This is a genomic window from Leifsonia sp. NPDC014704 (genome assembly GCF_043083605.1).
Lineage (GTDB): Bacteria > Actinomycetota > Actinomycetes > Actinomycetales > Microbacteriaceae > Leifsonia.
Map to the genome: position 1 here is coordinate 1,525,969 of NZ_JBIBYW010000001.1, position 53,868 is coordinate 1,579,836.

Annotated in this window: 60 protein-coding genes and 1 pseudogene (1 of these 61 only partly in view); 43 read left to right on the forward strand and 18 right to left on the reverse strand. The window is 71.2% G+C overall.

The window, feature by feature from the left end; genetic code table 11:
• The 5 genes in view from ACF1AJ_RS07445 to ACF1AJ_RS07465 are tightly spaced (at most 37 nt apart) and all read left to right on the forward strand, a layout consistent with a single transcriptional unit that may run on beyond the window.
• On the forward strand, positions 1-41 hold the 3' end of the coding sequence (locus tag ACF1AJ_RS07445) for a carbohydrate ABC transporter permease (RefSeq protein ID WP_391506757.1). 943 nt of this gene lie to the left of the window's left edge; the window shows 41 of its 984 coding nt (coding positions 944-984); its start codon lies off the left edge, out of view; its stop codon occupies positions 39-41.
• Positions 38-949, forward strand: coding sequence for a carbohydrate ABC transporter permease (locus ACF1AJ_RS07450; protein WP_018190310.1), 912 nt, complete (start codon positions 38-40; stop codon positions 947-949). The genes ACF1AJ_RS07445 and ACF1AJ_RS07450 overlap by 4 nt, the downstream gene beginning before the upstream one ends.
• A gap of 4 nt (positions 950-953) precedes the next feature.
• Entirely contained in the window at positions 954-2,225 is a 1,272-nt protein-coding gene (locus tag ACF1AJ_RS07455; RefSeq protein WP_391506758.1) for a 6-phospho-beta-glucosidase, read from the forward strand.
• A complete protein-coding gene (locus ACF1AJ_RS07460; protein ID WP_391506759.1) occupies positions 2,222-3,226 on the forward strand; it encodes an N-acetylglucosamine kinase in 1,005 nt (334 codons plus the stop codon). Before ACF1AJ_RS07455 ends, ACF1AJ_RS07460 begins: the two co-directional genes overlap by 4 nt.
• Before the next feature lie 37 nt (positions 3,227-3,263).
• The gene (locus ACF1AJ_RS07465; protein WP_391506760.1) at positions 3,264-3,896 is read left to right on the forward strand and encodes a protein-L-isoaspartate(D-aspartate) O-methyltransferase; all 633 of its coding nucleotides are present in this window, start codon (positions 3,264-3,266) and stop codon (positions 3,894-3,896) included.
• Between the two features lie 7 nt (positions 3,897-3,903).
• Here ACF1AJ_RS07465 and ACF1AJ_RS07470 read toward each other — a convergent pair whose 3' ends face one another.
• Positions 3,904-4,650, reverse strand: a complete 747-nt coding sequence (locus ACF1AJ_RS07470) for a gamma-glutamyl-gamma-aminobutyrate hydrolase family protein (RefSeq protein ID WP_391506761.1) — start codon at positions 4,648-4,650, stop codon at positions 3,904-3,906.
• A 124-nt stretch (positions 4,651-4,774) separates the two neighbouring features.
• Between ACF1AJ_RS07470 and ACF1AJ_RS07475 the strand changes: the two genes are divergently transcribed.
• From ACF1AJ_RS07475 to ACF1AJ_RS07505, 7 genes are all read left to right on the forward strand, one after another.
• Positions 4,775-6,865, forward strand: a complete 2,091-nt coding sequence (locus ACF1AJ_RS07475) for a TPM domain-containing protein (protein WP_391506762.1) — start codon at positions 4,775-4,777, stop codon at positions 6,863-6,865.
• Between the two features lie 56 nt (positions 6,866-6,921).
• Positions 6,922-7,671 carry a PspA/IM30 family protein gene (locus tag ACF1AJ_RS07480; RefSeq protein WP_391506763.1) on the forward strand — a complete coding sequence of 250 codons (750 nt, stop codon included), beginning with the start codon at positions 6,922-6,924 and terminating at the stop codon, positions 7,669-7,671.
• The gene (locus tag ACF1AJ_RS07485; protein ID WP_391506764.1) at positions 7,668-8,549 is read left to right on the forward strand and encodes an arginase family protein; all 882 of its coding nucleotides are present in this window, start codon (positions 7,668-7,670) and stop codon (positions 8,547-8,549) included. The genes ACF1AJ_RS07480 and ACF1AJ_RS07485 overlap by 4 nt, the downstream gene beginning before the upstream one ends.
• A 10-nt stretch (positions 8,550-8,559) precedes the next feature.
• Positions 8,560-9,345 (forward strand): crotonase/enoyl-CoA hydratase family protein, encoded by a 786-nt coding sequence (locus ACF1AJ_RS07490; protein ID WP_391506765.1) that lies wholly within the window; start codon positions 8,560-8,562, stop codon positions 9,343-9,345.
• A gap of 99 nt (positions 9,346-9,444) precedes the next feature.
• A complete protein-coding gene (locus ACF1AJ_RS07495) occupies positions 9,445-10,896 on the forward strand; it encodes a dihydrolipoyl dehydrogenase family protein (RefSeq protein WP_391506766.1) in 1,452 nt (483 codons plus the stop codon).
• Positions 10,893-11,273: a hypothetical protein gene (locus tag ACF1AJ_RS07500; RefSeq protein WP_018190300.1), complete on the forward strand. Its 381-nt coding sequence runs from the start codon at positions 10,893-10,895 to the stop codon at positions 11,271-11,273. The genes ACF1AJ_RS07495 and ACF1AJ_RS07500 overlap by 4 nt, the downstream gene beginning before the upstream one ends.
• Positions 11,270-12,118, forward strand: coding sequence for an SDR family NAD(P)-dependent oxidoreductase (locus ACF1AJ_RS07505; RefSeq protein WP_391506767.1), 849 nt, complete (start codon positions 11,270-11,272; stop codon positions 12,116-12,118). Before ACF1AJ_RS07500 ends, ACF1AJ_RS07505 begins: the two co-directional genes overlap by 4 nt.
• Before the next feature lie 105 nt (positions 12,119-12,223).
• Here ACF1AJ_RS07505 and ACF1AJ_RS07510 read toward each other — a convergent pair whose 3' ends face one another.
• Complete coding sequence (locus ACF1AJ_RS07510) at positions 12,224-12,670, reverse strand: SIP domain-containing protein (RefSeq protein WP_391506768.1); 447 nt, start codon at positions 12,668-12,670, stop codon at positions 12,224-12,226.
• A 120-nt stretch (positions 12,671-12,790) separates the two neighbouring features.
• On the opposite strand from ACF1AJ_RS07510, the gene ACF1AJ_RS07515 reads away from it, so the two are divergent.
• Positions 12,791-13,855 carry an ATP-dependent DNA ligase gene (locus tag ACF1AJ_RS07515; protein ID WP_391506769.1) on the forward strand — a complete coding sequence of 355 codons (1,065 nt, stop codon included), beginning with the start codon at positions 12,791-12,793 and terminating at the stop codon, positions 13,853-13,855.
• Positions 13,856-13,981: 126 nt separating this feature from the next.
• Here ACF1AJ_RS07515 and ligD read toward each other — a convergent pair whose 3' ends face one another.
• Positions 13,982-15,001, reverse strand: coding sequence for a non-homologous end-joining DNA ligase (ligD, locus tag ACF1AJ_RS07520; protein ID WP_391506770.1), 1,020 nt, complete (start codon positions 14,999-15,001; stop codon positions 13,982-13,984).
• A 154-nt stretch (positions 15,002-15,155) separates the two neighbouring features.
• Here ligD and ACF1AJ_RS07525 point away from each other — a divergent pair, with 154 nt between their 5' ends.
• The 3 genes from ACF1AJ_RS07525 to ACF1AJ_RS07535 all read left to right on the forward strand — a co-directional run bounded on the left by ACF1AJ_RS07525 (position 15,156) and on the right by ACF1AJ_RS07535 (position 17,958).
• The gene (locus ACF1AJ_RS07525) at positions 15,156-15,833 is read left to right on the forward strand and encodes an endonuclease/exonuclease/phosphatase family protein (protein WP_309857760.1); all 678 of its coding nucleotides are present in this window, start codon (positions 15,156-15,158) and stop codon (positions 15,831-15,833) included.
• 53 nt (positions 15,834-15,886) lie between these two features.
• Positions 15,887-16,429: a cysteine hydrolase family protein gene (locus ACF1AJ_RS07530; protein WP_391506771.1), complete on the forward strand. Its 543-nt coding sequence runs from the start codon at positions 15,887-15,889 to the stop codon at positions 16,427-16,429.
• Between the two features lie 71 nt (positions 16,430-16,500).
• Positions 16,501-17,958, forward strand: coding sequence for a lipase maturation factor family protein (locus tag ACF1AJ_RS07535; RefSeq protein ID WP_391506772.1), 1,458 nt, complete (start codon positions 16,501-16,503; stop codon positions 17,956-17,958).
• Here ACF1AJ_RS07535 and ACF1AJ_RS07540 read toward each other — a convergent pair.
• Both ACF1AJ_RS07540 and ACF1AJ_RS07545 read right to left on the reverse strand, forming a co-directional pair.
• On the reverse strand, positions 17,952-18,578 hold the full coding sequence (locus tag ACF1AJ_RS07540) for a hypothetical protein (protein WP_309857751.1): 627 nt from the start codon (positions 18,576-18,578) through the stop codon (positions 17,952-17,954). The genes ACF1AJ_RS07535 and ACF1AJ_RS07540 overlap by 7 nt on opposite strands.
• Positions 18,579-18,644: 66 nt before the next feature.
• Complete coding sequence (locus ACF1AJ_RS07545) at positions 18,645-19,034, reverse strand: hypothetical protein (RefSeq protein ID WP_391506773.1); 390 nt, start codon at positions 19,032-19,034, stop codon at positions 18,645-18,647.
• A 65-nt stretch (positions 19,035-19,099) separates the two neighbouring features.
• Between ACF1AJ_RS07545 and ACF1AJ_RS07550 the strand changes: the two genes are divergently transcribed.
• On the forward strand, positions 19,100-19,399 hold the full coding sequence (locus ACF1AJ_RS07550; RefSeq protein ID WP_018190290.1) for a DUF1905 domain-containing protein: 300 nt from the start codon (positions 19,100-19,102) through the stop codon (positions 19,397-19,399).
• 2 nt (positions 19,400-19,401) lie between these two features.
• On the opposite strand, the gene ACF1AJ_RS07555 is transcribed toward ACF1AJ_RS07550, so the two are convergent.
• Positions 19,402-20,094: a DUF1345 domain-containing protein gene (locus tag ACF1AJ_RS07555; RefSeq protein WP_391506774.1), complete on the reverse strand. Its 693-nt coding sequence runs from the start codon at positions 20,092-20,094 to the stop codon at positions 19,402-19,404.
• Between the two features lie 53 nt (positions 20,095-20,147).
• Between ACF1AJ_RS07555 and ACF1AJ_RS07560 the strand changes: the two genes are divergently transcribed.
• Positions 20,148-20,546: a (deoxy)nucleoside triphosphate pyrophosphohydrolase gene (locus ACF1AJ_RS07560; protein ID WP_391506775.1), complete on the forward strand. Its 399-nt coding sequence runs from the start codon at positions 20,148-20,150 to the stop codon at positions 20,544-20,546.
• Positions 20,543-21,574 carry a zinc-dependent alcohol dehydrogenase family protein gene (locus ACF1AJ_RS07565; protein ID WP_391506776.1) on the forward strand — a complete coding sequence of 344 codons (1,032 nt, stop codon included), beginning with the start codon at positions 20,543-20,545 and terminating at the stop codon, positions 21,572-21,574. The genes ACF1AJ_RS07560 and ACF1AJ_RS07565 overlap by 4 nt, the downstream gene beginning before the upstream one ends.
• A gap of 263 nt (positions 21,575-21,837) precedes the next feature.
• Here the strand turns inward: ACF1AJ_RS07565 and ACF1AJ_RS07570 are convergent, their stop codons facing one another.
• Complete coding sequence (locus ACF1AJ_RS07570; protein WP_391506777.1) at positions 21,838-22,629, reverse strand: hypothetical protein; 792 nt, start codon at positions 22,627-22,629, stop codon at positions 21,838-21,840.
• A 158-nt stretch (positions 22,630-22,787) separates the two neighbouring features.
• Between ACF1AJ_RS07570 and ACF1AJ_RS07575 the strand changes: the two genes are divergently transcribed.
• Entirely contained in the window at positions 22,788-23,396 is a 609-nt protein-coding gene (locus tag ACF1AJ_RS07575) for a cyanamide hydratase (protein ID WP_391506778.1), read from the forward strand.
• A complete protein-coding gene (locus ACF1AJ_RS07580; RefSeq protein WP_391506779.1) occupies positions 23,393-24,298 on the forward strand; it encodes a 3-methyladenine DNA glycosylase in 906 nt (301 codons plus the stop codon). Before ACF1AJ_RS07575 ends, ACF1AJ_RS07580 begins: the two co-directional genes overlap by 4 nt.
• Before the next feature lie 22 nt (positions 24,299-24,320).
• Here the strand turns inward: ACF1AJ_RS07580 and ACF1AJ_RS07585 are convergent, their stop codons facing one another.
• The 4 genes from ACF1AJ_RS07585 to ACF1AJ_RS07600 form a co-directional block, all read right to left on the reverse strand.
• Positions 24,321-26,792, reverse strand: a complete 2,472-nt coding sequence (locus ACF1AJ_RS07585; protein ID WP_391506780.1) for a transglycosylase domain-containing protein — start codon at positions 26,790-26,792, stop codon at positions 24,321-24,323.
• A gap of 236 nt (positions 26,793-27,028) precedes the next feature.
• Positions 27,029-29,575, reverse strand: a complete 2,547-nt coding sequence (locus ACF1AJ_RS07590; protein WP_391506781.1) for an ATP-dependent Clp protease ATP-binding subunit — start codon at positions 29,573-29,575, stop codon at positions 27,029-27,031.
• Between the two features lie 110 nt (positions 29,576-29,685).
• Positions 29,686-30,504, reverse strand: coding sequence for an aldo/keto reductase (locus ACF1AJ_RS07595; RefSeq protein WP_391506782.1), 819 nt, complete (start codon positions 30,502-30,504; stop codon positions 29,686-29,688).
• Between the two features lie 56 nt (positions 30,505-30,560).
• Positions 30,561-31,016 (reverse strand): Lrp/AsnC family transcriptional regulator, encoded by a 456-nt coding sequence (locus ACF1AJ_RS07600; protein WP_089875120.1) that lies wholly within the window; start codon positions 31,014-31,016, stop codon positions 30,561-30,563.
• A gap of 103 nt (positions 31,017-31,119) precedes the next feature.
• On the opposite strand from ACF1AJ_RS07600, the gene ACF1AJ_RS07605 reads away from it, so the two are divergent.
• The 3 genes from ACF1AJ_RS07605 (at position 31,120) to ACF1AJ_RS07615 (ending at position 33,471) form a co-directional block, all read left to right on the forward strand.
• Complete coding sequence (locus tag ACF1AJ_RS07605) at positions 31,120-31,584, forward strand: DUF2000 domain-containing protein (RefSeq protein WP_391506783.1); 465 nt, start codon at positions 31,120-31,122, stop codon at positions 31,582-31,584.
• Between the two features lie 70 nt (positions 31,585-31,654).
• A complete protein-coding gene (locus ACF1AJ_RS07610; RefSeq protein ID WP_391506784.1) occupies positions 31,655-32,365 on the forward strand; it encodes an alpha/beta fold hydrolase in 711 nt (236 codons plus the stop codon).
• A gap of 20 nt (positions 32,366-32,385) precedes the next feature.
• Complete coding sequence (locus tag ACF1AJ_RS07615; RefSeq protein ID WP_391506785.1) at positions 32,386-33,471, forward strand: DNA glycosylase AlkZ-like family protein; 1,086 nt, start codon at positions 32,386-32,388, stop codon at positions 33,469-33,471.
• Between the two features lie 31 nt (positions 33,472-33,502).
• On the opposite strand, the gene ACF1AJ_RS07620 is transcribed toward ACF1AJ_RS07615, so the two are convergent.
• A complete protein-coding gene (locus tag ACF1AJ_RS07620; protein WP_391506786.1) occupies positions 33,503-34,279 on the reverse strand; it encodes an SDR family oxidoreductase in 777 nt (258 codons plus the stop codon).
• 101 nt (positions 34,280-34,380) lie between these two features.
• On the opposite strand from ACF1AJ_RS07620, the gene ACF1AJ_RS07625 reads away from it, so the two are divergent.
• The 6 genes from ACF1AJ_RS07625 to ACF1AJ_RS07650 all read left to right on the forward strand — a co-directional run bounded on the left by ACF1AJ_RS07625 (position 34,381) and on the right by ACF1AJ_RS07650 (position 39,784).
• Positions 34,381-35,238 (forward strand): helix-turn-helix transcriptional regulator, encoded by an 858-nt coding sequence (locus ACF1AJ_RS07625; RefSeq protein WP_391506787.1) that lies wholly within the window; start codon positions 34,381-34,383, stop codon positions 35,236-35,238.
• A 9-nt stretch (positions 35,239-35,247) separates the two neighbouring features.
• Positions 35,248-36,198: a hypothetical protein gene (locus ACF1AJ_RS07630; protein WP_391506788.1), complete on the forward strand. Its 951-nt coding sequence runs from the start codon at positions 35,248-35,250 to the stop codon at positions 36,196-36,198.
• On the forward strand, positions 36,195-36,902 hold the full coding sequence (locus tag ACF1AJ_RS07635; RefSeq protein ID WP_391506789.1) for a histidine phosphatase family protein: 708 nt from the start codon (positions 36,195-36,197) through the stop codon (positions 36,900-36,902). Before ACF1AJ_RS07630 ends, ACF1AJ_RS07635 begins: the two co-directional genes overlap by 4 nt.
• Entirely contained in the window at positions 36,895-37,767 is an 873-nt protein-coding gene (locus ACF1AJ_RS07640) for an NAD(P)H-hydrate dehydratase (RefSeq protein ID WP_391506790.1), read from the forward strand. Before ACF1AJ_RS07635 ends, ACF1AJ_RS07640 begins: the two co-directional genes overlap by 8 nt.
• Positions 37,768-37,884: 117 nt before the next feature.
• The gene (locus ACF1AJ_RS07645) at positions 37,885-38,376 is read left to right on the forward strand and encodes an SHOCT domain-containing protein (protein ID WP_391506791.1); all 492 of its coding nucleotides are present in this window, start codon (positions 37,885-37,887) and stop codon (positions 38,374-38,376) included.
• Positions 38,377-38,530: 154 nt separating this feature from the next.
• Positions 38,531-39,784, forward strand: coding sequence for an AI-2E family transporter (locus tag ACF1AJ_RS07650; protein ID WP_391506792.1), 1,254 nt, complete (start codon positions 38,531-38,533; stop codon positions 39,782-39,784).
• A 134-nt stretch (positions 39,785-39,918) separates the two neighbouring features.
• Here the strand turns inward: ACF1AJ_RS07650 and ACF1AJ_RS07655 are convergent, their stop codons facing one another.
• Complete coding sequence (locus ACF1AJ_RS07655; protein WP_391506793.1) at positions 39,919-41,007, reverse strand: ATP-binding protein; 1,089 nt, start codon at positions 41,005-41,007, stop codon at positions 39,919-39,921.
• 174 nt (positions 41,008-41,181) lie between these two features.
• Between ACF1AJ_RS07655 and ACF1AJ_RS07660 the strand changes: the two genes are divergently transcribed.
• From ACF1AJ_RS07660 to ACF1AJ_RS07675, 4 genes are all read left to right on the forward strand, one after another.
• Positions 41,182-41,409, forward strand: coding sequence for a hypothetical protein (locus ACF1AJ_RS07660; RefSeq protein ID WP_391506794.1), 228 nt, complete (start codon positions 41,182-41,184; stop codon positions 41,407-41,409).
• Complete coding sequence (locus ACF1AJ_RS07665; RefSeq protein WP_391506795.1) at positions 41,406-41,576, forward strand: hypothetical protein; 171 nt, start codon at positions 41,406-41,408, stop codon at positions 41,574-41,576. Before ACF1AJ_RS07660 ends, ACF1AJ_RS07665 begins: the two co-directional genes overlap by 4 nt.
• Before the next feature lie 184 nt (positions 41,577-41,760).
• Positions 41,761-42,006 (forward strand): hypothetical protein, encoded by a 246-nt coding sequence (locus ACF1AJ_RS07670; protein WP_391506796.1) that lies wholly within the window; start codon positions 41,761-41,763, stop codon positions 42,004-42,006.
• Complete coding sequence (locus tag ACF1AJ_RS07675; protein WP_391506797.1) at positions 41,996-42,244, forward strand: hypothetical protein; 249 nt, start codon at positions 41,996-41,998, stop codon at positions 42,242-42,244. Before ACF1AJ_RS07670 ends, ACF1AJ_RS07675 begins: the two co-directional genes overlap by 11 nt.
• 158 nt (positions 42,245-42,402) lie before the next feature.
• Here ACF1AJ_RS07675 and ACF1AJ_RS07680 read toward each other — a convergent pair whose 3' ends face one another.
• Positions 42,403-42,744 (reverse strand): hypothetical protein, encoded by a 342-nt coding sequence (locus ACF1AJ_RS07680; RefSeq protein ID WP_391506798.1) that lies wholly within the window; start codon positions 42,742-42,744, stop codon positions 42,403-42,405.
• A 188-nt stretch (positions 42,745-42,932) separates the two neighbouring features.
• Positions 42,933-43,286, reverse strand: a complete 354-nt coding sequence (locus ACF1AJ_RS07685; protein WP_391506799.1) for a hypothetical protein — start codon at positions 43,284-43,286, stop codon at positions 42,933-42,935.
• A gap of 100 nt (positions 43,287-43,386) precedes the next feature.
• Here ACF1AJ_RS07685 and ACF1AJ_RS07690 point away from each other — a divergent pair, with 100 nt between their 5' ends.
• Positions 43,387-44,781 (forward strand): DUF2252 domain-containing protein, encoded by a 1,395-nt coding sequence (locus ACF1AJ_RS07690; protein ID WP_391506800.1) that lies wholly within the window; start codon positions 43,387-43,389, stop codon positions 44,779-44,781.
• On the opposite strand, the gene ACF1AJ_RS07695 is transcribed toward ACF1AJ_RS07690, so the two are convergent.
• Positions 44,774-45,568, reverse strand: coding sequence for an alpha/beta fold hydrolase (locus ACF1AJ_RS07695; protein ID WP_391506801.1), 795 nt, complete (start codon positions 45,566-45,568; stop codon positions 44,774-44,776). The genes ACF1AJ_RS07690 and ACF1AJ_RS07695 overlap by 8 nt on opposite strands.
• A complete protein-coding gene (locus ACF1AJ_RS07700; protein WP_391506802.1) occupies positions 45,565-46,380 on the reverse strand; it encodes an ABC transporter ATP-binding protein in 816 nt (271 codons plus the stop codon). Before ACF1AJ_RS07700 ends, ACF1AJ_RS07695 begins: the two co-directional genes overlap by 4 nt.
• 110 nt (positions 46,381-46,490) lie before the next feature.
• Between ACF1AJ_RS07700 and ACF1AJ_RS07705 the strand changes: the two genes are divergently transcribed.
• The 8 genes and pseudogenes from ACF1AJ_RS07705 to ACF1AJ_RS07740 all read left to right on the forward strand — a co-directional run.
• Positions 46,491-47,501 carry a hypothetical protein gene (locus ACF1AJ_RS07705; RefSeq protein ID WP_391506803.1) on the forward strand — a complete coding sequence of 337 codons (1,011 nt, stop codon included), beginning with the start codon at positions 46,491-46,493 and terminating at the stop codon, positions 47,499-47,501.
• Positions 47,498-48,769 (forward strand): PIG-L family deacetylase, encoded by a 1,272-nt coding sequence (locus tag ACF1AJ_RS07710; RefSeq protein WP_391506804.1) that lies wholly within the window; start codon positions 47,498-47,500, stop codon positions 48,767-48,769. The genes ACF1AJ_RS07705 and ACF1AJ_RS07710 overlap by 4 nt, the downstream gene beginning before the upstream one ends.
• Entirely contained in the window at positions 48,766-49,452 is a 687-nt protein-coding gene (locus tag ACF1AJ_RS07715) for a glycosyltransferase (RefSeq protein ID WP_391506805.1), read from the forward strand. Before ACF1AJ_RS07710 ends, ACF1AJ_RS07715 begins: the two co-directional genes overlap by 4 nt.
• Positions 49,453-49,536: 84 nt before the next feature.
• On the forward strand, positions 49,537-50,208 hold the full coding sequence (locus tag ACF1AJ_RS07720) for a hypothetical protein (protein ID WP_391506806.1): 672 nt from the start codon (positions 49,537-49,539) through the stop codon (positions 50,206-50,208).
• Entirely contained in the window at positions 50,195-50,548 is a 354-nt protein-coding gene (locus ACF1AJ_RS07725) for a hypothetical protein (protein WP_309857642.1), read from the forward strand. Before ACF1AJ_RS07720 ends, ACF1AJ_RS07725 begins: the two co-directional genes overlap by 14 nt.
• A 10-nt stretch (positions 50,549-50,558) precedes the next feature.
• Positions 50,559-51,482: a hypothetical protein gene (locus ACF1AJ_RS07730; protein WP_391506807.1), complete on the forward strand. Its 924-nt coding sequence runs from the start codon at positions 50,559-50,561 to the stop codon at positions 51,480-51,482.
• Between the two features lie 137 nt (positions 51,483-51,619).
• A complete protein-coding gene (locus ACF1AJ_RS07735) occupies positions 51,620-52,762 on the forward strand; it encodes an OmpA family protein (protein ID WP_391506808.1) in 1,143 nt (380 codons plus the stop codon).
• Between the two features lie 49 nt (positions 52,763-52,811).
• Positions 52,812-53,477, forward strand: a pseudogene (locus ACF1AJ_RS07740) (NADPH-dependent F420 reductase); the annotation flags it as partial.
• Between the two features lie 39 nt (positions 53,478-53,516).
• Here ACF1AJ_RS07740 and ACF1AJ_RS07745 read toward each other — a convergent pair.
• Positions 53,517-53,792, reverse strand: coding sequence for a hypothetical protein (locus ACF1AJ_RS07745; RefSeq protein WP_391506809.1), 276 nt, complete (start codon positions 53,790-53,792; stop codon positions 53,517-53,519).
• Between the last annotated feature and the right edge of the window lie 76 nt (positions 53,793-53,868).

Sequence of the window (53,868 nt, forward strand, 5' to 3'; positions counted from 1 at the left end):
TCCGCCGCTTCACGGCGTTCACCCCGGAAGGCGCGCAATGACCTCGGCAACCCTCACCCCCGGCACGGCGACGACGGACCGTCCCGCCCTGCCGCCCCGCCGCATCCCGACCCCGCGGTCCGCCCGCGCCCGGCGCATCCTGAGCTGGATCGCCGAGCACGCGGTGCTCGTCGTGCTCGCGGTGCTGTTCATCGCGCCGGTGATCTTCGTGTTCCTCACCTCGCTGATGTCGAGCGAGCAGACACTGACCGCATCGCTCTGGCCGCAGCCGTTCCACTGGGACAACTACGTCAAGGTGTTCACGACGGTGCCGCTCGCGCAGTGGTTCGCCAACTCCGCGATGTACGCGGTGCTCGCGACGGCCTTCATGCTGCTCTCGAGCGTTCCGGCCGCGTACGCGCTCGCCAAGATCCGGTTCCGCGGCTCCGGCGTGCTGTTCACCGTGATCATCATCGCCATGCTGCTGCCGCCGCAGGTGACGGCCATCCCGATCTACGTGATGTGGTCGCAACTGGGACTCACCGGGACGCTGTGGCCGCTCATCCTGCCGAACCTGCTCGGCGATGCGTTCTCGATCTTCCTGCTCCGGCAGTTCTTCCTCACCATCCCGAGCGAATACGCCGACGCTGCGCGGATCGACGGCAACGGCGAGTTCGGGGTGCTCTGGCGGGTGGTGCTCCCGATGGCGAAGCCGGGAATCGCGGCCACCGCGATCTTCCTGTTCTTCGCTTCCTGGAACGACTACTACGGGCCGCTCCTGTACACCTCCGAGAACCCGGCCGCGTGGCCGGTCGCCTACGGCCTGGCGTCGTTCCGCGGCGTCCACGGCACCGATTGGGGGCTCACCATGGCCATGACGATGCTCGTCACCGTCCCGGTCGTCCTCATCTTCTTCTTCGCCCAACGCGTCTTCGTGGAGGGCATCACACTCACCGGCGTGAAGGGATAAACACGTGAAACTGACGGTCGTCGGAGGCGGCTCCACCTACACCCCCGAGCTCATCGACGGGTTCGCGCGGCTGCGCGACCTGCTCCCGATCGAGGAGCTCTGGCTGGTCGACCCCGATCCGGAGCGCCTGCGCCTGGTCGGCGGGATGAGCCGGCGGATGTTCCGCGCGGCCGGCCACCCGGGTCGCGTCGTGCCCACCTCGGACCTGGTCGCGGGCGTCTCGGACGCGGACGTCGTCCTCATCCAGCTGCGGGTCGGCGGTCAGGCGGCGCGTCACGGCGACGAGACCTGGCCGCACGAGTGCGGCTGCATCGGTCAGGAGACGACCGGCCCCGGCGGCTTCGCCAAGGCCCTGCGGACGGTGCCGGTCGTGCTGCGCGTGGCCGACGCGGTCCGCACGCACGCAAAGCCGGGCGCCTGGATCGTCGACTTCACCAACCCCGTCGGCATCGTGACGCGCGCGCTTCTCCAGGAGGGCCACCGCGCGGTCGGGCTCTGCAACGTCGCCATCGGCTTCCAGCGGCGGTTCGCCGGGATGCTCGGCGTCGCCCCGGCACAGGTGCAGCTCGGTCACGTGGGGCTGAACCACCTGACGTGGGAGCGCTCCGCCCTCGTCACCGACGACTCCGGAACCCGCGACGCCCTCCCCGAGCTGCTCGGCACCCGGCTGGAGCAGCTCGCGGAGGAGGTCGAGCTCCCCGCGTCCCTGATCCGGCTGCTCGGCGACGTGCCCAGCTACTACCTGCGCTACTACTACGCCCACGACGAGGTGCTCCGCGAGCAGCTCGACTCCCCCACCCGAGCCGAGGCCGTGCAACGCGTCGAGCGCGAGCTGCTGGAGCTGTACGGCGACCCGGCGGTCGACACCAAGCCCGAGCAGCTCTCGCAGCGCGGCGGCGCCTTCTACTCCGAGGCGGCAGTCGACCTGATCGCCTCGCTGACCGGCGACCGCGGCGACGTGCAGGTCGTGAACCTGCGGAACGACGGAGCGCTGCCGTTCCTCCCCGACGACCACGTGATCGAGGTGTCCGCGAAAGTGGATGCGCGGGGCGTCACCGCGCTCCCCATCGCCCCGCTGCCCGCCGACCACGCCGGGCTGATCTCCCACGTCGCAGGCTACGAGCGGCTCGCGCTCGACGCCGCAGTGCACGGCGGACGCGACCGCGTGCTGAGGGCCATGCTCGCGCATCCCCTCGTCGGTCAGTACGATCGGGCCGAGCGGCTGACCGACCTGCTGATCGCTCACAACCGCGACCACCTGGAGTGGGCCAAGTGACCGACGACAACGCGCCCATCGCGCCGCTCGTGATCGCCGTCGACGGCGGCGGATCGAAGACCGACGCGGTTGCGCTGGAACTCGACGGCACGGTCGTCGCCGAGGCCAGGGGCACCACCTCCAGCCCGCATCTGATCGGGATGCGCGGCTCGGCCGACCTCGTCTCCGCCCTGATCGGTCGCCTGCTTGAGCAGACCGGACCGCGTCCGATCGCCGCCGCCAACCTGTACCTCTCGGGCCTCGACCTGCCCACCGAGATCGACGACTTCCGGGCGAGCATCGCCGGGACGCCGTGGGCGGCGGCGACCGTCGACAACGACCTGTTCGCGCTGCTCCGGGCGGGAACCGACGAGCCCGATGCGGTCGCCGTGGTCTGCGGCACCGGGATCAACTGCGTCGGCGTGCGCGCCGACGGAGCCGTCGTCCGCTACCCGTCGCTCGGGACCATCTCGGGCGACTGGGGCGGCGGCTGGCATCTCGGCGAGCGTGCGCTCTGGCATGCGGCGCGCGCGGTCGACGGGCGAGGTCCGGCGACGGAGCTCGCGCGGGCGGTCCCCGCGGCGTTCGGGCTGGACAGCGTCCAGGCGGTCATCGAAGCGCTGCATTTCGGCCGCCTCCCGAACCGCGACCTCGCGCTGCTCGCACCGACCGTGTTCGCGAGCGCGCGCGCCGGGGACGCCGTCGCGGCAGCACTGATCGACGAGCAGGCGGAGGAGATCGTCACGTTCGCCGTGACGACGCTGCGCCGGCTCGACCTGCTCGACCGGCCGGTCCCCGTCGTCCTCGGCGGCGGCGTGATCGGCGGGCGCGACGAGCGGCTGCTCGGCACCATCGAGCGGCTGCTCGCCGAGCGAGCGCCCGCAGCACGTATGGAACTCGTGACCGCGGCGCCCATCCTCGGCGCCGCCCTCCTGGCGCTGGAGTCGGCCGGTGCAGACCCGACCGCCTTGGATGCTGCGCGACGCACTCTGGAGGAGCGACCGGCCGCGGTGGTTCAATAGCCGCACGGACCACGATCACGACGTCGAGCGGGCGCGGATGGTCGAGCGGCAGCTCGTCCCGCGCGGGATCGAGGACCAGCGCGTCCTCGATGCGATGCGACGTGTGCCCCGGCACCTGTTCGTGGAGCCGTCGGCCGCGCCGTACGCGTACGAGGACCATCCGATGCCCATCGGCGACGGCCAGACCATCTCGCAGCCGTACATCGTCGCGCTGATGCTGCAGGCGGCGCGGATCGGCCCGGAGGACGTCGTGCTCGACGTGGGCACCGGCTCGGGGTACGCGGCAGCCGTCGCCTCGCTCCTCGCGCATCGCGTGGTCAGCATCGAGCGGCATCCGGGGCTGGCGGTGGGGGCCGCAGCGACCCTGGACGCACTCGGCTACCGGGTGGAGGTGGTGACCGGCGACGGCACGCTGGGCTGGCCGTCCGGCGCCCCGTACGACGTGATCCTCGCCGCGGCGACCGGTCCGGCCGTGCCGGACGCCTGGCTGGCGCAGCTCGCGCCGGGCGGACGCGTGGTCATGCCCGTGGGACGGCCGGGAGGCGCACAGCACCTTGCCGCCTTCACGCGCGGCGACGACGGGTCGCTGCACGAGACGAATCTCGGTGGTGTGGCGTTCGTGCCCCTGCTGGGCGAGCAGGGCTGGCCCGTGCGCCCGTCGCGCGGCTGACCGCGGGTCAGGCCGCGACGACCTCGCGGGCCTGGATGGCGACCCGCAACGCTCCGAGCAATGCCGCCAGCTGTCCGGCCGGGGCGGCGATGTCCTCGGGGTGCCACTGCACCGCGAGGAGCGGGGCGTCGGCGTGCTCGATGGCCTCGACGTGGCCGTCGTGCGACCGGGCGGTGACGACGAGGTCGGCGCCGAGCGCATCCACCGCCTGATGGTGGGCGCTGCGCACCTCGAGCGACCCGGCCCCGAGGAGGGCCGCCGCGCGGCTGCCCGGCTCGACCTGCACGGTGTGCGTGGTGAGCACCTGCGGGATGGGGACGCCCCGGTTCACGTGGGCGCACTCCTCGCCGAGGTCCTGCACGAGCGTGCCGCCCAGGGCGACGTTCACGATCTGGAGCCCGCGGCAGATTCCGAGGAGCGGCGTTCCGCGCACCAGGGCGGCGTGCACCAACGCGATCTGCGCGGCATCGGCCGCCGGCAGGTGCCGGGACTCGTTGGGGTAGCCCGTCCGGCCGCCGTAGAAATCGGGATGGATGTCCTCGCCGCCGACGATGACGATCGCGTCGGCGGGCTCGGTCTCGGCGAGCAGTGCGTCGGCGCCGCGGTCCGCCGCGAGCCGGTCGACCCGCCAGCCCTGCGCCTTCGCCTCGGCGATGACGTTGCCGACGAGCAGCTGGACGTAGTCGTGGTAGGCCGGATCATGGCCGCGGAAGCGCGTGGCTTCGACGACGGCGATGGTCGGCTGCTCGGACATGATCCCATCCCAGCAGCACCACCGGCCGAGCGCACGGGTGGCCGTAACAGGCTGAAACAGTGACACTGTCGGAGAGCACCAATAGACTCGGCTGCGTATCAGCCGGACCCGAGAGAGTGGGTGGATGCGCTTGCGACGTCTGCTGACCGGAGCCCTGCTGGCGCTCGGACTCGTAGCGGGGCCGACGCTGCTCACGGCCTCGCCGGCCTCCGCACAGGAGCCGGTCGATCTCGGTCCCAGCCACGTCGTCGATCAGGCGCAGGTGCTCAGCGGATCGGACGAGTCGACGATCACGTCGGCCGCGAAGAAGCTCTACGACGACCACCGCATCGACCTCTACGTCGTCTACGTCGACCGGTTCACCGACCCGACCGAGGCCGCCGACTGGGCCAACGAGACCGCCGCGCGCAACGGACTCGGGCAGCGCGACTACCTGCTCGCGGTCTCCACCGAGGGCCGCACCTACTACCTGTCGGGCGACGACAACGGACCGGTGAGCGCCGACCAGCTCGACTCCATCGAGCGCAACGACGTCGAGCCGAAACTCCACGACGGCGACTGGGCCGGGGCGGCCGTCGCCGCCGCGAACGGACTCGGTGACGCCGTCGGCGGCGGAGGTGGGGGCGCCGTGTTCTTCTGGGTCTTCCTCATCGGCGTGCTGATCGTCGGACTGGTCGTGTTCCTGCTCGTCCGTTCGCGCGGCTCCCGCAAGAAGAAGGCCGCCGCGGGGCCGACGACGCCGCAGAGCGAGTTGCAGACCATCTCCCTGGCCGACCTCGAACGGCGGGCCGGGTCCGCGCTGGTGCAGACCGACGACGCCATCCGTACGAGCGAGGAGGAGCTCGGCTTCGCCACCGCCCAGTACGGAGCGGATGCGGTGGTGCCGTTCCAGTCTGCACTCGACTCGGCGAAGGGGCAGCTGCGCGAGGCGTTCACGCTCAAGCAGCGACTCGACGACGCGGAGCCCGACACCGACGAGCAGCGCCGCGAGTGGAACATCCGGATCGTCCAGCTCTGCGCCACAGCCAATCAGGCATTGGATGCGCAGGCCGACGCCTTCGACGAACTGCGGGCGATCGAGAAGCGCATCCCCGAGGCGAGTGCCGAGATCGCCACCCAGGCGGCGGCCCTTCGGCAGCGTCTCGCGGCGACGCGCAGCACGCTCGACGGACTGGCGCAGCGGTACACCGACGCCTCGCTCGGCACCGTCAATGACAACATCGATCAGGCGACGCAGCGTCTCGACTTCACCGACACCGCATTGGCGGGCGCCGCGCAGAAGGCGGCCGCCGGCGACGCGGGCGCCGCAGCCGTGGGCGTTCGCGCCGCCGAGGAGTCGGCTGACCAGGCCGGTCTGCTGCTCGACGCGGTCGACCGGCTCGGCACCGACCTGGCCGCGGCGCAGCAGTCGCTCGACGGCACTCTCGCCGAGCTGCGGAGCGACCTGGCGGAGGCGCGGGCGCTCGCCACCTCCAGCGACCCCGGCGGTGCCATCGCCGCGGCGGTCGCCGGCACGGAGCAGACGGTGAACGACGTGCAGGCGGCCCTCTCCGCCGGGCGCGTCAACCCGCTCGAACTCGCCCAGCGGCTCGACGCCGCCAACCGATCCATCGACGGGGTGCTGCAGGGCGTCCGCGACGCCCGTGCGCAGGCGCAGCGCGCCCAGTCCGCGCTCCAGCAGACCCTGATGACCGCGAAGGCACGCGTGTCGGCGTGCGAGGACTTCATCACCGCACGACGCGGAGCCGTCGGCGCCGAGGCGCGCACCCGGCTGGCGGAGGCTGCCCGGCTCGTGGTCCAGGCCGAGCAGACCGCGGCGACCGACGCCGTGTCCGCCCTGGCCCAGGCCCAGCGGGCTGCGGACCTCGCAGACCAGGCGACGCAGCTCGCCCAGCAGGACGTCGGCGGATTCCAGCCGGACCTCGGCGGGATGGGCGGATCAGGCGGCGGCCTCGGCGACATCTTCGGCGGCGGCACGTCGGGACGCGGCGGCGGGAGCGGCACGATGGGCGCGATCCTCGGCGGCATCCTCATCGACTCCGTGCTGCGCGGCGGGATGGGCGGCGGAGGCGGCAACTGGGGCGGCGGCGGAAGCTGGGGCGGCGGCGGTTTCGGCGGAGGCGGCAGCCGTACCCGCAGCGGCGGCGGCGGTTTCAGCGCAGGAAGCTTCGGCGGCGGGGGCACCCGCAGCCGACGTGGCGGCGGACGGTTCTGAACCGCCGGACACATCTCACAAGCGCCCAACGGGGGCGGGAGCGAAAGGAAGAGCACATGGCGAAGCAATCCATCTTCGGACGGATCTCGCAACTGTTGCGAGCGAACATCAACGCCCTCCTCGATCAGGCGGAGGACCCGGAGAAGATGCTGGACCAGATGGTCCGCGACTTCACCAACAGCATCGCCGACGCCGAGAGCGCGATCGCGGAGACCATCGGCAACCTGCGGCTGCTGGAAGACGACCACCGCGAAGACGTGGAGGCTGCGGCCGAGTGGGGCGACAAGGCGCTCGCCGCCAGCCGCCAGGCCGACCAGTACCGCTCCTCGGGCGACACCGCGAACGCCGACAAGTTCGACAACCTCGCCAAGGTCGCGCTGCAGCGGCAGATCTCGTCGGAGAACGAGGCGAAGGCCGCCGAGCCGCAGATCGCCGCGCAGACCGAGGTGGTCGAGAAGCTCAAGTCCGGCCTCAACGCCATGAAGGAGAAGCTGGAGCAGCTGAAGAGCAAGCGCTCCGAGCTGATCGCGCGCGCCAAGAGCGCCCAGGCGCAGGCCCAGGTGATGGATGCGGTGAAGAGCGTCGACATCATGGATCCGACCAGCGAGGTCTCCCGGTTCGAGGAGAAGATCCGCCGGGAGGAGGCCAAGGTGCGGGGCGCGCAGGAGCTCGCCGCATCCAGCCTCGACTCGCAGTTCGAGCAGCTCGACGACCTCGGCGAGATGACCGAGGTCGAGGCCAGGCTCGCCGCGCTGAAGTCCGGCGGAGGGTCGCAGGGGGCCGTGACCTCGGGCGCCCAGGGGTGAGCGGCGCGTCCTTCCTCGTCGTCCCGCAGTGGCAGGGGTCGGGGTCGTCGCGGGCCATGCGCCTGATCGACGGCGCCGACGCCATCCGCGGCGACCTTCCCGGTGCCCGGACGCACCAGGTGCCGGTGCCCGCCGCCGCAGGCGAGTCGCTCGGCAGCGGGGTCAACCGGTTCTCGTCTCTCGCGGCCGTCCGCGAGGCGACGGAGGCCGAGCTCGCACTGCTCGAGGCGCCCGTCGTCACGGTCGGCGGCGACTGCGGGGCGGAGCTCGCCCCCATCCAGCACGCGCTCGCCGCGCATCCCGCCGGGTCTGTCGCTGTCGTCTGGTTCGACGCGCACGGCGACCTCAACGACGTCGACTCCTCGCCGTCCGGCGCCTTCCACGGCATGGTCCTGCGCGCGCTCCTCGGCGACGGACCGGACGGTCTCGCATCGACGGGTCCGTCGGTGCTCGCCCCTGCGCAGCTGATCCTCGCCGGGGTCCGGGCCCTCGACGACGGCGAGTCCGCTTTCGTCGAGCAGGAGGGCATCCGCGTCGTCGCTCCGGGCGAGCTGGACGACCCGGAAGCGATCGTGAACGCGGTGGCGGCCACCGGGGCGGCGGCGGTGTACATCCACATCGACCTCGACGTGCTCGACCCCTCCACCATCGACGGGATCGGCTATCCGGAGCCGTTCGGGGTGCTCCCGGAGCGGCTCACCGAGGCGATCCGGGCGCTCCGCCGGCGGTTCGAGCTCGCGGGCGCAGGCCTCATGGAGTTCGCTCCGGAGAACCCGGACGCCGCCGCCCACGATCTGCCCGTCATCCTCCGCATCCTCGGATCGCTGACCGGCCCGACCGCGTCGCAGGCCGCGGTCGGCGCCGAGGGGGCGCGGTAGCTTGGGAGTCATGAGCGAGCCCAAGATCCTGACCGAGCGGCGCGGGCACGTGCTGCTGATCGGCCTGAACCGTCCGGAGAAGAGGAACGCGGCGGACTTCGAGCTGCTGAGCCAGCTGGCACTGGCCTACGGGGAGCTGGAGCGCGATCCCGAACTGCGGGTGGGTCTCGTCCATGCCGTCGGCGAGCACTTCACGGCCGGCCTCGATCTGGCCGACCTGGGGCCGCGCATCGGGAAGGACGGGCTCTCCTTCGTCGACGACGACGGCATCGACCCGTGGCAGGTCTCCGGGCAGCAGCTGACCAAGCCTGTCGTCATCGCCGTGCAGGGCACCTGCCTGACCCTCGGTATCGAGCTGATCCTCGCCTCGGACGTCGCGGTGGCCGCCCGCGGGACGCGGTTCGGGCAGATCGAGGTCACGCGCGGCATCCTGCCGTTCGGCGGCGCCACCCTCCGCTTCCCGCGGGCGGTGGGATGGGGAAACGCGATGCGCTACATCCTCACGGGCGACCTGTTCGATGCCGCCGAGGCGCACCGCATCGGCCTGGTGCAGGAGGTCGTCGAGGACGGCGAGCAGTTCGACCGTGCCCTGCAGCTGGCCGAGCGGATCGCCGCACAGGCACCCCTGGCGGTCCAGGCCGCGCTGGCCAACGCGAAGCGGGCGGTGCGGGACGGCGATGCCGCGGCGGAGGCCGAGCTGCAGCCCTCCCTCGTGCGGCTCGTCGGCAGCGAGGACGCCCGGATCGGCATGGAGGCGTTCCTCACCCGCACGGAGGCGCGCTTCGTCGGCCGCTAGGCATCCGATCCGCGGGCGCGTGACGAACCCCGCAGACGACACGACTCACCGAATCCGACACACCATCGACAGCGGCCGGCACGGCGGCAGGGAGAAGACATGAGCGAGATCAAGGACTACGACGTCATCGTGATGGGTGCGGGAGCCGTGGGCGAGAACGTCGCCGACCGGGCCGCTCAGGGCGGACTGCGGACGGTGATCGTGGAGTCCGAACTCGTCGGAGGAGAGTGCTCCTACTGGGCCTGCATGCCCTCGAAGACGCTGCTGCGGAGCGGGGCGCTGCTGCGCGCGGCCCAGAAGGTCGGAGGGACGCGCGAGGCGGTCACCGGCCCGCTCGACGTGGGCGCCGTGCTGAAGCGACGCGACGACATGACGAGCAACTGGAACGACGACGGCCAGGTCGAGTGGCTGAACGGCGCCGGAATCGACCTGGTGCGCGGCTGGGGTGTCATCACCGCACCGCGGGAGGTCACCGTCACGGCGGAGGACGGCACGGTCACGGTGCTCCGCGCGAAGCACGCGGTCGCCGTCTCCACCGGATCCGCGGCGCTCCTGCCCGACATCCCCGGGCTGCGCGAGAGCGAGCCGTGGTCGAGCCGCGAGGCGACCAGCGCCCAGCGCGTGCCGGTCTCCCTCGCGATCCTGGGCGGCGGCGTCGTCGCCACCGAGATGGCCACGGCCTACGCCGGCTTCGGCACCGAGGTGCACCTGATCGCACGCAGCGGCCTGCTGGGCGGCGACGAGCCCTTCGCCGGCGAGATGGTCGCCGAGTCACTGAAGAAGCTCGGCGCCACCCTGCACCTCGACTCCGGCGTCGAGCACGTCGAGCGGACCGACGACGAGGGCTTCCGCCTGCGCCTCGACGACGGCACGGTGCTCGAGACCGACGAGTTCCTCGTGGCCACCGGCCGCCTCCCCCGCACCTTCGGCATCGGGCTCGACGCGTTCGGCCTGGAGGACGGCGCCTGGCTCGACGTCGACGACAGCATGCGCGTGCTGGGAGCCGACGGCCGGCCCGTCGACGGCGGCTGGCTCTACGGCGTCGGCGACGTCAATCACCGCGCGCTGCTCACCCACCAGGGCAAGTACCAGGCCCGTGCCGCCGGCGACGCCATCGCCGCTCGCGCCAAGGGACACGACGTGTCGCTGGAGCCGTGGGGCGCCTTCGTCGCGACGGCCGACCACGAGGCGGTCCCCCAGGTGACCTTCACCGATCCCGAGGTCGCCTCGGTCGGACTGACGGCGGCGCGCGCAGAGAAGGCGGGCTACCGCATCCGGGTCGTCGACTACGACATCGGCAGTGTGGCCGGCGCTCACGTCGTCGCCGACGGATACGAGGGCAAGGCCCGCATGGTCGTCGACGAGGACCGCACGGTCATCCTGGGCGTGACCTTCGTCGGTCAGGATGTCGGCGAGCTCCTGCACTCGGCCACCGTCGCCATCGTCGGCGAGGTGCCGCTGGACCGTCTGTGGCACGCCGTCCCGTCGTACCCGACGGTCAGCGAGGTGTGGCTGCGGCTGCTCGAGACTTACGGACGACCCGAGAAGTGAGCGGATTCGACCGCACGCCGCTCGGGCGCATCCTGCTCGATTCGCCGGTGAGCCGCGCCGGATACCTCTATGCGACCGCGGTCGGCCTGACGTGGGGGTTCCTCTGGAGCACCGGGCGCATCGAGCGTCGGGCCGGGCTCACGGTGTTCCGCGGCATGCCGAAGGCGACCTTCGGCCGCGGAGGGTCGTGCGTCGGCGGCGTCTACCTCACCGACCACAACGTGAGCGACGACGTGCTGGAGCACGAGGCGATCCACAAACGGCAGTGGCAGCGGTACGGGATGCTGTTCCCGCTGCTCTATTTCGTGGCCGGCCGCGATCCCCTCCGCAACCGATTCGAGATCGAGGCGGGCCTCGAGAAAGGCGGGTACCGATGACGCGCACCATCGTGATCACGGGGGCGAGCTCCGGCATCGGGGCCGTGGCCGCCGAGCAGCTGAAGGCGGGCGGCGACGAGGTCGCGGTCGTCGGCCGCAACCCGGAGCGCACGCGCGCGGTCGCGGAGCGCATCGGAGCGACGCCGTTCCTCGCCGACTTCGAGCGCCTCGACGACGTCCGCGCCCTCGCGGCCGCTCTGCTCGACCGGTACGAGACGATCGATGTGCTCGCCAACAACGCTGGCGGTCTGTATCACGAGCGCGAGCTGACGGTGGACGGGCACGAGCGCACCATCCAGGCCAACCATCTCGCTCCCTTCCTGCTCACCGCGCTGCTGCGCCCGCGGCTCATCGAGACCGCGGCGTCCGGGCGAGATGTTCGTGTCGTCTCCACCGCGAGTCTCGCCAACCGGTTCGGCAACCTGCGCGTGGACGATCTGGACTGGGAGCGGCGCCCCTGGCAGGGCGGCTGGCGCGCGTACGGGACGGCGAAGCTCGCGACCATCCTGTTCGCCGCCGAGATGGCCGAGCGCCTGACCGGGACGGGCGTGAGCGCCTACTCGTTCCATCCCGGAACCATCGCGACCAACTTCGGCAACTCGTCGCCGCTGATCCGCTTCGGCCACCTGGTGACGCGAAGCAGCTTCGGAATCTCGGTCGCGGCCGGCGCCGCTCCCCTGCTGTTCCTGGCCGGGCCGGCCCGGGTCGGTGCGCCGAGCGGCACCTACTTCGACCGCCTGACCGCGAACGGCCGCGTCAATCCGCAGGCCCGCAACGGCCAGCTGGGACGCGACCTGTGGGCCGCGAGCGAGGCGCTGGTGGGGCTGGACGTCCCCGCCGCCTGACTCCCGCCGAGTTGACGCAACACGCCGCGCAATACGGACGCGTCGCGGCGTGTCGCGTCAACCAGCTCACCGGCCTGGGGTGGGCGACACGGCGGACGGCGGAAGTCAGCGGAAGGAGGGGGCGGCGACGGCGTCGGCGGACATGCCGACCGAGTGGATGAGGTGGTCGCGCACCTCGGTCGCGAGCGCGAACCCGCCGGTCACGATCGCGCGCGTTTCGCCCGGACCGTCGCACAGCATCTCGTCGCACCAGGCGCGCACGGCGCGGGCGCCGGCCTCGCCGCGGGCGCACGACAAGCCCGTGCCCGGTCGGCCGCTGCGGTGCGAGCGGACCAGCCAGGTGACCGTCATGCGCATCGGCGTCGCCAGCGGGGTGATCTCCGACGGCTCCCCGACCTCGACGAACACGCGGCCACGCGCGCACAGCGGGAGGAGCGCGAGCTCGGCCTCCAGCTCGGTGAGCGAGGTCTCATCCCCGACGACCAGGAACTGCACGCGGTCGTCGTGGTGCGCGGTCGAGGCGGTGTGGGTGGCGTGATCGGGACGGTACATCTCGCGATCGAGTATAGGCGAGCCTTACCTAAGCACCAACGGCTGTGAGCGCATCCTCAGCGTGCCGGGAGCATGGCCGCATCCCTTCCCGAGGTCGGTGGTTCGCGGCATGATCGGAGCATGCGACCCTCCGCCTCGTCCCCGATCGCCCCGATGCTCGCGAAGGCGGTTCCCGCCGTTCCCGAGCCCGACAGCGTGGCCGGCGGCCTCAGCTACGAGCCGAAATGGGACGGCTTCCGGGCCATCGTCTACGCCGAGGGCGACGGCGCGGTGGAGTCGGTGGAGATCGGCAGCCGTGGCTCGAAGATGCTGACGCGGTACTTTCCCGAACTCGTGGAGGCGTTCCGCAGCATTCTTCCCGGCCCGTGCGTGCTCGACGGCGAGATCGTCGTGCCGACCGGCGACCCCGGGACGCAGCGGCTCGACTGGGAGGCGCTGTCGCAGCGCATCCATCCCGCCGCGAGCCGCGTGAAGCTGCTGTCGGAGCAGACGCCGGCCACGTTCGTCGCGTTCGATCTGCTCGCCATCGGCGATGAGTCGTACGTCGACCGGCCGTTCGCCGACCGGCGGGCGTCGCTCGAGGGATTCGCCGACGAGCTGCCCGCTCCGATCCAGCTGACCCGCACCACGACGGATGTCGAACTCGCTCGCCGTTGGCTGGTCGAGTTCGAGGGCGCCGGGCTGGACGGGGTGGTCGCGAAGCCGCTGAGCGGTCCCTATGCTCCGAACAAGCGCACGATGCTCAAGATCAAGCACCACCGGACGGCCGATGTCGTCGCGCTCGGGTACCGCATCCACACCAGTGGCCGCGGCGTCGGCTCCCTGCTCGTCGGGCTCTTCGACGACGACGGCCAGCTGCGGAACGTGGGCGGTGTCTCGGCGTTCACCGACGCGAAGCGGCTGTCCCTGATCGACGAGCTGGAGCCGCTGGTGGAGCGCGACGAGAGCGGAGCGGCCGTCACCGGCGAGACCGACCGGAGCCGCTTCTCGGGCAGCAAGGACGTGTCGTTCGTGCGGCTGCGGCCCGAGCGCGTTCTGGAGGTGCGGTACGACCAGATGGAAGGGATGCGGTTCCGTCACACGGCGCAATTCGAGCGCTGGCGGCCCGACCGCGAGGCGCGGTCCTGCACCTTCGAGCAGCTGGACCGGCCGATCGCGTACGACCTGGGCGACGTGCTGACCTGAGGGGATGCACCGCTTCCGTCGGTGGAAAGCGCTCACATCTCCGACGCACCGCGGTGCGGATGGAGATTTGCGGCCGAAGGCGGCGGATCTCCGACGGAGGCGGGCGCGCGGCGGCGGACTGACCCGCTACGCCTTCTTGGCGCGGCTCGGCTGCACGCGCGGCGGCTCCCCCGGCATCTTGGGGTAGTCGGGAGGGAACGGCAGCTCGCCGAGGCCGTCCGACAGGTCGCGCTCCCACCACCCGAGCAGCACGTCGATCGTGCCGGGGTCCGCACCGAAGTGCTCCCACGGGTCGCCGACCGTGCGCAGGCGCTCGGGCATGGTCAGCACGGTGAAGTCGCGCGGGTCGACGTGCTCCAGCTCCTCCCAGGTGATCGGGGCCGAGACGGATGCGTGCGGCAGCGCGCGCGGGCTGTACGCGCCGGCCATCGTGCGGTCGCGGTTGGCCTGGTTGAAGTCGACGAAGATGCGCTCGCCGCGCTCCTCCTTCCACCACGCCGTGGTCACGCGGTCCGGCATCCGTCGTTCGAGCTCTCGCGCGGCGGCGATCACGGCGTGCCGGACGTCGAGGAACTCGCGCTGCGCCACGATCGGCGCGAAGACGTGGAGGCCCCGGTTGCCGGAGGTCTTGATGAACGCCGTGAGCCCGGCCTCCTGCAGCACCGTCCGCAGCTCGATGGCGGCGGGCACGGCGTCGGCGAATCCCGTCCCGGGCTGCGGGTCGAGGTCGATGCGCAGCTGGTCGGGGTTGTCCGAGTCCTCGGCGCGCGACGGCCACGGGTGGAACACCACCGTGTTCATCTGCGCGGCCCAGACGGCGGCGGCCGGTTCGTCGATCACGAGCTGTGGATGCGAGCGAGCGCTCGGGTACGTGACCGTGACGGAGCGCACGTAGTCCGGCACCCCGCGCGGCGGGTTCTTGGAGAAGAACTGCTCCCCGTCGATCCCCTCCGGGAACCGCTGCAGCGACACCGGGCGGTCGCCGTTGGCGCGGACGAACGCGTCGCCGACCTCCACGAGGTAGTTCGCGAGATCGAGCTTGGTGATGCCGGCCTCGGGGAAGATCACCCGCTCGGGGCTCGAGATCCGCACCTCCCGGTCGCCGTCGGGACCCGGGACCGTAAGGACTACAGCGCCGCCTGCCATGCGACCACCGTACCGCCCGAACCGCCGGTGTCCGTGATGTGAATTCCTTGTGGGATCACACGTCGTCGCTTGAGCGGTCTCACAAGTGGGACAGAATGGCAGAGCGGGCGCGCATCCGTGCCGCCCGCGAACGAGGTCCTTCGAGAAGAGGTGCATGACCCTGAGGATCGTGAGCTACAACCTCCGCAAGCACGCTGCGAGCGGAGAGTTGACGGGCATCGCAGAGGCGTACGACGTCGACGTCCTGTGCCTGCAGGAATGCGACAGCGACGCGCTGCCCGAGCGTCTGCACCACCTGGTGCTCGCCGACACGACCCGGGCCAACCGGCTGGGGCTCGCCGTCTACGTGCGCGACGACCGCTACGAGATCCTGCACAGCCAGGTCTTCGCCGTCCAGAAGTCGCTGCACGACCGCGTGCTGGCGCCGGCCAACGAGCGCCTGCTGGCCGTGCACCTGCGCGACCGCGACAACGGCGAGGAGATTCTGGTGGGGTCGTTCCACGCCGCACCTCTGACCGCTCTGAACTCGCTGCGGCGCAAGCAGATCGCCGCCGCCCACGATGGGATGCGGTCCCTCGCTCCCGGCACCGCCGCCGTGATGGTCGGCGACTTCAACTACCCCTGGTTCATCCGGGGCCTCGAGCGGCACCTCACGACCTCCGGCTACACGCTGAAGCGCACGACGCAGCCGACCTACCTGCGCTACAAGTTCTTCTCCGGCTACTTCGACTTCGTCACGTCGACCGGCTTCGAGATCGAGCGGGTGGATGTGCTGCCCGCGGGCGCGTCGGACCACCGGCCCATCCGGCTGGACGCCGAGCTCGCGGCCTGACCGGGCGCGAAGGCCTCGCCGCCGCCAGGCCCGTCCGCTGGCAAGATGGTGGCGTGACCGACACTGTGCCCTCCGCCCTGCTCGTCATCGACCTCCAGAACGGCGTCCTGCCCGGCTGCTTCGACGCCGAGGGCGTGCTCTCCCGCGTCCGGCAGCTCGTCGACCGCGCCCGCGCCGCGAGTACCCCGGTGGTCTGGGTGCAGCACGAGGAGGACGGGATGGAAGAGGGCAGCGAGCCCTGGCAGCTCGCCGACGGGCTCGTCCCTGCCGACGGCGAGCCCCGCATCTTGAAGCGCTATCGCGACTCCTTCGCCGACACCGACCTCGACGAGGTCCTGGAGCGGCTCGACGTCGGCCGCCTCGTCGTGACGGGAGCGCAGAGCGACTACTGCGTGCGGACCACGGCGCAGAGCGCGGCGGTGCGCGGCTACGACGTGGTGCTCGTCTCCGACGCCCACACCACCACCGACAGCGAGTGGGACGGCGTGGAGCTCACCGGTGAGCAGATCGTGGCGCACACGAACCGGTACTTCGACGGCCTCCGCTACCCGGGCCAGCTGTTCGGGGTGGCCGAGGCGGCATCCGTGCCCGTCTGACCCGGCGGGGACTCGTCGTCCCGCTGCCCCGGGCGTACGGTGAGGGCGTTTCGACGACTGGGGTGGTGTCGATGGAGTTCCCCGCGTGGCTGACCGCCTGGCTGGCCGGCGACGACTACACGATCGCGCGCGAGATCCTGGAGCGCGGCGTCGCCGCGCTCTACCTCGTCGCGTTCGTGTCGGCGGTGAACCAGTTCCCCGCGCTGCTCGGCGACAACGGTCTGCTGCCCGCCCGGCGTTTCCTGCGGCACCCCTACGCCCGGAAGCAGCCGACGCTGTTCCGCCGGCGCTACTCGGACCGGCTGCTGCGCACGGTCGCCTGGACGGGGGCGGTGCTCTCGGCGCTCATCGTCGCCGGCGTGGTGCAGCTCGCGCCCACGTACGTCTTCGTCCCGGTCTTCCTGATCGTGTGGTTCCTCTACCTCTCGATCGTGAACATCGGTCAGACCTTCTACGGTTTCGGCTGGGAGAGCCTGCTCTGCGAGGCGGGGTTCATCGTCGCCTTCCTCGGCGCGTGGGACACCGCTCCCCCGATCACGATCGTCTTTTTCGTCCGCTGGCTGGTGTTCCGGCTGGAGTTCGGCGCCGGCATGATCAAGATGCGCGGCGACCGGTCGTGGCGTGACCTCACGGCGCTGTACTACCACCACGAGACGCAGCCCATGCCGAACCCGCTCAGCCGCTCCGCGCACCTGCTGCCGAAGTGGTTCCACCGGGTGGAGGTGCTGGGCAACCACTTCGCGCAGCTGATCGTGCCGTGGTTCCTGTTCTTCCCGCAGCCGGTCGCGAGCGTCGCCGCGGCCGTCATGATCCTCACCCAGCTGTGGCTGGTGGTCACCGGCAACTTCGCGTGGCTGAACTGGATCACGATCGTGCTCGCGTTCGCCGGGATCAGCGACCCGGTGTTCTCGTGGCTGTTCGGCGGAGTGGAGGTCGGCGGGATCGGCGCTGCCGACGTCCCGCTCTGGTACGCCGTGGTGGCGGTGGCGGCGACCGTGTTCATGGTGGTCCTGAGCTGGCCGCCGCTGAAGAACCTGTTCTCGCGCCGGCAGCTGATGAACGCGAGCTTCAACCGATGGCACCTGGTGAACGCGTACGGCGCGTTCGGCAGTGTCACCAAGGAGCGCTACGAGGTGGTCGTCGAGGGAACGACCGACGACCCGGGCGACCCGGATGCGCTCTGGCTGGAGTACGCCTTCAAGGGCAAACCCGGCGACGTGCACCGCATCCCGCGACAGTTCGCGCCGTATCACCTGCGGCTCGACTGGCTGATGTGGTTCCTGGCGCTCGGCTCGCGCGACTCGCCCTGGTTCGAGGTGCTCCTGCTGCGCCTGCTCGAGGCGGACCGGCCGACCCTGAAGCTGCTCCGGCACGACCCGTTCGGCGGGGTGCCGCCGCGGGCGATCCGCGCCCGGATGTTCCTGTACCGCTTCAGCACGCACGCCGAGAAGCGGGAGACGGGCGACGTCTGGGTGCGGTCGGAGGTCGGCGACCTGGTGCCGCCGGTGAGCCTGCGCAGCGGTCAGTAGCCGGTGCGCTCCTCCTCCAGCTTGGCGAGATCCCGCCAGATGAGGAGCTTGAGCCGTGCCGGCTTCTCGCGCTCGTAGTCCGCCTTCAGCGCCTCCGCGCCGGAGAACGCGTCGAGTCCCGCCTCGATGGCGCGCCCGACCTCGTCCCACGCATCCTGCCGACCGCGCTCGACGAGGGCGAGCAGCTCCTCCTCCGAGTCGGCCTTCGCCCGCAGCGCCGCCGCGAGCTGGATGGCCGCATCCCGTCGCAGCCGCAGGTTGTCCGCATCCACCCGGCGGTAGTCGTGAGGGTGCTCAGCGTCGCCGCTCAGCTTCTCGGCCGCCTCCAGCTCCTCCTCGATCCGCCCGGCCGCGACGCCCTGCTCGGAGGCGAGCTCGCGCAGCATCGCCGCCGCCTCCATGGCGTGCATCGCCGGGTCGTACGAGTTGCCGTACTGGATCGTGTCGACGACGATGTGGTTCTTGACCGCCATGCGCGTGGCGTATTCCGCGAGCAGCATGCCTTCCTCGACGGACTGCTCGAGGCTCGGCGCCGGCGGCTCGGGCAGGGCGTGCTCGTCGAACGGACGCGTGCGTGTCGTCTTCTCGACACGCCTGCGGAACCACTTCGGCCAGCGCATGGGACTCCTCGAACCCGGCGCCCGTACGACGCCGTCCTCCCATTCTGGCCGATCGGCTCCCGGGATTCAGCGGCCTGTGAAGAACGCGTTCGCGCGACGCGTGAACAGCAGCACGATGATCAGCAGCGACCACAGGATCTGGACGATCCCGCTCGCCACCTGGTTGGTGAACAGCAGCAGGATGACGCCGTTCACGATGTCGACGACCATCACGACCGTGACCACCGCGCGCGCGCCGGGGCTGCCACGCAGCAGTCCGCGCGCCACGACGATCACGATGATGCCGAGCAGGATCGAGATGATGGCCGCCGTCGTGATACCGGCCGCACCGCCGCTCGCCGAACCGGCCACCTGATCGCGCGTGATCAGCAGGATCACCCCGCCGATCACGTTCAGGATGCCGTTGATGTAGGTGAGGACGGCCACGAACGTGACCGACCCGGGACGTACCGCCATGCCGACCCCTCCACTCCGCCGCGGTGCTCTTCTCGCCCGGGCGCTTCACCGGTAGCTTGGCGGATATGGCCGGTTATCGCTACGAGTTCGAGGCGGAGTTGTTCCGCTGGGCCTCCCGCCGGGAGCTGTGGGTCTTCGCGCAGCTGCCCGAGGAGGTGTCGGAGGAGATCCGGCTGCAGCCGCATCCACCCGCCGGGTTCGACTCCGTCAAGGTGTCGGTGACGCTGGGCGGCTCGCGCTGGTCGACGTCGATCTTTCCGCAGGCGGATGGCACGTACGTCGTGCCGATCAAGAGCGCCGTGCGGCGGGCCGAGGGCGTCGAGCTCGGCGACCGGGTGCGGATCGGCGTCGAGACGCTGCTGTAGCGCTACCGCGTGCCCGACATGATCGTGTTCAGGGCGAGAACGATGATCAGCCCGTTGAAGAAGTAGCTCAGCACGGAGTGCCAGACGATGGTCCAGCGCATCCGGGTGCTCAACACCTCGACGTCGGATGCCGCGAACGTGGTGCCGAGGGTGAAGGCGAAGTAGACGAAGTCGACGAACCGCGGAACGGGCGCCGGTGCGCCGTCCGGGTGCGGGAACCGCAGCATCGGCTCCGCGGCGGCGAAGTACCGCTGGTAGTAGATCTGCGAGAAGCCCCAGTGCAGGAACCCCCAGGCGAGCAGCATCGACCAGACGCCGACGAAGTCGGTGACCGACCCGATCTGCGGATCGTTGTGGAGGGCGAGCACCTGGATCGCGGCGGCCAGGCCGATGAGGCTGGAGAGGATGGTCGCGGTCATCGACACGGTCCGGGCGAGACGTCCGGTCTCCCAGCGGGCCGGGCGACCGCCGGGAGGGGCGGGGCGTCGCGAGACGCGACCCAGCACGATCAGCACGACGATGAGGTAGATCGTCCCGATCCCGCACCAGATCGCGAGCAACTCGAGCGTGGTGGCGTCGTCTTCGGCGAGCACGACGAGCCAGACGCCCACGACGATCATGGCCAGCTGGGCCAGGAGGCTGGCGGCCAGGCCGAGGACGACCCACGGCCGCCGCACGGGCGCGCTCTGCGACATACCTGGATGCTAGCGGTGCCATCCTCTATCGCTGCGCAGGGCAGGATGGAGTGGTGCAGCCCCTCGTCGTCGTCGCGGCCGTCGTCCGCGACGGTGACCGTGTTCTGGCCTGCCGTCGGGCGCCCGAGAAGGATGCCGCCGGACGCTGGGAGTTCCCGGGCGGCAAGGTCGAGAGCGGAGAGTCGCCGGAGGCCGCGCTCGCACGCGAGATCGCGGAGGAACTCGGGGTGCGCATCCACGTCGGTGCGCTGCTCGACCGCACGGTGACCGCGCGCGCAGGCGGCCGCGCGATCGACCTCGCCTGCTTCGACTGCCGGCTCGACGGGGACGCACCGGTCGCGAGCACCGATCACGATGAGCTGCGCTGGATGCCCGTCGAGCGTCTCGGCGAGCTCGACTGGGCGGAGGCGGACCTCGTCGCCGTCGCCGTACTGACCCGGGAGGTCACGTGAAAGCCCTGTACTACGAGCGTTTCGGCGGACCAGTGGAGGTCGCGGAGGTCGCCGACCCGGCCGTCCCGGAGGGCGGCGCCGTCATCCGCGTCGAGGCCTCGGGCCTCTGCCGCAGCGACTGGCACGCGTGGGCGGGCCACGACGACTCGGTCGCCCTCCCTCACGTCCCCGGTCACGAGTTCGCGGGTGTCGTCGAGGCGGTCGGCGCCGGAGTCTCGCACTGGCGGCCGGGCGACCGCGTCACCGCTCCCTTCGTCAACGGTTGCGGCGAGTGCGAGTGGTGCCGCGCCGGTCAGGCGCAGGTGTGCCCGCAGCAGACGCAGCCCGGTTTCACCCACTGGGGATCGCACGCCGAGCTCGTCGCCGTGCGCGCCGCGGACACGAACCTGGTGCGCGTGCCGGACGGCCTCTCCGCCGACGCCGCCGCGAGCCTGGGCTGCCGGTTCGCGACGGCGTACCGAGCGGTGACGGCTCGGGCGCGCATCCAGCCCGGGGAGTGGCTCGCGGTCTACGGCGCGGGCGGCGTCGGCCTGAGCGCGGTGATGGTCGCCGCGGCGCTCGGCGCGCGGGTGGTGGCCGTTGACCGCTCCCCCGCCGCACTGGATCTGGCCGCGCGTCTCGGAGCGGAGCACACGGTCGTCGCCGCCGCGGACACCGCTGACCGGGTGCGCGACCTCACCGACGGAGGGGCTCACGCCACGATCGACGCGGTCGGCTCCCCCGACACCGCGACGACCGCCGTGCGTTCGCTGCGCCGGCTCGGCCGTCATGTGCAGGTCGGGCTGCTGGCCGCCGCCGTGCCCGAGCTCCCGCTGGACCGGGTCATCGGATGGGAGCTCGAGATCCTCGGCAGCCACGGCATGGCGGCCGCCGCCTACCCGGAGATGCTCGACCTGGTGGCCGCGGGGCGTCTGACCCCACAGCAGCTGGTCGGCGGTGCCGTCGGCTTCGCCGAGGCCGCGCACCTGCTCGAGACGGCGGACACCGCGCCGCCGACGGGCATCGCGGTGCTGCACCCCGCGGGCTGAGCGGCGGCGGCCCGCACCAAACGGAGGAACCGTGCGGCCTCCCGCCGCCTGCCTCCTCCTTTCCCACGGCCGCCCGGCGTGTCCCGCGGGATCTCCTCCGTTTCCCACCACCCGCGGCCGCCGTCCCCTGCGCCGTCCCCGCCTCCCGAACCGGTCCGCCGCGCGGACGGAAACGGAGGCGATCCGGCCTCTCCCCGACTGTTCAGGCGGGAAACGGAGGTGCTGGGAAGTCGAAGGATGCGGCATCCCCTCCGTCTGTGCGGTCAGGCAGGCGGCGCTGTGGCACCGTGAGCGTCCGACGCGTCGACGTCCAAGGTCTCAGCGGCAGGGTCGCTGCCGACAGGCGGCGCCCACTCCTGGCCGCGGGCGGCCCCACCCTGAGCCGCTGCGACGGGTGCCAGATACGCGCTCGCCGCACCGACGTCCTGCCCGCGCACGAACACCCCCGTCGACGGCGGCGTCGGCTTCTTCGGCTCGAACGCGAAGACGATGACGGGGATCAGGAACAGCACGGCCGTGACCAGCGTTGCCGCACCTGCGATTCGCCACCACACATCGGGCCACTGCGCCTCGGGAAGCGCGGGCGGCAACGCCAGGAGCACCGCGATGACCCAGATGAAGACGAGCGCCATCGCGGCGAACACCTTCGTGGCCTGCGACGTGGCGTGGGCGACGAACCGCCGACCGTACGTCTGGGTGACGATCAGGGCTGCGCGCAGCAGGACCACGATCCACACGAACAAGGAGAGCTGCACAGACCAGACCACCCCGCTCCCGGTGTCCTCCGGCTGGAAGAAACCGCCCCAGGTCTTCAGCAGGCCCACGAGCACGAGGACCGCGTTGATGCCGGTCGACACGGGCAGATACCAGCGGTTGGGGCCGTGGGCCATCCCTGCGTCGAGCACGACGGCACCGGCGAACGCGGCAGCGAGCAGCAGCGTCAGCCAGGCACGACCCGCGATCTCGGCCTGATCGCCGAGGATGATGAAGATCGACCCGAGCACGGCGGCGGCGACGAGAACGCCGATCGCCAACCAGAGCGACAACGTTCGCATGCGCGGTCCCCGTGTCGTGATTTCGTGTTCCATGGCTCTACCGCTTTCCGTGACTCGTCTGCACACATGAAAAGTTCTGTACACACGTACCGACGGCGGAAGTGGGCGATCGTGACGCCGCTGGCCCACATCCCCCTCCCATCCGGCAGGATGAGCACATGCGCATCGACGACTTCCCTCGCCCCGACACCGCCGCGTCACGCGCCGCCCTCGAGATCGCGACCGCGTACCACACGCCCTCGCTGCTCAACCACGTCCAGCGGTCGTGGCTGTGGGCGGAGGCGTTCGCCACCGTGCGCGGGTTCGAGCCCGACCACGAGCTGCTCTACGTGTCGGCGCTGCTCCACGACCTCGGCATCGCGCCCGAGTTCGACAACAACACGCTCGCCTACGAGGATGCGGCCGGTCACGTCGCCATCGCTCTCACCGCGGGCGCGGGATGGCCGGCCGACCGCCGCGTGCGCGCCCACGAGGTCATCGTGCGGCACAACTGGCCGGAGGTCGACCCGGCGATGGATGTCGAGGGGCACCTGCTCGAGATCGCGACCGCCCTCGACATCTCCGGGGCGCGCGACGGTGAGCTTCCGAAGGAGTTCCTCCGCGAGGTGGTGACAGCCTACCCGCGGCTGGAGCTGGCCGCGGAGTTCGGTTCGTGCGTCTCCGACCAGGCCGAGCGCAAGCCGGACACGTCTGCCCGCCGGCTCGTCGACGGCGGGGTGCAGCGGAAGCTCCGCGACAACCCGCTGGAACGTATCCTCGAAGGGTGACCCTCTCCCTCGCCGAGCGCCCGACGCTGCCGCCCACCCGGCTGGCGGAGTCGGAGTGGCGGTCGCGCGAGCAGGCGCACATCGAGCGCGCCGACGCGCTGACCGCCGCGCACCGCGAACGGGCGGCCCGCGGCGAGAAGCACCCGGTGTGGGACTTCCTGTTCACCTACTACTCCTACGCGCCGGCGCAGTTGCGCCGCTGGCATCCGGGGCCCGGCGTCGAGCTGGAGGGAGCGGATCAGGACCCGCGTGCGGGGTGGCGCTGGTACGCACCAGGGTCGACACCGGGTTCGCTCGTCGTCGACCGTGCCGCCCTGGAGCACGAGAAGGCGTCGCTTCTGCGAATCGTCGAGCGCATCCTCCGTTCGACGGCCGCGCGGCCGGGACGGTTCGGCTGCTTCGGTCTGCACGAGTGGGCGATGGTCTACCGGCAGGACGAGCACCGGCATCCCGTGCCGCTGCGTCTCGGTCAGGATGCGACGGATGCGGTGGTCGAGTCGCACGAGCTGCGGTGCACCCACATCGACGCGTTCCGCTTCTTCACCCCGGACGCGGTGCCGCTCAACCGGTTCGCCCCGACCCGCGAGACGCAGCCGGAGCTGGAGCAGCCGGGCTGCCTGCACGCCGGGATGGACGTCTACAAGTGGGCGATGAAGCTCGGCCCGCTGGTGCCCGGTGAGCTGCTGCTCGATGCGTTCGAGCTGGCCCGCGACATCCGGCTTCTCGACATGCAGGCCTCGCCGTACGACATGCGAGCGTGGGGCGCCGAGCCCGTCGCCATCGAGACGCCCGAGGGGAAGGCCGAATACGTGCGCCGGCAGCGCGCGTTCGCCGAGCGCTCGAATGCGCTGCGAGGCCGCATCCTGACCGCGTGGCTCGGCGAGGAGAGCCTGCGCGCCTGACGCCGGGCGCGGGTCGCCCGGCTCAGCCGCTCTTCTTACCCGGCGACGTGGGCGTCGGCGAGCTGCCGCCCGGTGTGGGGGTGCCCGTCGCGGCACCGCCCTGCCCGTTGCTGATCGTGAGCGTCACCGAGTCGCCGTCCTCGAGCGACGCACCGGCAGCGGGGTCGCTCGACGCGACGGTCCCGGCCGGCTGGTCGCTGGGTACGGGCGCGGAGTCGACGGTCACATCCAGACCCAGGCCCTCGAGCAGCTTCTGCGCGACGTCCGGCGCCTTGCCCGTCACATCCGGCATCGTGATCTGGTCGCCGTACAGCACGGCGTCCGTCGGCTCGGTGAAGTCGCCGCCGCCGTACGCCGCGTTCAGGGCCTTGAGGATGGGCTTGGCGATCGAGAACTTCACATTCCCGCCGCCCACGCCGTTGAAGTACAGGGAGCGGAGGGGTGTCGAGCCCGAGACGTTCCCGACCCACGTGGCCGTCGCGACCTTGGTGGTGGATGTGATGAGCCAGTTCTCGAGCGAGTCGTCCGTCGTTCCGGTCTTGGCCATGATCGGGATATCGTCGTACGGGTTGGCGCTCGCCGCCGTCCCTCCGCCTCTGATGACGCCCTCCAGCGCGTAGGTCACGCCCGCCGCGATCTCCGGTTTGAGGCCCTGCGTGCAGGTGGTCTTGCTGACCTTGTGGTCGCTGCCGTCGGCGTTCACCACGCGGTCGATCGCCACGGGCGTGCAGACCACGCCGTTGTTGGCGATGCCCGCGTAGGCGGTGGCCATCGTCAGCGGCGAAATGTAGTTCGTCCCGAGGATCATCGACGGCGTCTGCACCCACGGGTTGCTCTTCGAGGCGGGATGCACGCCGAGCCCCTTCGCCGCGTTCACGATCGAGCACAGGTCGACCTTCGTGCCCATCTCGGCGAAGGCGGTGTTGACCGACTCGGCGGTCGCGGCCATCACCGAGAGCCGGCTGGCCGATCCCTCGTCGTTGGTGACCGGCCAGTCCGGGCCGTCGATGTTCGCGCAGGTGTTGGTGAAATCGGAGGTCGGGAAGACGTGCTGCGAGGCGTTCACCGTCTCGTAGAGGCTGTGACCGGCCTCCAGCCATGCTGCGAGGTCGAAGGCCTTGAAGGTCGACCCGGTCTGGAAGCCCTGCGACCCGCCGTAGTCCTCGTCGGTGTTGTAGTTCACGGCCGTCGTGCCGTCGATGGGTGTGTCTGTGTTGTTGAAGCTGCGGTTCTGCACCATGGTCACGATGCGGCCGGTGCCCAGCTCCAGCGCCACGTTGCTCGCACCCAGGTCGATGCCCGGACGGGAGCCGGGGATGTACTTGCTGAGGGAGGCCTGCGCCACCTGCTGCAGGTCAAGGTTGAGGGTGGTGTAGATCTTGAGGCCGCCGCGGTTGAGAGTCTGCCAGCGGTCGTCGGCGGTCGCGCCGTACGCCGGGTCGGTGAGGATCACGTCGCGCACGTAGTCGCAGAAGAACGCGGCGTTGTACTGCTGCGCGGCCGCGCATCCCTGGGTCGTCGGTGTGATGGCCGGCTGGATGGGCGTAGCCTTCGCCGCGTCGCGCTGCTGCTTGGTGATGGTGTGCGTGATGTACATGCGGTCAAGTACGTAGTCGCGCCGCTCCTTGGTGAGCTTATAGCCGTTGGCGGCGCCGTTCTCCTTGTTGTCCGGCTGGTCGATGCGCAGGTTGGCCGGGTTGTTCAGGATGGCGGCGAGCGTGGCCGCCTGGGTCAGATCCAGCTTCGCGGCGGTGGTGTTGAAGTAGTACTGGGCGGCGGCCTGCACGCCGTACACCTGGCCGCCGAAGCCGACGACGTTGAGGTAGCCGGTGAGGATGTCCTTCTTGCTGTAGGTCTTCTCCACCTCGACCGCGTAGCGCATCTCCTGCACCTTGCGCTGGAGGGTCACTCCGGCGGCGTCGGCGTAGCAGGCCTGCACCTTCTTCTGGCTGGTGAGCGCCTCGCACTTCTCCACTTCGACGTTCTTCACGTACTGCTGCGTGATCGACGACCCGCCCTGCACGTCACCGCCCGCGACCGTGGAGACGGCGCCGCGCAGGGTTCCCCAGATGTCGACGGCCCCCTCGGTGTAAAAGCGGGGGTCCTCGGCGGAGACGGTCGCATCCTTCACGGTCTGGGCGATCTGGTCCCAGGTGACGTCCTGCCGGTTCTGGGCGTAAAAGGTGGCGATCGGCACGTCCTGACCGCCCTGCTTCGCGTACACCGTCGAGTTCTGGGCGAACTGCTGGATGTGGAGGTTCGCCGGCAGCGCGTTGAAGTCGCTGACCCCGGCCGCTGCCGTCACGCCAACTCCCAGGAAACCGGGCAGCAGGAAGAGCGAGCTGAGCACAGCGGCGACCAGCGCGAGGCCGAGGAACTGCGCGATGAGCCCGCCGCGGGTGCGCGCGGGCTTCAGCTCGAAACTCTTGACGGGCTCCAGCCGCTCGTCGATGGCGGCCAGGCGGGGATTGCGGGGTCGATCGGAGGCGGGCACGCCTTCCAACAAACCAGGCGACCCTGGACGAGTCCAGGGGTTCGGGTGTGCGTCCCTTTGGAGACGTTCAGGATGCGCACATCCCGCCCCGTCCGATCCGCATGCGGTTGACGCAACACGCCGTCGCGCGCGCCGCCGCGACGGCGTGTTGCGTCAACTGGATGGATCCGCCCGACGCACGAAGCGCCGGCCCTGGGAACAGGACCGGCGCTTCGGTGAGGGAGGTGCGGGCCGGGTTACGCCGCGATCGGGAAGGCCGCAGGAGCCGCGGCGACCCGGAGGTCGCCGGCCTCGGCGTCCACGATCACGCGGCCGCCCTCGGAGAGCTCGCCGCTGACCATGAGTTCGGCGATGCGGTCGTCGACCTCGCGCTGGATGACGCGGCGGAGCGGGCGGGCACCGTACTCCGGCTCGTAGCCGGCGTCGGCGATCCAGGCGACCGCCGCATCCGTCGCCTCGAAGGCGATGTCGCGGGCGGACAGCCGGGAGGCCGTCGCGGTGAGCAGCAGGCGGACGATGTCGCGGAGCTGCTCGGCATCCAGCTTCCGGAACAGCACGATCTCGTCGATGCGGTTCAGGAACTCGGGGCGCATGGCCTCGCGCAGCTTGCCCATGACCCGGTCGCGGATGTCCTTCTCCGAGGAGAAGCCGTCCGAACCGACCGGGACGAAGCCGAGCGCGCCGCTCCGCGACGCCAGGAACTCCGAGCCCAGGTTGGAGGTCATGATGACGACCGTGTTGCGGAAGTCGACCGTCCGGCCCTGGCCGTCGGTGAGGCGGCCGTCGTCGAGCACCTGCAGCAGCAGGTTGAACACGTCCGGGTGGGCCTTCTCGATCTCGTCGAACAGCACCACCGAGTACGGGTTGCGGCGCACGCGCTCGGTCAGCTGACCGGCCTCGTCGTAGCCGACGTACCCGGGAGGGGCGCCGACCAGTCGCGCGACCGTGTGGCGCTCGCCGAACTCGCTCATGTCGAAGCGCAGCATCGCCTTCTCGTCGCCGAACAGCGACGATGCGAGCGACTTGGCCAGCTCCGTCTTGCCCACACCCGTCGGGCCGAGGAAGAGGAAGCTGCCGACCGGGCGGCGCTCGTCACCGAGGCCGGTGCGGTTGCGGCGGACGGCCTTCGCGACCGCGACGACCGCGTCGTCCTGACCGATCACGCGCTGGTGCAGCTCCGACTCGAGGCGCGCGAGGCGCTCGCGGTCGGCCTCGCCGATGCGCGACACCGGGATGCCGGTCGACCGGGACACGATGGCCGCGATCTCGGGCTCGCCGACGACGGCCTCGACCCGCGGGGCGGAACCGAGCTCGTCCAGCGAACGCTGCACGGCCTCGATCTCGTCACGCAGACGCGACGCCTCCTCGTAGTGCTCGGCCGCGACGGCGGAGTTCTTCTCGGACTCCAGCGTGGCCAGGCGCTCCATCAGAGCGGAGGTGTCGACGCGCTTGCCCAGCGACAGGCGCAGACGCGCTCCGGCCTGGTCGATCAGATCGATCGCCTTGTCGGGCAGGAAGCGGTCGGAGATATACCGGTCGGAGAGCTCGACGGCGGCGCGGATCGCGTCGGCCGTGTAGGTCACACCGTGGTGCTCCTCGTACGCGCCACGGAGGCCGTCGAGGATGAGGACCGCGTCCTCCACCGACGGCTCGCCGACGGTCACCGGCTGGAAGCGGCGCTCGAGTGCCGGGTCCTTCTCGATGCGGCGGTACTCCTTGAGCGTCGTCGCGCCGACCAGGTGCAGGTCGCCGCGGGCCAGGCGGGGCTTCAGGATGTTGCCCGCGTCCATCCCGCCGGACTCGCCGGACCCTCCGGCGCCAACCACGGTGTGCAGCTCGTCGATGAACACGATCAGCTCATCCTTGCCGTCGCTGATCTCGTCCATGAGCTTGGTGAGCCGCTCTTCGAAGTCGCCGCGGTACCGGGTCCCTGCGACCATTCCGGCGAGGTCGAGGGAGACGACCTTCTTGTCCTGCAGCTGCTCGGGCACGTCGCCGGAGACGATCGCGCGGGCGAGGCCCTCGACGATCGCGGTCTTGCCGACGCCGGCCTCACCGACCAGCACCGGGTTGTTCTTGGTGCGGCGGGAGAGGATCTCGACGGTCTGCTCGATCTCGTCCAGGCGTCCGATCACCGGGTCGAGCTTGCCGTCGCGGGCGAGCGCCGTCAGGTCGGTGCCGAACTGGTCGAGCATCGGGGTCTGCGAGTCGTCCTGCGCAGCGTCCGGGTCGCCGGGCTGACCGGCGCCGACGGTGGTGCTCTGACGCATCGCCTCGGTGAGGGCCTCCGGCGTGACGCCGGCGGCCTGCAGCACGCGGCCGGCCGGGGCGTCCCGCCCGATCACGAGCGCGAAGAAGACGTGCTCGGGGTCGATGTAGGTCGAGCCGGAGGCCTGAGCCACCTGGTACGCGTGGAAGAGGGCGCGCTGGAGCGGCCCGGTGATGGATGCGCCGTCCGCCTGGATCATGTCGCCCGGGGCGGGCAGGCGCGACTCGGCGGCTTCGGCGACACGGGAGGGGTCGACGCCGATGCGGCGCATGGCGTCGGCGGCCGGCTCCTGCTCGGCCATCACGCGCAGCACGTGCAGCGCGTCGAGCTCGCTGTGGCCGTGCTGAAGCGCGAACCGTCCGGCCTCCGCCAGGATCTCCTGGGTGCGCCGGCTGAGGAAGCGGCTGATGTCGATGGAGCGTGCGTTGCGCGCACGCTCACCCGCGAGGTACCGGGCGAGGAACTCGTCGAACGAGTTGGCGCCGTCACCGTCGGGAGTGAAGTTCTCAGGCACGTGTTCTCCTGTTTCTGAAAGTTGAGCCTTGTGCACTCAAGTCCAACGCAGGAGGGATGGCCTTATTCCCGTGTGCCCGATTTGGTCATGCCCGTAGGCACCCCGACGCGTCACTCACCCGAATCGAGGGCGTCGAGCGCGGCCACATCCTCCGCAGACAGCTCGAAGTCGACGTCGGCGTTCTCGCGGATGCGCTCGGGCGTCGTCGACTTCGGCAGCGGCAGGATGTCCTTCTGCAGCAGGTAGCGGATGCTCACCTGGGCGACTGACTTGCCGTACTTGTCGGCGATCTCCTTGATGTCGCCGTTGTCGAGCAGGCGCCCGGTCGCGAGCGGCGAGTACCCCTCGACGAGGATGTCGTGTTCCGTGCTGTACGCGGTCGTCTCGGGCTGAGTGTTCCCGACGAACCAGCGGATCTGGTTCGCGTGCGGCACCACCTCGGTCGCGTCGATCAGCGACTCGAGGTCGGCGACCTCGAAGTTGCTGACGCCGATCGAGCGGGTGCGGCCCTGCTCGTACAGCTCCTCGAAGACCTTCCACACCTCGATGTTCCCGGCCCGGTGGTCGCTGCCGATGGCGTTCCAGGGCCACGGCGCGTGGATGAGGTAGAGGTCGATCGGCCCGAGGTCCAGCAGCGCGGTCGACCGGTCGAAGGCGTGGCGTGCTCCCTCCGCATCCTTCACCTCGGCGGGGCACTTGGTGGTGATGAAGATCTCCTCGCGGGGGATACCGCTGTCGCGGACGGCACGGCCGACGCTGGCCTCGTTGCCGTAGGCGCGCGCCGTGTCGATGTGCCGGTAGCCCGCGTCGAGAGCGGTGCGGACCGAGTCGTAGGTCTCGGAGCCGTCCGGGATCTGCCAGGTGCCGAACCCGATCTTCGGGATGGTGACGCCGTTCGACAGCGTGAAGGTATCGGTGAGTGCGGGCATGCGTGGTTCCTCTCTCGGAAGGATGCGGTGCCGCACATCGTAGCCCGCGCGCGGGATCAGTCCACCGGCTCCGGGCTCCCGTTGCGCAGGTGCTCGTAGACGACACTGGTGCGCACGTCGGCGATCTCCCGCCGCTGCGTCAGTCGGTCGATCACGAAGGCGTACAGGCTCTCGTTGTCGGCGACGGCGACGTGGACGATGAAGTCCTCGTTGCCGCTCGTGACGAAGACGCCGAGGGTCTCCGGCAGGGACGCCACCCAGTCGCGGAACCCCTCGATGACCGGCCGGGACGGCGGGCGGATGCGCACAGCGATGAGCGCCTGCACCGGCCGGCCGATGGAGGCGAGGTCGACGTCGAGCACTGCTCCGCGGATGATGCCCTTCCGACGGAGCGCCCGCGTCCGTTCCAGCGCGGTGCTCGGCGAGACGCCGACGGCCGCGGCGACGTCGCGATTGCTCTTCCGTGCATCCGACTGCAGTTCGCGCAGGATCGCCCGATCAAGTTCGTCCACGACGCCCAGGATAGAGCACCAGTCGAACGAAATTCGGAGCGGCAGCGCCGCCGCCTCGAATTCTGTAGTTTCAAGCCCGAATCACCGAACGAGAGGAACACGAATGGCGGATCAGGTCGGCTTCCTGCCCGACGAAGTGGACACGGCGGCGCCCACGCGAGCGGCGCGGCTGAAGTGGGTGGTCGTCGTCGACGAGTCCCTTCCGACGGGCATCGCGGCAAACGCGGCGATCTGCACCGCGGCGGCCACGGCCGCCGGCGTCACCGGGCTCCTCGGACCGGACGCGGTGGATGCCGACGGCAGCTCGCATCCCGGCCTCCCCTGGGCCGGGTGCTCTGTGCTCCGCGCGAGCGGTGAGCAGCTGGCGGCGATCCGCGCGAAGGCGGCCGCATCGGAGGGCGTCTTCGTTGCGGACATGCCCGCCGCCGCCCAGCTGACCCGGGTCTACGACGAGTACCTCGAGACGGTCGCGGAGACGCCGTCCGGCGCGCTCCCCTATTACGCGGTGAGCGTGGTGGGTCCGCGAAACCGCGTCGACAAGATCGTGGGGCGGCTCGCCCTGCTCTGAGTGCGCGGTCGCGCTCCACCCGCGACGCCGCCCTCCCCCGATGTCGGTGCACCGCGGTAGCGTCGCCCCCATGCAGATGGTTCTCGTCCCCGGTTTCTGGCTCGGCGCCGACGCGTGGCGGGAGGTGATCCCGGCCATCGAGAGCGCGGGCCATACGGCGCATCCGCTCACGCTGCCCGGCCTCGAATCGCGCGACGCCGACCGCAGCCGCATCCGCGTGCGCGACCACGTGGACGCGATCGTGCGGGCCATCGACGACCTGGGCGGCGACGAGCGGGATGTGGTGCTCGTCGGGCATTCCGGTGGCGGTCCTCTCGCCTACGCGGCGACCGCTGAGCGTCCGGACCGCGTCGCGCGCACGGTGTACGTCGATTCCTGGCCGCTCGGGCCCGGCGGGTCCGTCGCGCCCGACCTGCCCGCGAACGACGGCCAGGTCGAGCTCCCGGATTGGGAGGACTTCGAGGACGCCGACCTCATCGACCTGACCGACGAGCAGCGCGACGAGTTCCGCCGGATCGCGGTGCCGGAACCCGCCGACGTCGTCGCGGGACCGATCGAGCTCGCGGACGACTCCCGTCGGCGCGCGGTGCCGGCCACCATCGTCGCGTGCGAGTTCACTCCCACCGACCTGCGCTCGTGGATCGACGGCGGCGAGCCGGCCGTGGCCGAGGTCGGGCGCCTCGAGCACTGGGACGTGGTGGAGCTGCCGACCGGGCACTGGCCGATGTTCACCCGGCCGTCGGAGCTGGGCGCGCTGCTCGCCGAGCTCGCCGACCGCTGAGCGCAGCGATCGCCGAAGCGATGACCGAGCTGCTGGATCGCGACGAGGCGCGGCGCATCGCCGTGCGCGCGCAACGGCTCGATGCGCAACGTCCGGTCGGCCTCCTTCCGCTGGTCGAGCATCTGACCTTCCTGCAGCTCGACCCGACCGCCGCCATCGCGCCGAGTGCCGACCTGATCGCCTTCACTCGACTGGGAGCGTCGTATCGGCCAGAGCAGCTCGCCCAAGCGGTCGAACTCGATCGGACGCTGTACGAGCTGAAGGCGCAGGACGACCCCGTCCAGCCTCCGTTCGCCATGGTCCGCCCGGTCTCCGACCTCGGACTGAACCTGGCGCGGATGGCGGCCGGTCCCATTCACAGTGGCTGGCGAGCGTGGCTCGAAGCGAACCCGGGGTTCCGGCGCGACGTGCTCGACCGGCTGCGCGACGCGGGTCCTCTGCTCTCGAAGGACATCCCGGACGCGGCCGAAACGCCCTGGCAGTCGAGTGGATGGACGCACGAGAAGAACGTCACCCACATGCTCGAACTGCTGCAGGGCCTGGGCGAGGTCGCCGTCGCCGGGCGGATCGGTCGCCAGCGCACGTGGGACCTCGCCGAGCGGGTGTACCCGACCGGCATCGAGGTCGTCCCGGAGCCGGAGGCGACCCGGCTGCGCGATGAGCGCCGCCTGCGCGCGCTCGGCATCGCCCGTCCGCAGCTCGTCGGAAACGCGGGCGTCCCCGTGCGCGTCGAGGGCAGCGACCGCGAGTGGCGGGTCGATCCGGCCGCTGTCGGGCACCCGTTCGCCGGCCGCACGGCGCTGCTGTCGCCCTTCGATCGGCTCATCCACGACAGGGTGAGGTCGCAGGAGCTGTTCGGGTTCGAGTACCTGCTGGAGATGTACAAACCGGCCGCGAAGCGCCGCTGGGGCTACTTCGCGCTGCCGATCCTGCACGAGGACCGCCTGGTCGGCAAGCTCGACGCCGCGGCGGACCGGAAGGCCGGGGTGCTGCGCGTCGCCGCGGTCCACGAGGACGAGCCGTTCGGCCCCAGCACACGCGACGCCGTCGATGCCGCGATCGACGACCTGGCCGCGTGGCTGGGGCTGACGGTCACCCGCGCCTGACCGGCCTGCACCGCCGGGTCAGGCCGCCGGGTCAGGCCGCCGCGTCCTTGCCGTGCGGGTCGGAGGCGTTGAGCACCTCGACCACGCGGTCGTAGTCGCCGCGCGCCTCGCCGTAGCGCAGGAACTTCACGCGCTCCACCTGGAGCTCCTTCGCGTCGGGCTGCGTCTCGATGAGCGTCATCACCTCGCCGACGAACTCGTCGAGCGGCATGGCGAACTCGCTCTCCTCCTGACCGGGCAGGAGGCCCGTGCGCACCGACGGCGGCTCGAGTTCCACGATCTTCACGGTGGTGTCGGCCAGCTGCAGCCGGATGCTCTCGCTGAGCATGTGGACGGCCGCCTTGCTGGCGTTGTAGCTGGGCGTCGCCGCGAGCGGCGCGAACGCCAGACCGGACGACACGGTGACGATGGTCGCATCCGGGCGCGTCTGCAGGTGCTCGACGAAGGCGGCGATCAGCCGGATCGGGCCGAGGACGTTGGTGGTCACGATCGACTCGGCCGACCCGAGGAAGCCGGCAGGCGTGTGCCAGTCCTCGACGCGCATGATCCCGGCCATCGCGATCAGCACATTGAGGTCGGGATGAGAGGCCAGCACCTCGGCCGAAGCGGCACGGATGCTCTCGGCGTCCGCCGTGTCGATCCGGACCGTGTCGATGCCCGGGTGCTCCGCGGCGATCTGCTCGAGCAGCTCGGTACGGCGGCCGCCGACGATGACGGAGTTCCCGCGCTCGTGCAGAGCGACGGCGAGGGCGAGCCCGATGCCGCTGGTGGCGCCGGGGATGAAGACGGTGTTCCCTGTGATGTTCATGCCTCCACTCTGCGAGCGCCGCAACACGGGAGGAAGTGGAGCGGTCATCCAGGGATCGGCGATCCCTGGTTCGCGGCAGCGACGGGCGTCATCATGGAGGGATGGACCGTGCCGCACTCGCCGACTTCCTGCGCCGCCACCGCGAGACGCTGCGCCCGGAGGATGTCGGACTCCCTGCCGGGCTCCGCCGTCGCGCCCCCGGGCTCCGGCGCGAGGAGGTCGCCCTGCTCGCCGCCATGTCCACCGACTACTACACCCGTCTGGAGCAGCGCCGGGGGCCGCAGCCGAGCGAGCAGATGCTGTCGTCACTGGCACGGGCGCTCCGCCTCAGCGACGACGAGCGCGACTACCTGTACCGGGTCGCCGGTCACAACACCCCCGACCGGTTCTCCGGCGGCGGCCACGTCTCCCCCGCGCTGCAGCGGGTGCTCGACCGGCTCGAGGACACCCCCGCTCTGGTGCTCTCGAATCTCGGCGAGACCCTCGTCCAGAACCGCATGGCAGTCGCGCTGCTCGGCGACCGCTCCGGCTATACGGGCCTCGCCCGCAGCGAGTACTACCGCTGGTTCACCGACCCGGAGGTCGCCCGCGCACCGTATCCGGAGGAGGATCGCGCGCGCCAGAGCCGTGCTCAGGTCGCCTCGCTGAGGGATGCGTACGGGGCACTCGGTCCGCGTTCGCGCGCCGGCGAGCTGGTCCGCGCGCTCCTGGCGGAGAGTCCGGAGTTCGCGGAACTGTGGGAGCGCCACGAGGTCGCCCGTCGCTTCGAGGACCACAAGACGCTCCTCCACCCGGAGCTCGGGGCGATCGAACTCGACTGCCAGGCGCTGTTCACCGAGGACCAGTCGCAGTGCCTGCTGGTGCTGACGGCCGCGCCGCGCACCGAGGCCGCCGAGAAGCTGGCGCTCCTCAGCGTGCTCGGCACCCAGTCGTTCGCCGCGGCGACCCCGCGGGAGTAGCCTGACCGCGTGAGCGAAGGGCGATGGAGCCGGGATGACGCGGTCATCCGCTGGCTGCTGGAGGGCGACCCCGCCATCCGCTGGCAGACGCTGCAGGATCTGCTGGGCGCGCCGGCCGACGAGGTGACCGAGGAGCGCTCCCTCGTCGAGCGCGACGGCTGGGGTGCCGAGCTGCTGCGCCGCCAGGACGACCGCGGGACGTGGGGCGGGACGGTCTGGAAGCCGGAGGACCGCGACGCGACCGACAGCATCGTGCTCCTTCTCGGCCTGTTCGGCGCCGAGGGTGAGCGGACGCGCGAAGCGATCGACCGCGTCGCGGCCAACGTGGACTGGGGCGAGGAGTGGGACGACAGCCCGTTCTTCGACGGCGAGGTCGAACCGTGCATCAACGGCCGGGTGCTCACGGCTGCGGCCGCACTCGACCGGCCGGCGGATGTCCTCGTCGCGAAGCTGCTCGACGGCCAGCAGACCGACGGCGGCTGGAACTGCTACGCCGAGACGAAGGACGCGCCGGGCTCGTTCCACAGCACGATCTGCGTCGTCGAGGGGCTCGCCGCCTATCGCGATGCGACCGGCCGCACCGATCTGGACCATCCGCTGAAGCGCGGTCAGGACTACCTGCTGGTGCGCGGGATGATGCGGCGCCGGTCGACCGGCGAGTTGATCGACGAGGAGTGGCTCCGCTTCTCCTTCCCCTATTACTGGCATTACGACGTGCTGCGCGGGCTCGACCACCTGCGAGCCTCCGGCCTCCGGGCGGAGGGCTGGATCGCCGAGCGCATCGCCGAGGCGGTCGAGGTCGTGTTGTCGCGGCGCGGACCGGACGGCCGCTGGCCGCTCGACCGTCTACTCCCGGGCCGCCCCGCCATCCCGCTGGAGGAGATCGGTCAGCCCAGCCGCTGGAACACGCTCCGGGCCTTGCGCGTGCTCGACTGGGCGGGCGTACAGTCCAGGTCATGACCGCTCGCACCCTGCTCCTCATCCGGCACGGCGAGAGCACGGCGAACGTCGCCGCGGCCGCTGCGGAGGCGGCCGGAGCCGAGGTGATCTCCGTCGAGGCCCGCGACCCCGACATCACCCTCTCGCCGCTGGGCGAGCTGCAGGCCGCCGCCCTCGGTGCCCGGCTGCGTGACGCCCTCCCGCCGGATGCCGCCCTCTTCAGCTCGCCGTACCGCCGCGCCATCCAGACCGCGCGGTTCGCTCTCGGCGAGGAGGTGCCGTTGCGGCTCGACGAGCGCCTGCGCGATCGCGAGCTCGGCATCCTCGACCGCCTCACCGCCCTCGGGGTGGAGCGGCGGCTTCCGCTGGAGGCCGAGCGCCGGCGCTGGGCGGGCAAGTTCTACTACCGCCCGCCGGGCGGCGAGGCGTGGACGGATGTGGCGCTGCGCATCCGCTCGTTCCTGCGTGATCTCCCGGAGACCCGCACGGTCGTCGTGTTCGCCCACGACGCCGTGGTCAGTCTTTTCCTGTATGTGCTGCTGCGGATGACCGAGGGGCAGCTCGCCGAGCATCTGCTGACGCATCCTGTCGCCAACGCCTCGGTCACCGAGCTGACCGGCGACGGCGCCGAGTGGACGCTGCGGGCATTCGCCGACGATGCCCACCTGTCGGTGGCCGGTCTCCCGGCGACCCAGCACCCCGGCGAGGCGCGCACCGATGCGTGATCGGACGGCGACGCCCGAACCGGAGCGGGTCACCCCGGAGCTGCTGCGTGCGTGGCCGCTGCCCGAGCCCTCCGGATCCAAGCGGTCGCGCGGGCAGGTGCTCGTGGTCGGCGGCGCCGTGCGCTCCCCCGGTGCCGCGCTGCTCGCCGGGCGTGCGGCCCTGCGGGTCGGGGCCGGGAGGCTGACCCTCGCGGTCGGCGCGTCCGTCGCCGCGCCGATCGCCGTGGCTCTGCCGGAGTGCGGTGTCGTGCCGCTGCCCGAGACCTCATCCGGGAGTGTGCGCGGAGCGGGTGTCCGTGCGGCGTCCGATGATCTGGCGTCCGCCGACGCGGTGCTCCTCGGGCCGGGTCTCGACGATGCCGCGGAGACCGCCCGGATGCTCCCCCGCGTCGCGCGCGCCGTCGGCCCAGACACGGTCCTCGTCCTCGACGCCTACGCTCTCGGGGCCCTCGCCGGGCATCCGCGACTGGTCGGAGGCGTCCCGCGCATCCTCACCCCGAACACCGAGGAGGCGTCGCGGCTGCTCGGCCGCGACACCGACGACCTCGATGCCGACACCGTCGAGCTCGCCCGCCGCTACCGCGCGACGGTCAGCTGCTTCGGGCGAGTCGCTTCCCCCGACGGCCGGTTGCTGACCGTCGGCGACGGGGACCCCGGCCTCGGCACCTCCGGCAGCGGGGATGCGCTGGCCGGCGCGATCGCCGGGCTCGCCGCGCGCGGCGCAGACCCCCTGCAGGCCGCCGCCTGGGGCACCTATCTGCACGCCGTGGCGGGCGACTCCCTGGCAGCGAGCGTCGGTCGGCTCGGCTACCTCGCCTCGGAGATCGTCGACCGCCTCACCGCGGAGCTCGACGTCCTCTCCTGACGTCCGGCGGCAGTTCGGCAGCAGACCCGGAATATGTCTAGCCGCGCCAACATCCGCGGCGTTACTCTCAGCCCACATCCAGGCTCGCCGAGCTGGAGTGGAGAGGGGAAACCGAACATGGACTGGAGCAACTTCTGGAGCGTCATCTGGCTCTTCTTCTGGAGCTTCGCCTTCGTGGCCTATCTGTTCGCACTGTTCGCGATCATCAGCGACCTGTTCCGTGATCACAAGCTGAACGGGTGGTGGAAGGCTCTGTGGATCATCTTCCTGATCTTCGTGCCCTTCCTGACGGCGCTGGTGTACCTGATCGCGCGCGGCCCCGGCATGGCGGAACGGAACCAGAAGGAAGCCAGGCAGTACCAGGCGGCCACGGACGACTACATCCGGCAGGTCGCCGGATCGAGCCCGGCAGACGAGATCGCCAAGGCGAAAGCGCTGCTCGACAGCGGCGCGATCACCCCCGATGAGTTCGCGCACCTGAAGGCGCACGCACTCGCAGGCCGTGGGACGACGGGCGGAGCGGCCGCGGCCGCCTCCGCAGCGGCGCCCGCGGCGTCCACCGCCCCGGCCGGACCGGCGACACCGCCACCGGCGGCACCGACGGTCTGACCCCGCGGTCGGCGTTCGTCGTGACGAACGGGCGCGGCGCAGCAGTCGCCAGACGACTGCGGCGTCGCGTCCGGTCCGGCCACGCCCTCCCGGCGGACGAGCCGGCGCACACGCGGGCCGCTTCGCGGCTCTTCACGCAGAAAGGGAGCGGCTCATGACCCAGGATGCCTCCATCCCGGCACCGGCACCGGCGGAGCCCGATCACCGGACCGGCCGTCGGTGGCCTTTCTCTCGCGGGCGGAAGCACCCCGTCACACCGGCGGAGCCGGTCGACCCTGACACTGAACTCGGACCGGCGGGCGGCGTGGGGCGCGGCGTGCGCATCCTGCTCGGACTGGCCGCCGGTGTGGTGATCTCATTCGGGATGGCCGCGATCGGCGGCATCCTCGCCCCGACTCTGCTCGCGCTCGTCCTGACGATCTGCGCCCAGCCGGTCCGCGTCTGGCTGGAGCGCCACGGCACCCCGCAGGGCCTGGCAACGGGCGCGGTCGGCCTCACCGTGTTCGCCCTCCTCGCCGGGTTCATCGCGGTGCTGTGGATCGCGACCGCCCAGTTCATCGGGATGCTGCCCCAGTACAAACCGCAACTCCAGCAGCTCGGGGCCGACTTCACGGCGTGGCTGCAGAGCATCGGCGTCGGGCAGCAGCAGGTGCAGCAGATCAAGGCCGGTTTCGACCCCGGCACCTTCCTGTCGTTCTTCGGCGGCCTCCTCGGCAATGCGCTCGGGCTGGTCGCGTTCCTGGTGATCGTGTTGACGATGCTCATCCTCATGCCCGCGGACGCCGCGTACACGCCGACCCTGCTCCGGCAGCTGCAGCCGACGCGGCCGAACCTGGTCTACGCGTTCGGCGGCTTCGCGCACTCGGTGCGCCGGTACATGGTGGTCACCACGCTGCTCGGCATCGTGCAGGGCGTCATCAACGGGGTGGCACTGTGGGCACTCGGCGTCCCCGCCGCGCTGCTGTGGGCGATCCTGTCCTTCCTCTGCAGCTTCATCCCGAACGTCGGCTACTTCATCGCGATCGTGCCGCCGCTCGTCTTCGGGTTCCTGACCGGCGGCTGGGGCACGGTCGTGGCGATCATCGTGATCTACGGCATCATCAACGCCGTCGTGCAGTCGATCGTTCAGCCGAAGGTGGTCGGCAACGCCGTCGCTCTCAGCCAGACGCTGACCTTCTTCTCCGTGCTGTTCTGGGCCGTCGTCCTCGGCCCGATCGGCGCCATCCTGGCGATCCCGTTGACGCTGCTCGTCCGCGCGGTGCTCGTCGACTCCGACCCGAGATCCCGCTTGTGGCGGCCGATCATCGGCGACCTCACGCACACGCGCGAGCTGATGAAGGAACAAGCCGTCGAGCGCAAGACGGAGCGCAAGCAGCAGCACGCGCATACCCCTCCGCCTGCGGCGTAGGGCGTCGCAGAGCGCGATCTCCGATGCTCCGTAGGTGAAGTGGCCCCGAATCTCCGACGGGCCGCGGCCTGCATGGAGATCCGATACGAGGAGGCGCGATTCTCCGACCAGGAGGGTCAGATCTCCGACCCAGGTCAGACGCCGCTGCCCTGCACGGACAGGTCGCTGCCGCCCTCGATCGTCAGGCGGCGGCCGATCCGGACCAGCTGGGGCTCCTCGGTGAACGCGCCCGCGAACAGGGCCTCGCCCTTGCGGAAGGTCGGCGACTGCTCCAGGAGGTGGTGCGGCACGAAACCGAAGACCTCGGCCAGTTCCGCGAGGTCGCGCGGCGAGTTCATGCGCATCAGGCCGAGGTTGTCGCACTGCGAGAGCACGTTCGGGTGGATCTTGGTCGGCCGCTGCGTCGACAGGAACAGCCACAGCCCGAACTTGCGGCCCTCCGCGGCGATCTGGATGAGCTGCTCGGTGAGCTGCGCCTCCACCGTGGTGCGAGCGACCGGCGGGCAGAAGTTGTGCGCCTCGTCGATCACGATGAGGAGCGGCCGGCGTTCCATCCGGCGCTCCCACAGTTGCTCGAGGATGCCGAGGGCAGCCGCCTGCGGCTCCCCGGGGTGCGAGAAGCCGCCCAGATCGAGCACAGTGGCACGCGGCCGCTCATCGACGATCGAGGCCGCGGATCCGCCGCCCATCGCCCACAGCGGCCAGTCGAGGATCTGCAGATTGTCGATGCGCAGCCCGAGCCGCCGATGGGCGGGATCGTCCGCCTCGAGCAGCGAGCTGAGGAACGTCCCGCGCTCGAAGTGCTCCGGCCGAGCCTCCAGATGCAGCAGAGCGTTGAACTCCTCGGCGTCGGCGATCGGGTCGAGCCGGCCGACGGCTCCCTTCGAGCGAACGCTGAGGTCGATGAAGCGGATGCGCACCTGCGGCTCCCGCGGAGTGCTGGAGTGCAGCACGCGGATATCGAAGCCCTCCCACCGCTCGGCCGCGGCGCCATCGGATCCGTCGCGCGTGTGCGCGAGCTCCACGAAGTCGGCGTTCGGGTCGAGCACGGCGACAGGCAGCTCGGTGTGAAGCAGCAGTTGCTCCAGCACGACACCCAGCGCGTAGGTCTTGCCCGACCCGCTCTGGCCGCACCAGAACGTGTGCCTGTTGAAGCGCGAGCCGTCGATGACGGCGGGTCGTTCCGGTGTATCCACCGTGGTGCCGACAGTGAGCGGGATCATCCGGCTCATCCCCCGTTCTGCGGCCGTGTCCGGTCCGCGTGGCGCCGATGCTAGCGCGGGGCCACCCGTCGCGGACAGACCAGGATGTCCAGAAGGTGACCTGATCTCCAGCGATGGGGCTTGCCTACCGGGCCGAGCGACGCATCACCGCCGCGGGCGCGTAATGTCCTTCGCGTGACCGACCCGAGATCCCGCCGCCCAGAGTTCTGGCGGAACTTCGCGTGGATGTTCGCGGTTGCGGCCGCGGTCGGAGTGACTGCCGGCATCGTGTTGCTCCTGCTCGGCAGTCCGAGCGGATGGATCAACGTCTTACTCGGGGCTCTGATCGGATTCCAGAGCTTCACCTACTTCCGCACCTACCGGCGAACGAGACACGAACGGGACAGGGGCGGCCAAGAGTGAAAACAGGCCCAGTCCTGATGATCCTCGGGATAGCGCTGTGGCTGGTCGGGTCCGCGCTGCTGGTTTTCGGGGAGGGGCTGCCCGCGCGCCTCGTAGGCGCGTTCCTCTTCGCGGCGGGTATCGGCATCGTGCTCTTCTTCGGGCTGAAGGGACGGCGACGCCCGTGACATCCCACCGGAATCACGGCGAGTAGCGCCCGTCCCATGACCGGTGCGGCTTCGGCGAGTCGGGTCTCCGATCGGAATTCGTTGACGTTCACTCAGTTTCGGCGTTGGCTACCCATTGGGGCGCCATCTCGGCGGGAAGCGTTGTGACCGCACCGTGGCGACGTGAATGACGTAAGGACCGACGATGGCCGATGACGTGTCGAAGTACCCGTGGTGGGCCCGATCCACCGGCGGCAACCGCGGCTGGACAGTGACCCTCGCCATCATCTATACACTCCTAGGCGTCCTCAACGGGGCCGTGTGGTCGACGGGCTCGGGCTGGTGGTCGGGCGTCGTGTCGGTCGTGTTCCTGCTCCTCGCGATCTGGGAGTGGGCGATTGTGGTCTACCTCAACAGTCGGTCCGACGAAGGTCGACGCCGTGGCTGGTGACCGGCTCGGGAGGCCGTGGTTCGTCCTCACCACCAACCGCGGGGGATCCTGGTTCTTCGCAATCTTCTACACCTCCTTCGCCGCGTTCGAGGTTTACGAGGCCATGACCCATGGCCTCGGGTGGCAGTGGCTGCTCGCCGCCGGTTTCTCCCTCCTCAGCGTTCTCGGATGGGCATCACTCGTGTGGGTGTTCCGCCACCCTCAACCGTCGTCGACCGGTGAGCGCGACGATGGTTGACCGGAAACGACCGCGTTCGCCGTCCTTCTGCTCGGGTCGTCGATCCAGCTCACGGTCTTATTTCGACGATCGTGGCGTGACCAGCAACGAGAGGGTCCGGCAGGCATCGATCAGGACGACGCCGACAACGACGAGACCAACCCAACACGGTCCTAGCCTCATGAGTCGCCGACCGCCCGACCGGTTCCGGACGCTTCCGCCTGCCGTTTGATCTCAGTGCGGAGCGCGGCGTGGCCGTTGCGAATCGTGCGGATGCCGTGGACGGTGAACACCCCGCCGGAGATGATGGCGACGGTGACGAGCGGGTGTACTGCCGAGTGCAAGGGTGCGAGGTTGAGCATGTCGGCGACCAGTCCCCAGAGCAGCGCGGCCGCCGCGACCGCCAGGATCAGCCAGCCGTTGCGAAGCATCCGACGCCCCTCCCTCAGCTGCGGCGTCTCCTCCACGTTCGTCGCAGCGTCGGCATGGAACGCATGGCGTCCAGCATTGCGGTCATCCACCGGCGCCACCGTTGCCGGGTGTTATCTGCTCCGCCTCCGGGTGCCGTCGGGAGAAGACATAGCCGGCCCAACCGCACATGGAGGTTCGAAGCGACCTCGACCGGCCGGCATCGGTGACCCACCACGGGCGTTTCCGAGCAATGCTCACCGGCCGAACATACGCCCCGGCCGATTCCTCCGCGAGAGGCTCACTCCGGGCGAAGGTTCTCCGGGAGGGGGAAGGGCAGCGTGTAGACGAGCTGGGGCGCGTCGATGGCACCGAAGTCGTCCTTCTTGACCACGATCCGGTCAGTGGAGACCTCGGTGAGGCGCACGCGCATCCACCGGCCGTCGGCCAGGCGGAGCTGATAGCGGTCGGCGAGGTAGCCGATTCCCGCAGCCTCCAGCATGTCCTCACCGGTGAGCCAGTCGGTCGGGCCGGAGAGCTCGCGGCCGAGGAGGTCGATCGGCACGAAGCCGTCGCCGTCCGGGCGCAGCCAGCCCACGCGCTCGCCGTCCTCACGGCGGTGCTCGATCCACTCCTGCTCGATCTGTTCCCGCATCCTGCTTACCGTAGCGGCAGACCGCGACCTATGATGAGCGCGTGCTCGCCGGAAGAGCCGACGGCGAGGGCGGGCACGTCGCTCCCGAAGGAGGCGCGGCATGACTCTGGATGTCGCAGAAGCGGGTGAGCGCGCGGAGACCCCGCTCACTCCCGAGGAGCTGGCTGCGGCCGGGCGTGCGGCCCGGGCCGCGCTCCCGCGCTCCGCCCACGCGGACTATGCGCCCCCGCCCGGGCGGGACCCGATGGGCATCCTCCGCTCCCAGCACGAGGACCGGCTGCAGAATCTCGTGGACCTGCGGGTGGAGCGGATGAGCGCGGACGCGTTCGCCTTCTACCGGGGAACGGCGGCGATCCAGGCCGCCGACCTGGCCGCGGCGCCCACGACGGGTGCGGAGGTGGTGGTCTGCGGCGACGCCCACATCGCCAACTTCGGCATGTACCGCTCACCTGAGAACGCGATGGTGTTCGACATCAACGACTTCGACGAGTCGACGGTCGGCCCGTGGGAGTGGGACGTCAAGCGGATGCTCACCAGCGTCGTCCTCGCCGGCCGCTCGCTCGGGATGCCGCCGCAGTTCGTGCGGGACACGGCGCGGTCGGCCGGGGAGGCGTACCGCCGCTGGCTGCAGGAGGCGCTGACCGAGCCGCTGACGGCGCGGTACTTCACGCCGACGTCCGTCTCCTCCGGCCGCGGCAGGCTCAGCCCCGACATGGAGCAGCTGATCCGGCAGGTCACCAAGGAGTCGAAGAAGCGGACCACCGAGCATGCCGCCCGCCGCACGCTGCGCGCCGACGAGGACGGCGTGCTGCGCTTCGTCGACCGGCCGCCGATTCTGCGCCGGGCCGAGCCCGAGATCCAGGCGCTGGCCCAGGATGCGTACGACCGCTACCGCCGGACCCTCCCGCCCAATACGGCTCTCCTCGCCTCGCAGCTGCGCGTCGACGACGTCGCCCGCCGTGTCGTCGGGGTGGGCAGCGTGGGCACGCGCTGCTTCGTGATCGCGCTCCGGGGGCCGATCGGCGAGCCGGTGATCCTGCAGCTCAAAGAGGCGAGTGCATCGGTCGTCGAGAGGTTCGGCGGGGTCGCGCCGCTGCCCGGCTACCTCGACCTCTCCCTGCTGCCGGACGACCAGGGCTACCGGGTCGTCGCGTGCCAGCGCATTCTGCAGGCGGTGTCCGACCCGTTCCTCGGCTTCATCCGGGTCGAAGGCTTCGCCTTCTACCTGCGCCTGTTCCGCAACCGCAACGCGTCGTTCGACATCCCCTCGATGAACGCGGCACAGTTCTCGGACTATGCGCGCGTGTGCGCCGTCGTGCTCGCCCGGGCGCACGCGCGCTCCCCCAAGTCGGCGTTCGTCTCGGGCTACCTCGGCTCGGGGCCGGCGTTCGCTCACGCCGCGACGACCTGGGCGGAGCGGTACGCCGACCAGGCGGAGGCGGACTACCGGGAGTTCGTGGAGGTCGCCCGGGCAGGAGGGTTCGCGGTCAGCTGACGGACGGCGGGACTCCCGCGGCGCCACGGCCGAGGAACGATCGCACCGCGTCCTCGACCGCCGGGGTGTCGAGGTGGAGGCCGTGTCGGGCGTCGAGCTCGAGCAGCGTCGCATTCGGGATGCCGCCCGCGAGCAGGCGCGCGTGCTCCAGCGGGGTCAGCGCATCCCGGCTGCCGTGGATCACCAGCGTCTCGGCGCGGATGCGTGCCAGCGCGTCCGTCCCGTCGTGGTCCCGGCTGGCGGCGAAATGCCCGCGGAGCGCCGGACGGCCGGCGACGCGCGAGAAGAAGCGGTCGACGTCGTCAGGATGCTCGGCCGCCCACGCATCGTCGAAGAACAGCGGCAGCATGCGGTCGCGGTCGCCGCTCAGCAGGTCGGCGATCGCCGAGGGATCGCGGCGCCGCGCCGTGCGGTCGCCGGCGGAGGTGGCGATGAGGACCAGTCGCCGGACGCGCGCGGGGTCCTCGGCGGCCATCCACTGCGCGACGCGGCCGCCCATCGAGTGGCCCACGACGTGGGCGGCGGCGACACCGGCGGCGTCGAGCACCGCGACCGCGTCGGAGGCGAACTCGCGCGTCGAGTAACGCGAGGTGTCACCCTCACCGCTGGCCCCGATCCCGCGATGGTCGAACACGATGACGCGGAAGTCTCGCGCCAGCGCGTCGGCGAACGGTCCCCAGCCGTGCATCCCCGTGGCCTGCCCGGCGATCAGCAGCACCGGTACGCCGACGCCGCGCTCCTCGAAAGCGATCGGGGTTCCGTCGTCGGCGGTCGCGAACGGTGTCACGCGGGGATCGCGCGCTCTCGCACGGCCCGCGCACTCCACCGGCCGTCGGCCTTCTCGACCCGGATGCGGTGCTCGAAGGCGCGCGTGACGGTCTCCGTCGTGACCGCCTCGTCGATGTCGCCGCGCGCCACGATGCGCCCGTGCGCGATCAGCAGGGCGTGCGTTGTCGTCTCCGGCAGCTCCTCGAGGTGATGGGTGACCAGGACGCTGGCGAGCTCCGGCGCCGTGTGCGCGAGCCCGTCGATGGTCTCCAGCAACTGCTCCCGCGCCGCAACGTCGAGACCGGTCGTCGGCTCGTCGAGCAGCAGCAGCCGCGGATCCGAGATCAGCGCCCGCGCGATCAGCGCGCGGCCGCGCTCCCCCTGCGACAGCGTTGGCCAACGCGCCTCCCGCCGATCGTCGAGACCGACCGAGTGGATGAGATCGCGCGCACGGCGGACCTCCTCCTCGGTCGGTGTCCACCGCATGGGCGGTTCGAGCGTGCCGGTGACCCCGGTGAGCACGACCTCGGTCACGGTGAGCGGAGACCGCACGGGGTGCCGCGAGTTCACGTGCCCGATGTGCCGCCGCAGTTCTTGCAGCTCGACGCGTCCCAGTCGGCGGCCCAGCACATCCACGGTCCCGGAGGTCGGGAAGGTGAGCGCACCGCAGAACCCGAGGACCGTCGACTTGCCCGCGCCGTTCGGCCCGAGCAGCGCCCAATGCTCTCCCGCCCGGACCGTGAGGTCGATCCCGTCGAGGATCTGCGTGCCGTCACGGCGGAACGTGACATCGCGGAGTTCGAGGACGCTGTCTGCGGCGGTCGGGGTCACCGATTCACCCTATCCACTTGGCCCTATCCACAGCGGCGAGGGCGTTGCGCATCCACCCGGTCGCCGTCAAGGGACTCGTCCGGGCGCCCGCATCGTGCGACGGTGTGGTTATGACGACCCCCACGCCGACCGCCCTCGCCGGATACGAGGAGGTGGCGGCGGAGTCGCCCGGCCGTGTGGTCCCACTGCTGGAGGCCCTCTCGCGCATTCAGCCGGAGGCGGTTCCGCTGCCCGGCAGCGGGCGGACGGCGGAGCGATTCGGCGCGCTCTCACGGATCGCCGCGATCGATCTGACGGCCGCACGGGTGCTCGAACCGCACCTCGATGCGCTCGCGATCCTCGCCGAGGCCGGGCTCCCGCACCCCGCGGTTGGGACGACGTGGGGCGTGTTCGCGGCGGAGGCTCCGGGCACTGCTCTCGAAGCCGTGCGAGGAGCCGGCGGATGGACGCTCGACGGCATCAAGCCGTGGTGCTCGCTCGGCGGTCGCCTCACCCATGGACTCGTCACCGCGAGTGTCGGCGAGGAGCGCAGGATGTTCGCCGTCGACCTGCGCCAGGACACCGTCACGGCCGAACCGGCCGCCTGGGTCGCACGCGGACTCGCCGAGGTGGAGAGCGGTCCGCTCCGCTTCCGGGGCGCCGCCGCCGAACCGGTGGGCGCGGTCGGCTGGTATCTGGAGCGGCCCGGATTCCGCTGGGGAGGCATCGGCGTCGCCGCGTGCTGGTGGGGCGGCTGCCTCCCGCTGTTCCGCGCCTTGACGCAGCGCGCCGCGGCGCCCGGGAATCCGCTCCTCGCGGCCCGGGTCGGAGAGTTGTACCGTGCTCTCGAATCCGCTCGCCTCCAGCTGGAGCACGCGGCGGCCCTGATCGACGACGGCGTGGCCGGCGATGACGCTGCAGCGCTCGCCCACACCGTGCGCGGAGCGGTCGCCGACGCCGTCGTGCTGACCCTGGCGGCGGTGCGCGACCTGCTCGGACCGGCCGCCCTGGCCTTCGACGAGGGCCACGCGCGCCGGGCCGCGGACCTCGAACTGTACGTGTCGCAGTACCACCGCGGCCGCGACGACGAGTCGCTTGCCAAGCGCCTCGCCGGACTGGATGCGCGGTCCGTCTGGTGGTGAGCTTCGACCCGCGCACCGCCGTGACCGCCCCCGACGAGTGGGAGTCGCTCGACGAGTGGTCGGACGTCCCCGCCTTCGACGACCGACCGGATGAACTGATCGTCTTCTCCGCACACCCGGACGACGAGACGCTCGGCGTCGGCGGTCTGCTGGCCCGAGCAGCTGCTGACGGCATCCCGGGCCGCGTCGTGGTCGCGGCCGCGTGCGATCCGGGGCGGATGGACGAGTTGGATGCCGCACTCGCGTCCCTCGGACTCCCGACGGCTCCCGCAGCCGCGCCCCTCGCGCTGGGCCTGCCCGACGGGGCGCTGAAACACCACGCGGACGACCTCCGCACCGCGATCGCGGAGATCCTCGACACTCCCTCGGACGCACGGAACCGTCTGGTGCTCGCACCCTGGACCGGCGACCGGCACGGCGACCACCGGACCCTCGGCCGGGAGGTCGTCGCGGCCGCCCGCGAACGAGGACTGCGCATCCTGCTGTACCCGGTCTGGCTCTGGCAGTGGGGCACGCCGGCCGATGTCCCCTGGCGGCGGGTGCGCGAGGTGGTCCTCGACGCCGGCGAGCGGAGCAGCAAGCGCGCCGCCCTCGCCGCATTCGCTTCGCAGTTGCGGACCTCGCACAACCCGGACGGCGCGCTGGAACCGGGCTTCGTCGAGCGGGCCGCCGACGGCCGCGAGATCGTCATCGAGCCGCCGGAGCCGGCGGATCAGCACTTCGAGCGGATGCACCACGAACGCGACGACCCGTGGCGTGTCCGCACGCGCTGGTACGAGCGGCGGCGGCGGGCGGTGCTCGCCGCATCCCTCCCCCGCGAGCGATACGACCGGGCCGTCGAACTCGGCTGCTCGATCGGGGAGACGACCTCCGTGCTCGCCGATCGGTGCGACGAGCTGATCGCGGTGGACGGCTCCGCGTCGGCTGTGGAGGCCGCGGCCGAGCGGCTGCGCGACCGGCCGAACGTCGTGGTCGAGCGCATGCGCGTCCCGCAGGAGTGGCCGGTCGCCGCGGACCACAGCACCGACCTCGTGCTCGTCTCCGAGCTGGCGTACTACCTCGCCGAGGACGAGTGGGATGCCGTCATCGACCGCATCCTCGGCTCTCTGGCGGAGGGCGGCGAGGTGCTGCTCTGCCACTGGACGGGCGACTCCGACGACTTCGCCCAGTCGGGAGAGGCGGCGCACGCCCGGTTCCGGGAACGGTCCGGTCTGCAGCCTGTGGTCGTGCATCGCGACGAGGAGTTCGTGCTAGAGGTCCTGCGATGAGGCCCGCGATCCGTCGAGCGGTCGTCGTGATCCCGGCGCGCGACGAGGCCGCCACGCTGGATGCCTGCCTCAAGTCGGTCGAGGATGCCGCGGCGATCGTAGCCGTGCCGACGGACATCGTCCTCGTCCTCGACGCATGCACGGACGGCTCGGCGGCGATCGCCGCCCGGCATCCTGCGGTTCGCACGGTCACCGTGGGTTTCGGGAACGTCGGCCGCAGCCGCGCGCACGGCGTCGAGACCGCGCTGGCCGGCAGCGGGCAGGACCCGGAGAGCGTCTGGCTCGCGTTCACCGACGCGGACGGCACGGTTCCGCGCGGGTGGCTCGCCGAGCACCTGCGCGCGGCCAGGCACGCCGACGCGTACACGGGCGCCGTCGTCCCGGTGCTCGACGACCTCGACGCGGAGCGCCGCCGCATCTGGGAGGACCGGCATCCCCCGGGCGCGACCCTCGGCCACGTGCACGGAGCGAACCTGGGGATGCGTGCATCCGCCTACCGCCGGGCCGGCGGCTTCCCGCCGCTCGCCACCGCGGAGGACGTCCGTCTGGCCGCGCGACTGCGGGAATCGGGCATCGTGATGCTGTCATCCGAGCACGAGCCGGTCGTCACCTCGGCCCGGCTGCGCGGGCGCGCGCCGGAAGGGTACGCGGGCTATCTGGAGGCCCTGGCGGCCGATCGCTAGGCGCGGTCACAGTTGGGTCACGTTCGGGCTTCCTTCGACGTTCACCTAGGGGACGCACAGGCCGACTCCCTACGCTCGCCCGTTATGACGACGCAGCCGCTGAGACTCGGGCCGTTCGCCCGACGCCGCCTGGTCCGGCTGGCGCGCCGCGACGCGGCCACGGTCCACGACACCGAGGTGGGTGCGGGCGACCGCACGTCGCCGACCGTCGCCACCCTGCAGGCCAGGGCCGACGCCTTCGCCCGCCGCGAGGAGCAGCGCTTCTTCCGCAGCATGCGTCGCGAGCTCACCGAGCACCGCGTCCTCACCGCCGCCCTCCGCTCCGACCTCGACACGTACGAGGAGCGGATCGACCGGCTTCCCGAGGCCGACCGGCTCCGCATCGCCGAAGGGCAGGGCACCGCGTTCGAGGAGCTGCGGCGGCTGGAGCGGCGAATCCGCCGGGCGCACCGGCGGAGTGATGAGCTCAGCGCGCTGATCAACGCTCGGTTCACCGCCGCGCAGCTGCGGGCGGCACGGATGTTCGACCGCTCCGACGAGAAGGCCGCCGTGTACTGGGGCGCCCTCCGTCAGGCGACATCGGGACGCGTATCCGCGCATCCACCCGCCCTGCACCGCTCCGACTGGCTCACCTCACGCGGCACCGCCGTCGACGCCCTGCACCCCATCGCCGCAGCCCGCACAGCGGGCGAGGAGACCGCCGGCGTCACCGCTGGCCACGACGACCACCACAGGAGGACCGATGCCTCGGCGTGACCGACTGACCGACTACCGCGTCCCCGCCACCGGCGGCCTCCGCCGGCGGCTGCTCCGGCGGCTGCGGCGCATGCGCCACGCCGTCGACGTCGAGACCCTGGAGGTGTTCGAGCACGAGCTTGCCGCCTTCGAGCGCGCGGGGGTCGCCGAGCTGGAGCGGCAGCGCACCCGCAACGTCGCCATCGCCTCCGCCCGCGTCGCCGAGGCGCAAGCTCGGCAGGAGCTCATCCGTCGGGCGCTCGAGCGCGCCGAGGACGACATCCGCCGGGCCGACCAGGACGTCGCGCGGCTCGACGCCAAGCTGGCCGGTCACGATCCCGACTTCCACTCCTACGCTTGAGAGGCCGCCCATGGCACGCGACATCGTCACCCGCCCTCCGCGCCTGCGTCCCCACGTCGGCCACATCTCGCCCTTCGCCCACGTCATGGTCTACGTGCTGCTCGTCGCCATGATCGCAGTGGACTACATCCTGCTTGCGCAGGCGCTGACGCTGCTGCTGCGCAACGATAGCCAGTACGGGTCGATCGGGCTGCAGATGTACGTCATCACGCTCGGGATCTCGCTCGCGGTCGTCACGCTGCCGCATGTCGTGGCCATCCTGCTCCGTCGCGTCCAGGCTGGCGTCATGTCGCGGAGGTGGATCATCACCTCGGTCGTGCTCGGGCTGGTCTGGGCCGCCATCCTCGCCGCCATCACGATCGCCCGGATCAAGGCGGGCATCGACGCGCAGAGCGCGGGCGGCCTCACCGGCCTCGTCGGCGGAGCCGAGACGGCCGCGCCGGCCGGGTTCTCGTGGTCCGCCCCGGACACGATCATGGCGTTCCTCATGCTGGGCGTGCTGGCCACCTCCGGCGCCCTCAGCTTCGTCGTGGCGTGGCTGACGACGAAGCCGCTCCTCACCGCCGCCGAGAAGGCGCACGCACAGGCCGCCCGGCTGCGGCTGCTCCGCGATCGGCTGCACGGCGAGGCAGTCGCCGCCGAGGAGCGCACCCGCCTGGCGATGCAGCTCGACGCACACGACGCCGTCCGCTATACGGGCGCCCGCGTCACGTTCCACTCCCGGATGGATGTGGTGCGCGCCCAGCTCGCGACCCGCCTGGCACAGCGCGAGCGCGACCCGGAGAGCACCAGCCAGATCATCCGTGAGCTGCGCGCTCGCCGCAGCGTCGAATCCCCGGACCTCGCCCCGCCCCTCCCGCCCGGCGCCTCCGCGTCGCCCACCTCTCCGACCTCCCCGACCTCCCCGACCCCGCCGACCTCCCCGACCGCGTGAAAGGCTCCCCCATGCCCCACCTCCCCCCGTCGAGTACGCACGAATTGCACGCGACGCGCCACGAAGGCGGTCAGTCTTCGCGGACTCGACGGTGGGGGAAGCGCGGCGTTCGGGCGGGAGCAGTTGCGGGGGTCGTCGTGGCGGTCGTCGCGGGACTCGCGGCGTGCGCGCCGGCGACGGCATCCGGCGAGGCGTGCGACCAGTCGCACAAGCGCAACCTCGGCGTCGTCGCCGGGAGCACGGCGAACGCACCGGCCGTGACTCTCCCCGCGTCGGCGTCGGCTCAACTGCAGGCGGCGGGCAAGACGAACGGCAGCGTGACCGTCGTCGTGCCGTCCGGCACCCCGCAGGTCATGGGCACGACCACGCTCGGTTCGTCGGCTCAGGATGCGATCGTCTGCCAGAACGACCAGCGCACCAAGCTCACGCAGATCACCTCCTACATCGACGGTCTCAAGGCGTCGGCCCCGGAGGTCGACTACCTGGGCGCCATCGACCAGGCGTCGCGCAACCTCGGCAGCGACCCGATGGGCGTCATCGTCGTCGGCAGCGGGCTGCAGACCACCGACCCGCTGAACTTCGCCGGAACCGGCCTGCTCTACGCCGATCCGGCGCAGGTGGTCTCCGATCTGACCTCCCGGAAGCTGCTCCCGACGGACCTGAAGGGCGTCACCGTGTACTGGTCCGGGATGGGCGACACCGCGGGCGCGCAGCAGCCGCTGACCGTCCCCGCGCGCAGCAACCTGGAGGCGATCTGGTCCGCCGTGATCACGGCCGCCGGAGGGACGCTCTCGCTTCTCCCCGAGCCGGCCTCCGGGAATGCGGCCGCCGGGCTCCCCGCCGTCAGCCCGGTGACCATCGAGCCGGTCGCCACGAAGACGGATTGGTCGAAGCCCGTCGTCATCCGCAACAGCGAGCTGCTCTTCACGAAGGACACGGCGACCTTCTCCGATCCGGCCGCGGCCCAGAACGTGCTCGCCACCCTCGTGCCCGCGATCGAACAGAACGGCAAGCCGGTGACCATCACGGGCACCGCATCCAAAGATCAGGCGACCGACAACACCGCCGACACCGCGCTTTCGCTGAAGCGGGCGGATGCGGTCAAGGCGGCGCTGGTGGGTCTCGGCGTGCCCGCCACCCTCCTCCAGACCGCGGGGGTCGGCTTCGAGTGGTGCGGGTGGAAGAAGGAGACCGACGCCTCGGGCGCGTACTCGGATGCCGTCGCGGAGCAGAACCGCACGGTCATCCTCACCTCGGCGGGCGTCGGGCTCTGCGGCTGATCGGGATGCCGCTGCCCGGTATGCGGCCGGCGGGAATCATCCGGAGTTCGCTCCGGTTGCCGCCCGTATGACGACAATCGGATTCATCGGTTCAGGACACATCGGCTCCCAGCTCGCACGCCTCGCGGTCGCCCGCGGCTACGACGTGGTGCTCAGCAACTCGCGCGGCCCGGAGACGCTGAGCGGGCTCGTGGACGAGCTCGGCGAGCACGCCAGAGCCGCCACCCCGGCCGAGGCGGCCGCCGCAGGCGACATCGTCGTGGTCACGACACCGCTCGCCGCGGAGGCGACCCTCCCGGTCGAGCAGCTGGCCGGCAAGATCGTCATCGACACGAACAACTACTACCCGCAGCGCGACGGGCACATCGCCGAGCTGGACGACGAGTCCACCACGGTCGCGGAGCGCCTGCAGAAGGTGCTGCCGGCCTCGCACGTCGTGAAGGCCTTCAACCACATCGGCGCTGCCGAGCTCACCAGCCAGAGCCTGCCGGCCGGCAGCCCGGACCGCCGCGCCCTCATCGTCGCCGGCGACGACCCGGCCGCGCGGGAGCGCGTCGCCGCTTTGATCGATGAGTTCGGATTCGACGCCGTCGACATCGGCGAGCTGTCCGAGGGCTGGCGTGCCCAGCGCGACACCCCGGCCTACGTGCGCCGCTACGACGCCGCGGGTCTCCGTGAGGCGCTGGCCGCCGCGAAGCGCTACCGCGACATGTGACAAGCGCCGGGGCGCGTCATCCCGTCGCGCCCCGGCCCGTCAGCCCGCGCGCTGCGCGGTGACGAGCTCCACTGTCAGGTCGACGTCGTCGGCCTCGGCGGCCGCACGCGACGACAGGTAGCTGCCGCTGACGAACGCGATCGCGGCGAACACCAGGGCGACCACCAGATCCGCCCATTCGGTGGGGGTCAGATGCTGCAGCAGGCCGCCGGGACCCTCGGTGGCGTCGGCGGCGTCGGGCGCCACGAGCAGCCCCACCGCGATGGCGCAGACCGCCAGCGCGAAGCCCAGTACGTACCACGCGATTTCCTTCACCTTCCTAGCTAACCTCCGATCGCGAATCCTCAGTACCGCCTTGCGCACGACCGATTCGGAGTGCTACAAGGGGCGC

Excerpts from the sequence above, each read along its gene's own strand:
- ACF1AJ_RS07450 (WP_018190310.1), top strand. The coding sequence starts at position 38 with ATGACCTCGGCAACCCTCACCCCCGGCACGGCGACGACGGACCGTCCC.
- ACF1AJ_RS07465 (WP_391506760.1), top strand. The coding sequence starts at position 3,264 with ATGGTCGAGCGGCAGCTCGTCCCGCGCGGGATCGAGGACCAGCGCGTC.
- ACF1AJ_RS07470 (WP_391506761.1), bottom strand. The coding sequence starts at position 4,650 with ATGTCCGAGCAGCCGACCATCGCCGTCGTCGAAGCCACGCGCTTCCGC.
- ACF1AJ_RS07475 (WP_391506762.1), top strand. The coding sequence starts at position 4,775 with ATGCGCTTGCGACGTCTGCTGACCGGAGCCCTGCTGGCGCTCGGACTC.
- ACF1AJ_RS07480 (WP_391506763.1), top strand. The coding sequence starts at position 6,922 with ATGGCGAAGCAATCCATCTTCGGACGGATCTCGCAACTGTTGCGAGCG.
- ACF1AJ_RS07490 (WP_391506765.1), top strand. The coding sequence starts at position 8,560 with ATGAGCGAGCCCAAGATCCTGACCGAGCGGCGCGGGCACGTGCTGCTG.
- ACF1AJ_RS07495 (WP_391506766.1), top strand. The coding sequence starts at position 9,445 with ATGAGCGAGATCAAGGACTACGACGTCATCGTGATGGGTGCGGGAGCC.
- ACF1AJ_RS07505 (WP_391506767.1), top strand. The coding sequence starts at position 11,270 with ATGACGCGCACCATCGTGATCACGGGGGCGAGCTCCGGCATCGGGGCC.
- ACF1AJ_RS07510 (WP_391506768.1), bottom strand. The coding sequence starts at position 12,670 with ATGTACCGTCCCGATCACGCCACCCACACCGCCTCGACCGCGCACCAC.
- ACF1AJ_RS07515 (WP_391506769.1), top strand. The coding sequence starts at position 12,791 with ATGCGACCCTCCGCCTCGTCCCCGATCGCCCCGATGCTCGCGAAGGCG.
- ligD (WP_391506770.1), bottom strand. The coding sequence starts at position 15,001 with ATGGCAGGCGGCGCTGTAGTCCTTACGGTCCCGGGTCCCGACGGCGAC.
- ACF1AJ_RS07525 (WP_309857760.1), top strand. The coding sequence starts at position 15,156 with ATGACCCTGAGGATCGTGAGCTACAACCTCCGCAAGCACGCTGCGAGC.
- ACF1AJ_RS07535 (WP_391506772.1), top strand. The coding sequence starts at position 16,501 with ATGGAGTTCCCCGCGTGGCTGACCGCCTGGCTGGCCGGCGACGACTAC.
- ACF1AJ_RS07540 (WP_309857751.1), bottom strand. The coding sequence starts at position 18,578 with ATGCGCTGGCCGAAGTGGTTCCGCAGGCGTGTCGAGAAGACGACACGC.
- ACF1AJ_RS07545 (WP_391506773.1), bottom strand. The coding sequence starts at position 19,034 with ATGGCGGTACGTCCCGGGTCGGTCACGTTCGTGGCCGTCCTCACCTAC.
- ACF1AJ_RS07550 (WP_018190290.1), top strand. The coding sequence starts at position 19,100 with ATGGCCGGTTATCGCTACGAGTTCGAGGCGGAGTTGTTCCGCTGGGCC.
- ACF1AJ_RS07555 (WP_391506774.1), bottom strand. The coding sequence starts at position 20,094 with ATGTCGCAGAGCGCGCCCGTGCGGCGGCCGTGGGTCGTCCTCGGCCTG.
- ACF1AJ_RS07570 (WP_391506777.1), bottom strand. The coding sequence starts at position 22,629 with ATGCGAACGTTGTCGCTCTGGTTGGCGATCGGCGTTCTCGTCGCCGCC.
- ACF1AJ_RS07575 (WP_391506778.1), top strand. The coding sequence starts at position 22,788 with ATGCGCATCGACGACTTCCCTCGCCCCGACACCGCCGCGTCACGCGCC.
- ACF1AJ_RS07595 (WP_391506782.1), bottom strand. The coding sequence starts at position 30,504 with ATGCCCGCACTCACCGATACCTTCACGCTGTCGAACGGCGTCACCATC.
- ACF1AJ_RS07605 (WP_391506783.1), top strand. The coding sequence starts at position 31,120 with ATGGCGGATCAGGTCGGCTTCCTGCCCGACGAAGTGGACACGGCGGCG.
- ACF1AJ_RS07610 (WP_391506784.1), top strand. The coding sequence starts at position 31,655 with ATGCAGATGGTTCTCGTCCCCGGTTTCTGGCTCGGCGCCGACGCGTGG.
- ACF1AJ_RS07615 (WP_391506785.1), top strand. The coding sequence starts at position 32,386 with ATGACCGAGCTGCTGGATCGCGACGAGGCGCGGCGCATCGCCGTGCGC.
- ACF1AJ_RS07620 (WP_391506786.1), bottom strand. The coding sequence starts at position 34,279 with ATGAACATCACAGGGAACACCGTCTTCATCCCCGGCGCCACCAGCGGC.
- ACF1AJ_RS07625 (WP_391506787.1), top strand. The coding sequence starts at position 34,381 with ATGGACCGTGCCGCACTCGCCGACTTCCTGCGCCGCCACCGCGAGACG.
- ACF1AJ_RS07635 (WP_391506789.1), top strand. The coding sequence starts at position 36,195 with ATGACCGCTCGCACCCTGCTCCTCATCCGGCACGGCGAGAGCACGGCG.
- ACF1AJ_RS07640 (WP_391506790.1), top strand. The coding sequence starts at position 36,895 with ATGCGTGATCGGACGGCGACGCCCGAACCGGAGCGGGTCACCCCGGAG.
- ACF1AJ_RS07645 (WP_391506791.1), top strand. The coding sequence starts at position 37,885 with ATGGACTGGAGCAACTTCTGGAGCGTCATCTGGCTCTTCTTCTGGAGC.
- ACF1AJ_RS07650 (WP_391506792.1), top strand. The coding sequence starts at position 38,531 with ATGACCCAGGATGCCTCCATCCCGGCACCGGCACCGGCGGAGCCCGAT.
- ACF1AJ_RS07655 (WP_391506793.1), bottom strand. The coding sequence starts at position 41,007 with ATGATCCCGCTCACTGTCGGCACCACGGTGGATACACCGGAACGACCC.
- ACF1AJ_RS07670 (WP_391506796.1), top strand. The coding sequence starts at position 41,761 with ATGGCCGATGACGTGTCGAAGTACCCGTGGTGGGCCCGATCCACCGGC.
- ACF1AJ_RS07685 (WP_391506799.1), bottom strand. The coding sequence starts at position 43,286 with ATGCGGGAACAGATCGAGCAGGAGTGGATCGAGCACCGCCGTGAGGAC.
- ACF1AJ_RS07690 (WP_391506800.1), top strand. The coding sequence starts at position 43,387 with ATGACTCTGGATGTCGCAGAAGCGGGTGAGCGCGCGGAGACCCCGCTC.
- ACF1AJ_RS07705 (WP_391506803.1), top strand. The coding sequence starts at position 46,491 with ATGACGACCCCCACGCCGACCGCCCTCGCCGGATACGAGGAGGTGGCG.
- ACF1AJ_RS07715 (WP_391506805.1), top strand. The coding sequence starts at position 48,766 with ATGAGGCCCGCGATCCGTCGAGCGGTCGTCGTGATCCCGGCGCGCGAC.
- ACF1AJ_RS07720 (WP_391506806.1), top strand. The coding sequence starts at position 49,537 with ATGACGACGCAGCCGCTGAGACTCGGGCCGTTCGCCCGACGCCGCCTG.
- ACF1AJ_RS07725 (WP_309857642.1), top strand. The coding sequence starts at position 50,195 with ATGCCTCGGCGTGACCGACTGACCGACTACCGCGTCCCCGCCACCGGC.
- ACF1AJ_RS07730 (WP_391506807.1), top strand. The coding sequence starts at position 50,559 with ATGGCACGCGACATCGTCACCCGCCCTCCGCGCCTGCGTCCCCACGTC.